General features: G+C 67.9%; 49 protein-coding genes (2 of these 49 running past the window's edge). 22 read left to right on the top strand and 27 right to left on the bottom strand.

All coding sequences use genetic code 11. The annotated features are described in order from the left end of the window. On the bottom strand, window positions 1–669 hold the 5' portion of the coding sequence (locus G8O29_RS04660; RefSeq protein WP_166402098.1) for a DeoR/GlpR family DNA-binding transcription regulator. 129 nt of this gene lie to the left of the window's left edge; 669 of the gene's 798 nt are visible here — the first part of the coding sequence; it begins with the start codon at window positions 667–669; its stop codon lies off the left edge, out of view. 161 nt (window positions 670–830) lie between these two features. On the opposite strand from G8O29_RS04660, the gene G8O29_RS04655 reads away from it, so the two are divergent. From G8O29_RS04655 to G8O29_RS04630, 6 genes are all read left to right on the top strand, one after another. Further along, complete coding sequence (locus G8O29_RS04655) at window positions 831–2,900, top strand: bifunctional rhamnulose-1-phosphate aldolase/short-chain dehydrogenase (protein WP_166402045.1); 2,070 nt, start codon at window positions 831–833, stop codon at window positions 2,898–2,900. A 9-nt stretch (window positions 2,901–2,909) separates the two neighbouring features. Continuing rightward, window positions 2,910–4,196 carry an L-rhamnose catabolism isomerase gene (gene rhaI / locus G8O29_RS04650; protein WP_367890123.1) on the top strand — a complete coding sequence of 429 codons (1,287 nt, stop codon included), beginning with the start codon at window positions 2,910–2,912 and terminating at the stop codon, window positions 4,194–4,196. A 24-nt stretch (window positions 4,197–4,220) separates the two neighbouring features. Then, entirely contained in the window at window positions 4,221–5,276 is a 1,056-nt protein-coding gene (locus G8O29_RS04645) for a DUF4037 domain-containing protein (RefSeq protein WP_166402043.1), read from the top strand. Then, complete coding sequence (locus tag G8O29_RS04640) at window positions 5,273–6,259, top strand: uroporphyrinogen decarboxylase family protein (protein WP_166402042.1); 987 nt, start codon at window positions 5,273–5,275, stop codon at window positions 6,257–6,259. The genes G8O29_RS04645 and G8O29_RS04640 overlap by 4 nt, the downstream gene beginning before the upstream one ends. Before the next feature lie 224 nt (window positions 6,260–6,483). Further along, entirely contained in the window at window positions 6,484–6,921 is a 438-nt protein-coding gene (locus G8O29_RS04635) for a hypothetical protein (protein ID WP_166402041.1), read from the top strand. Between the two features lie 69 nt (window positions 6,922–6,990). Beyond that, window positions 6,991–8,280, top strand: coding sequence for an alpha-L-rhamnosidase-related protein (locus tag G8O29_RS04630; protein ID WP_166402040.1), 1,290 nt, complete (start codon window positions 6,991–6,993; stop codon window positions 8,278–8,280). Here G8O29_RS04630 and gyrB read toward each other — a convergent pair. The 9 genes from gyrB to mutM all read right to left on the bottom strand — a co-directional run bounded on the left by gyrB (window position 8,277) and on the right by mutM (window position 18,393). Next, window positions 8,277–10,727 carry a DNA topoisomerase (ATP-hydrolyzing) subunit B gene (gene gyrB / locus G8O29_RS04625; protein ID WP_166402039.1) on the bottom strand — a complete coding sequence of 817 codons (2,451 nt, stop codon included), beginning with the start codon at window positions 10,725–10,727 and terminating at the stop codon, window positions 8,277–8,279. The two genes, G8O29_RS04630 and gyrB, sit on opposite strands and share 4 nt — an antisense overlap. A gap of 81 nt (window positions 10,728–10,808) precedes the next feature. Beyond that, window positions 10,809–11,429: a LysE family translocator gene (locus G8O29_RS04620; RefSeq protein ID WP_166402038.1), complete on the bottom strand. Its 621-nt coding sequence runs from the start codon at window positions 11,427–11,429 to the stop codon at window positions 10,809–10,811. Between the two features lie 9 nt (window positions 11,430–11,438). Continuing rightward, the gene (locus G8O29_RS04615; RefSeq protein WP_166402037.1) at window positions 11,439–11,969 is read right to left on the bottom strand and encodes a GNAT family N-acetyltransferase; all 531 of its coding nucleotides are present in this window, start codon (window positions 11,967–11,969) and stop codon (window positions 11,439–11,441) included. Continuing rightward, window positions 11,966–13,057 carry a DNA replication/repair protein RecF gene (gene recF / locus G8O29_RS04610; protein ID WP_166402036.1) on the bottom strand — a complete coding sequence of 364 codons (1,092 nt, stop codon included), beginning with the start codon at window positions 13,055–13,057 and terminating at the stop codon, window positions 11,966–11,968. Before recF ends, G8O29_RS04615 begins: the two co-directional genes overlap by 4 nt. A gap of 28 nt (window positions 13,058–13,085) precedes the next feature. Continuing rightward, window positions 13,086–14,204: a DNA polymerase III subunit beta gene (gene dnaN / locus G8O29_RS04605; RefSeq protein WP_166402035.1), complete on the bottom strand. Its 1,119-nt coding sequence runs from the start codon at window positions 14,202–14,204 to the stop codon at window positions 13,086–13,088. A 121-nt stretch (window positions 14,205–14,325) separates the two neighbouring features. Continuing rightward, window positions 14,326–15,681, bottom strand: coding sequence for a chromosomal replication initiator protein DnaA (gene dnaA / locus G8O29_RS04600; RefSeq protein WP_166402034.1), 1,356 nt, complete (start codon window positions 15,679–15,681; stop codon window positions 14,326–14,328). 520 nt (window positions 15,682–16,201) lie between these two features. Then, window positions 16,202–16,471, bottom strand: a complete 270-nt coding sequence (gene rpsT / locus G8O29_RS04595) for a 30S ribosomal protein S20 (protein ID WP_166402033.1) — start codon at window positions 16,469–16,471, stop codon at window positions 16,202–16,204. 233 nt (window positions 16,472–16,704) lie between these two features. Beyond that, window positions 16,705–17,481: an enoyl-CoA hydratase gene (locus G8O29_RS04590; RefSeq protein ID WP_166402032.1), complete on the bottom strand. Its 777-nt coding sequence runs from the start codon at window positions 17,479–17,481 to the stop codon at window positions 16,705–16,707. Window positions 17,482–17,541: 60 nt separating this feature from the next. Further along, window positions 17,542–18,393: a bifunctional DNA-formamidopyrimidine glycosylase/DNA-(apurinic or apyrimidinic site) lyase gene (gene mutM / locus G8O29_RS04585; protein ID WP_166402031.1), complete on the bottom strand. Its 852-nt coding sequence runs from the start codon at window positions 18,391–18,393 to the stop codon at window positions 17,542–17,544. Window positions 18,394–18,476: 83 nt separating this feature from the next. On the opposite strand from mutM, the gene ubiE reads away from it, so the two are divergent. Together ubiE and ubiB are read left to right on the top strand one after the other, a co-directional pair. Then, window positions 18,477–19,223, top strand: coding sequence for a bifunctional demethylmenaquinone methyltransferase/2-methoxy-6-polyprenyl-1,4-benzoquinol methylase UbiE (gene ubiE, locus G8O29_RS04580; protein ID WP_166402030.1), 747 nt, complete (start codon window positions 18,477–18,479; stop codon window positions 19,221–19,223). After that, window positions 19,220–20,752, top strand: a complete 1,533-nt coding sequence (ubiB, locus tag G8O29_RS04575) for a 2-polyprenylphenol 6-hydroxylase (RefSeq protein WP_166402029.1) — start codon at window positions 19,220–19,222, stop codon at window positions 20,750–20,752. The genes ubiE and ubiB overlap by 4 nt, the downstream gene beginning before the upstream one ends. A 148-nt stretch (window positions 20,753–20,900) precedes the next feature. On the opposite strand, the gene G8O29_RS04570 is transcribed toward ubiB, so the two are convergent. The 6 genes from G8O29_RS04570 to G8O29_RS04545 all read right to left on the bottom strand — a co-directional run bounded on the left by G8O29_RS04570 (window position 20,901) and on the right by G8O29_RS04545 (window position 26,698). Next, window positions 20,901–21,710, bottom strand: a complete 810-nt coding sequence (locus tag G8O29_RS04570; RefSeq protein ID WP_166402028.1) for an HpcH/HpaI aldolase family protein — start codon at window positions 21,708–21,710, stop codon at window positions 20,901–20,903. Between the two features lie 9 nt (window positions 21,711–21,719). Then, a complete protein-coding gene (locus G8O29_RS04565) occupies window positions 21,720–21,965 on the bottom strand; it encodes a MoaD/ThiS family protein (protein WP_166402027.1) in 246 nt (81 codons plus the stop codon). Between the two features lie 3 nt (window positions 21,966–21,968). Next, window positions 21,969–24,221: a xanthine dehydrogenase family protein molybdopterin-binding subunit gene (locus tag G8O29_RS04560; RefSeq protein WP_166402026.1), complete on the bottom strand. Its 2,253-nt coding sequence runs from the start codon at window positions 24,219–24,221 to the stop codon at window positions 21,969–21,971. Continuing rightward, window positions 24,221–24,709 (bottom strand): (2Fe-2S)-binding protein, encoded by a 489-nt coding sequence (locus G8O29_RS04555; protein WP_166402025.1) that lies wholly within the window; start codon window positions 24,707–24,709, stop codon window positions 24,221–24,223. Before G8O29_RS04555 ends, G8O29_RS04560 begins: the two co-directional genes overlap by 1 nt. Continuing rightward, window positions 24,706–25,572 (bottom strand): FAD binding domain-containing protein, encoded by an 867-nt coding sequence (locus G8O29_RS04550; RefSeq protein ID WP_166402024.1) that lies wholly within the window; start codon window positions 25,570–25,572, stop codon window positions 24,706–24,708. Before G8O29_RS04550 ends, G8O29_RS04555 begins: the two co-directional genes overlap by 4 nt. A gap of 316 nt (window positions 25,573–25,888) precedes the next feature. Then, on the bottom strand, window positions 25,889–26,698 hold the full coding sequence (locus G8O29_RS04545; RefSeq protein ID WP_166402097.1) for a response regulator: 810 nt from the start codon (window positions 26,696–26,698) through the stop codon (window positions 25,889–25,891). A 170-nt stretch (window positions 26,699–26,868) separates the two neighbouring features. Here G8O29_RS04545 and G8O29_RS04540 point away from each other — a divergent pair, with 170 nt between their 5' ends. The 3 genes from G8O29_RS04540 to G8O29_RS04530 are packed head-to-tail and all read left to right on the top strand — an operon-like array spanning window position 26,869 to window position 29,356. Continuing rightward, window positions 26,869–27,045 carry a NepR family anti-sigma factor gene (locus tag G8O29_RS04540; protein WP_166402023.1) on the top strand — a complete coding sequence of 59 codons (177 nt, stop codon included), beginning with the start codon at window positions 26,869–26,871 and terminating at the stop codon, window positions 27,043–27,045. Then, a complete protein-coding gene (locus G8O29_RS04535) occupies window positions 27,042–27,641 on the top strand; it encodes an RNA polymerase sigma factor (RefSeq protein ID WP_367890122.1) in 600 nt (199 codons plus the stop codon). Before G8O29_RS04540 ends, G8O29_RS04535 begins: the two co-directional genes overlap by 4 nt. Next, window positions 27,638–29,356, top strand: coding sequence for a sensor histidine kinase (locus tag G8O29_RS04530; protein WP_166402022.1), 1,719 nt, complete (start codon window positions 27,638–27,640; stop codon window positions 29,354–29,356). Before G8O29_RS04535 ends, G8O29_RS04530 begins: the two co-directional genes overlap by 4 nt. A 17-nt stretch (window positions 29,357–29,373) precedes the next feature. On the opposite strand, the gene G8O29_RS04525 is transcribed toward G8O29_RS04530, so the two are convergent. From G8O29_RS04525 to G8O29_RS04515, 3 genes are read right to left on the bottom strand one after another with little or no spacing between them, the layout of a single operon-like run. After that, window positions 29,374–30,252, bottom strand: coding sequence for a hypothetical protein (locus G8O29_RS04525; RefSeq protein WP_166402021.1), 879 nt, complete (start codon window positions 30,250–30,252; stop codon window positions 29,374–29,376). A 1-nt stretch (window position 30,253) separates the two neighbouring features. Next, a complete protein-coding gene (locus G8O29_RS04520) occupies window positions 30,254–30,679 on the bottom strand; it encodes a phage holin family protein (protein ID WP_166402020.1) in 426 nt (141 codons plus the stop codon). Then, the gene (locus G8O29_RS04515) at window positions 30,679–31,242 is read right to left on the bottom strand and encodes a hypothetical protein (protein WP_166402019.1); all 564 of its coding nucleotides are present in this window, start codon (window positions 31,240–31,242) and stop codon (window positions 30,679–30,681) included. Before G8O29_RS04515 ends, G8O29_RS04520 begins: the two co-directional genes overlap by 1 nt. A gap of 265 nt (window positions 31,243–31,507) precedes the next feature. Between G8O29_RS04515 and G8O29_RS04510 the strand changes: the two genes are divergently transcribed. Further along, window positions 31,508–31,669: a DUF1328 domain-containing protein gene (locus tag G8O29_RS04510; protein ID WP_166402018.1), complete on the top strand. Its 162-nt coding sequence runs from the start codon at window positions 31,508–31,510 to the stop codon at window positions 31,667–31,669. Between the two features lie 161 nt (window positions 31,670–31,830). Here G8O29_RS04510 and G8O29_RS04505 read toward each other — a convergent pair whose 3' ends face one another. Next, a complete protein-coding gene (locus G8O29_RS04505) occupies window positions 31,831–32,310 on the bottom strand; it encodes a hypothetical protein (RefSeq protein WP_166402017.1) in 480 nt (159 codons plus the stop codon). Window positions 32,311–32,486: 176 nt separating this feature from the next. Between G8O29_RS04505 and G8O29_RS04500 the strand changes: the two genes are divergently transcribed. Next, entirely contained in the window at window positions 32,487–33,851 is a 1,365-nt protein-coding gene (locus tag G8O29_RS04500; protein WP_166402016.1) for an AI-2E family transporter, read from the top strand. A gap of 24 nt (window positions 33,852–33,875) precedes the next feature. Continuing rightward, window positions 33,876–34,379, top strand: coding sequence for a hypothetical protein (locus tag G8O29_RS04495; RefSeq protein WP_166402015.1), 504 nt, complete (start codon window positions 33,876–33,878; stop codon window positions 34,377–34,379). Window positions 34,380–34,398: 19 nt separating this feature from the next. On the opposite strand, the gene G8O29_RS04490 is transcribed toward G8O29_RS04495, so the two are convergent. Then, entirely contained in the window at window positions 34,399–34,794 is a 396-nt protein-coding gene (locus tag G8O29_RS04490) for an FxsA family protein (protein WP_166402014.1), read from the bottom strand. A gap of 116 nt (window positions 34,795–34,910) precedes the next feature. Here G8O29_RS04490 and G8O29_RS04485 point away from each other — a divergent pair, with 116 nt between their 5' ends. From G8O29_RS04485 to G8O29_RS04475, 3 genes are all read left to right on the top strand, one after another. Continuing rightward, entirely contained in the window at window positions 34,911–35,570 is a 660-nt protein-coding gene (locus G8O29_RS04485; protein ID WP_166402013.1) for a Tim44/TimA family putative adaptor protein, read from the top strand. 65 nt (window positions 35,571–35,635) lie between these two features. Next, window positions 35,636–36,619 (top strand): murein transglycosylase A, encoded by a 984-nt coding sequence (mltA, locus tag G8O29_RS04480; RefSeq protein ID WP_166402012.1) that lies wholly within the window; start codon window positions 35,636–35,638, stop codon window positions 36,617–36,619. Between the two features lie 5 nt (window positions 36,620–36,624). After that, complete coding sequence (locus G8O29_RS04475) at window positions 36,625–37,212, top strand: Smr/MutS family protein (RefSeq protein ID WP_166402011.1); 588 nt, start codon at window positions 36,625–36,627, stop codon at window positions 37,210–37,212. Between the two features lie 92 nt (window positions 37,213–37,304). Here the strand turns inward: G8O29_RS04475 and G8O29_RS04470 are convergent, their stop codons facing one another. Continuing rightward, window positions 37,305–38,399 (bottom strand): alpha/beta hydrolase, encoded by a 1,095-nt coding sequence (locus G8O29_RS04470; protein WP_166402010.1) that lies wholly within the window; start codon window positions 38,397–38,399, stop codon window positions 37,305–37,307. 119 nt (window positions 38,400–38,518) lie between these two features. Between G8O29_RS04470 and G8O29_RS04465 the strand changes: the two genes are divergently transcribed. Beyond that, window positions 38,519–39,262, top strand: a complete 744-nt coding sequence (locus tag G8O29_RS04465) for an SDR family NAD(P)-dependent oxidoreductase (RefSeq protein WP_166402009.1) — start codon at window positions 38,519–38,521, stop codon at window positions 39,260–39,262. On the opposite strand, the gene msrA is transcribed toward G8O29_RS04465, so the two are convergent. Then, entirely contained in the window at window positions 39,259–39,873 is a 615-nt protein-coding gene (msrA, locus tag G8O29_RS04460; RefSeq protein WP_166402008.1) for a peptide-methionine (S)-S-oxide reductase MsrA, read from the bottom strand. The two genes, G8O29_RS04465 and msrA, sit on opposite strands and share 4 nt — an antisense overlap. A gap of 238 nt (window positions 39,874–40,111) precedes the next feature. On the opposite strand from msrA, the gene G8O29_RS04455 reads away from it, so the two are divergent. Beyond that, window positions 40,112–42,034 carry an alpha/beta fold hydrolase gene (locus G8O29_RS04455; protein WP_166402007.1) on the top strand — a complete coding sequence of 641 codons (1,923 nt, stop codon included), beginning with the start codon at window positions 40,112–40,114 and terminating at the stop codon, window positions 42,032–42,034. On the opposite strand, the gene G8O29_RS04450 is transcribed toward G8O29_RS04455, so the two are convergent. From G8O29_RS04450 to G8O29_RS04440, 3 genes are read right to left on the bottom strand one after another with little or no spacing between them, the layout of a single operon-like run. Next, window positions 41,974–45,201, bottom strand: a complete 3,228-nt coding sequence (locus tag G8O29_RS04450; RefSeq protein ID WP_166402006.1) for an AAA family ATPase — start codon at window positions 45,199–45,201, stop codon at window positions 41,974–41,976. The genes G8O29_RS04455 and G8O29_RS04450 overlap by 61 nt on opposite strands. Beyond that, window positions 45,195–47,120 (bottom strand): trypsin-like serine peptidase, encoded by a 1,926-nt coding sequence (locus tag G8O29_RS04445; RefSeq protein WP_166402005.1) that lies wholly within the window; start codon window positions 47,118–47,120, stop codon window positions 45,195–45,197. The genes G8O29_RS04450 and G8O29_RS04445 overlap by 7 nt, the downstream gene beginning before the upstream one ends. Next, a complete protein-coding gene (locus G8O29_RS04440; RefSeq protein WP_166402004.1) occupies window positions 47,117–49,921 on the bottom strand; it encodes a S8/S53 family peptidase in 2,805 nt (934 codons plus the stop codon). Before G8O29_RS04440 ends, G8O29_RS04445 begins: the two co-directional genes overlap by 4 nt. Window positions 49,922–50,303: 382 nt before the next feature. Between G8O29_RS04440 and G8O29_RS04435 the strand changes: the two genes are divergently transcribed. The 3 genes from G8O29_RS04435 to G8O29_RS04425 all read left to right on the top strand — a co-directional run bounded on the left by G8O29_RS04435 (window position 50,304) and on the right by G8O29_RS04425 (window position 55,819). Then, complete coding sequence (locus tag G8O29_RS04435; protein ID WP_166402003.1) at window positions 50,304–53,126, top strand: hypothetical protein; 2,823 nt, start codon at window positions 50,304–50,306, stop codon at window positions 53,124–53,126. A gap of 74 nt (window positions 53,127–53,200) precedes the next feature. Further along, the gene (locus tag G8O29_RS04430; protein WP_166402002.1) at window positions 53,201–53,737 is read left to right on the top strand and encodes a phosphoglycerate mutase family protein; all 537 of its coding nucleotides are present in this window, start codon (window positions 53,201–53,203) and stop codon (window positions 53,735–53,737) included. 18 nt (window positions 53,738–53,755) lie between these two features. Further along, a complete protein-coding gene (locus tag G8O29_RS04425) occupies window positions 53,756–55,819 on the top strand; it encodes a M28 family metallopeptidase (protein WP_166402001.1) in 2,064 nt (687 codons plus the stop codon). A gap of 161 nt (window positions 55,820–55,980) precedes the next feature. Here the strand turns inward: G8O29_RS04425 and G8O29_RS04420 are convergent, their stop codons facing one another. Continuing rightward, a protein-coding gene (locus tag G8O29_RS04420; RefSeq protein ID WP_166402000.1) for an argininosuccinate synthase crosses the window boundary here: on the bottom strand, window positions 55,981–57,041 show its 3' portion. Its footprint extends 166 nt past the window's final position; 1,061 of the gene's 1,227 nt are visible here — the last part of the coding sequence; its start codon lies off the right edge, out of view — the gene reads right to left on this strand; its stop codon occupies window positions 55,981–55,983.

Here is a 57,041-nt window from a genome sequence, read left to right as displayed (position 1 = left end):
GGGGCAGACCACCATGTTGCCGCGCGCCTCGAACTTGGTCGAGTCGGCGACGACAATCAGTCTTTCGGTGCGGGACAGAAGCTTCGCCTCGGCCCGGGCCACCAGCGGGTCGCTTTCGATGATGCCCAAGGGCGTGATCGAATAGCAGGACATGAACATCTTCGAGGCCGCGAAATGCTGGATCGCGTCCTCGTCGAAGGGGGACAGGATGATCCCGGCCTCACGGTAAAGCTCACCCCCCGGCAGGACGACGCGGTTCGCCGAATGGGCGATCAGTTCCTGCGCGATGGGGAAGGAATTGGTGAGGACCTGCATCCGGTGCTGACGCAGGCGTTGCGCCATGAACCAGGTGGTGGAACCCGCGTTCAGGATGATCGAATCGCCGTCCTGGCAGAGGTTGGCGGCGCCCTGGGCGACAGCGCGCTTCATTTCGGCGTTCAGGGTCTGGCTTGCGTCAAAGCTGGGCGCGGTCAGCGGCGTCTGGCCAGAGGCCACGGATTCCGCCCCGCCGTGGACGCGGCGCAGCTGGCCGGAGTCCTCCAGTTTCGCAAGGTCGCGGCGCAGGGTGGCGACCGAGGCTCCGGTCACGCCCACCAGATCGGCGACGCGGACAATGCCACGGTCCCGCAGGCGGGTCAGGATCAGCTGCCATCTTTCGCGTTCATGCATCATGGTGGGGAAGGCTGTCAGACTCGCTCATATCCGTCAACAAACAATCGCAATGCTGCAATGCGGAAGAGACTTTGCGGCGCAGAATGGCGTTTCGTGATTGACTGTGAGCGTTTCGTCCCTATCCTTCGGGCAACCCTTTCCAGCCAAAGTCCGGACCGATGACCCAGGAAATCACCCTCAAGTCCCTGTGGGACGACGCTTATGCCGCCAGTTTGGATGAGCCGGGGAAGCTGCTTTACCGTTCCAATCTGCTGGGGTCGGACCTGCGAATCACCAATTTCGGCGGGGGGAACACCTCGGCCAAGGTCATGAACAAGGACCCGCTGTCCGGGGAGGACGTGCAGGTGCTGTGGGTCAAGGGATCCGGCGGGGACATCGGCTCGATGAAGCTCGATGGCTTTGCGACGCTGTACATGTCAAAGCTGATGCAGCTGCGGGCGCAGTATCGCGGGCTCGATCAGGAAGACGCGATGGTCGAGGCTTTGGGCCACACGATCTTCAACCTGAATCCCCGTGCGCCGTCGATCGACACCTGGTTGCACGGCTTCGTGCCCCATGCGCATGTGGACCACGTCCATTCCGACGCGGTGATCGCGATTGCCGCCTGCGTCGATCAGGTGCGGCTGACGGAGGAGATATTCGGGGGCGAACTCGGGTATCTGCCGTGGCAGCGGCCGGGGATTGATCTCGGGATCAAGCTGGGCCGGATGGCGGAGGAGAACCCCGCGCTGAAAGGCGTGGTGCTGGGGCAGCATGGGCTGTTCACCTGGGGCGAAACGGCGAAGGACTGCTACCTGCTGACGCTGGAGATGATAAACCGCGCGGCGGTCTGGCTGGATGCGAACGTGAAGCGGCCGGTGTTTGGCGGGGAGAAGGTTCCTGCGCTGGCCGCCGATGCGCGGCGGGCCACCGCGCGGCGGCTGATGCCGTTGATCCGGGGACGCATATCGCAAGGCGCGCATATGGTGGGCCATTTCACCGATGCGCCGGAAGTGCTAGAGTTTGTGAACTCCCATTCGCTTTCAGATCTGACGCCGATGGGAACGTCCTGCCCGGACCATTTCCTGCGGACGAAGATCAAGCCTTTGGTTGTTCCAGCGGATGCGGATGCGGCGGCGCTGGACGCGCTGATTGCCGGGTATCGGGCAGACTATGCGGCCTACTACGACCGCTGCAAGCGTCCCAACTCCCCGGCCATGCGCGACCCGAACGCGGTGATCTATCTGGTGCCGGGCGTGGGGATGATCTCTTTCGCCAAGGACAAGGCGACGGCCCGGGTCTCGGCCGAGTTCTACGTCAACGCGATCAATGTGATGCGGGGGGCCTCGGGGGTTTCGCGCTATCAGGGCCTGCCCGAGCAGGAGGCTTTCGACATCGAATACTGGCTTCTGGAAGAGGCGAAGCTCAAGCGACTGCCGAAGCCGAAATCGATGGCGGGGCGGGTGGCCTTCATCACCGGCGGCGCGGGGGGGATCGGCTCGGCCTCGGCGGAACGGCTCTTGCGCGAGGGCTGCAACGTGGTGCTGGCCGATATCGACCAGACCGCGCTGGATGAGGTCGTCAGCGGTTTTGGCAAGCGCTATGGCCGCGACATGGTGCGAGGGGTGGTAATGGACGTGACCTCCGAGGCGGCGGTGATCGCGGCGGTGGAGTATACCGTGGGCGAATATGGCGGGCTGGATGTGGTGGTGAACAACGCCGGGATCACCAGCGCCGCGGCGGTCGAGGATACGACGCTGGCCATGTGGAGCCGGACGATGGACATCCTGTCCACCGGCTATTTCCTGGTCGGCCGCGAGGGCTATCGTGTTCTGAAGGCTCAGGGACTCGGCGGGTCGATGGTGTTCGTCTCGTCGAAGAACGGGGTGGCGGCGTCGCCCGGCGCCTCTGCCTATTGCACGGCCAAGGCGGCGGAAATCCACTTGGCGCGCTGCATGGCGCTTGAGGGGGCTCCGATGGGGATCAGGGTCAATGTGGTGAACCCGGACGCCGTTCTGAGGGGCTCGAAGATCTGGAAGGGCGAGTGGTCCGAACAGCGCGCGGCGTCGAACAAGATCGCCGTCAGCGAACTGGAGGAGCATTACCGCAAGCGCAGCCTCTTGCAGCGGTCGGTCTTCCCCGAGGACATCGCCGAGGCGGTCTGCTTTTTCGCCAGCGACCTGTCGGCCAAGAGCACGGGCAATTTCCTGAACGTGGACGCGGGCAATGCCGTGTCCTTCACGCGCTAGGGGGTGGGGATGCTGATTTCCGAGGATCTGATTGGCAGCCTGAACGAGACAGCGCGGGCGGCGCATGAGGATGAGTTCGGCGCGCTGGGGCGGAAGCTGGAACGCCGGGGCGTGGACATCGAGGCTCTGGTGAAGCGGGCGATGGCCTGGTCAGTTGCGGTGCCGACCTGGGGCGTGGGGACCGGAGGGACCCGGTTCGCACGATTTCCGGGGAAAGGGGAGCCGCGGAACATCCACGACAAGCTGGCCGATTGCGGGGTGATCCAGCAGCTGACGCGGGGGACGCGGACGGTCTCACCGCATATCCCCTGGGACAAGGTCAGCGACTACAACGCGTTGCGCCAGGAAGCGGCGCAGGATGGGCTCGGGTTCGATGCGGTGAACTCCAACACCTTCCAGGACCAGGCGGATCAGGCGCTGTCCTACCGCTATAGATCGTTGGCGAACGCCCGTTCGGATATCCGTGCGCAGGCAGTGGCGCACAACATCGAATGCATCGAGATCGGCAAGGCCTTCGGGTCCCCGGCGTTGACGGTCTGGATCGGCGACGGCACGAACTTTGCGGGGCAGCAGAGCCTTTCCGGCATGTTCGAGAATTACCTGAAGGCGATGGAAGAGGTCTATGCCGCCCTGCCGCCGAACATGGGCCTGTTCATCGAACACAAGATGTATGAACCGGCCTTCTATTCCACAGTCATCAGCGACTGGGGGGCGTCGCTGATGGCGGCACAACATCTGGGGCCGCAAGCGCAATGTCTGGTGGACCTCGGCCATCACGCGCCGAACGTGAACATCGAGCAGATCGTGGCGCGACTGGTGCATGTCGGGCGGCTTGCCGGGTTCCATTTCAACGACTCGAAATATGGCGATGACGATCTGGACTCGGGCTCGGTGGACCCGTTCCGGCTGTTCCTGGTGGTCAACGAGCTGGACGAGGCGGAGCAGCGCGGGGCCAAAGGGTTCGATCCTGCCTACATGATCGACCAGAGCCATAACGTGACCGATCCGATCGAAAGCCTGATGGCATCGGCGGTGGAAATCGCGCGGGCCCATATGCAGGCGTCGCTGGTGGACCGCAAGGCGCTGAGCGAGGCGCAAGAGGCAAACGACGTGATGGCCGCGCATCGAACGCTGAAGGCCGGGTTCCTGACCGACGTCTCGCCGATCCTGGCCGAAGCGCGGATGCGGCAGGGCGGGGCCTATGATCCGATCGCGGCCTATCGCGCCTCGGGCTACCGCGACCGGGTTGCGCAAGAGCGGCCGGAGGTGAAGGGGGCCGGTGGCGGTATCGTCTGACGTGCCAGAGGGGAGGCCGGGGGGATGACACAGCGCTCGATCATCGACGAAAGCCACGCCTTCTGGGATGAGGTGGTGCATCCCTTCCTGGCCTCGCGCTTTCCAGTCGAGACGGCGCAAATGGCGGCGGGGGTCTTCGGCTATGGGTCGGAAGTGCTGGGGCTGGATGACGAATACTCCACCGACCACCATTACGGGCTGCGGGTGAACGTGCTGCTGCCCGAAAGGGTGATGGCCGCGCGCGGGGCGCTTATCGAGGATGCCTTGGCCGAGGGCCTGCCCCATGCCTGGCGGGGACGCGAGCTGCGCGAGGGATACACGCGAACAAAAGGTGTCGCTCTGGGATCGTTGGAGCATCACCTGAGATCGACAATCGGTCTGGATGCTCCACCGAACAGTCATTCACAATGGTTGGCGATCCCGGAAGAGGACGTGATGCACATCGTCGCCGGTGAGGTCTGGCATGACGCCTCCGGTCGGTTCTCGGCGGTTCGGGAGGCGCTGAATGGCTACTACCCCGAGGAAGTCCGGCTGCGGCGGCTTGCGCATTGGTGCCGGTATTTCAGCGGCATGGGGGTCTATGCGCTGAAGCGGGCCTTGCTGCGCGACAATGAGCTTTACGCGAACACCACCTTTGCCCGCAGCTTGCGCTGGGGAGTACAGATGGCGTTCCTGCTGGACCGGACCTACTATCCCTATGACAAGTGGCTGACCGTGATGTTCCACCGCCTGCGCAGGATGGGCGCGCGTCTGGCGGCGATTGTCGAGGAAGCGCCAAGGCTTTCGACTCCCTGGGAGCGGAAGCTGGAGCTGTTGCATCAGATGTCGGACATCCTGGATCAGGCCATGGTCGAGGACGGTCTGATCGCGCCGCATCCGCGTTACAAGGTCTCGGCAACATCGGGCTATCGGCTGCTGGAATCGGCCTATGCCGAACTGATCCGCAAGTGCCCTGCCGAGATCCGCGGCATCGTTCCGCAGTGGGCGCAGGTGCATTGGGAGGGGTTCCATTCCGAATTCGTCGCGGGAGTGGGACTGGAGGACTGGCGGCGGATGCTGCTTCTGGAGGTATACGAATGAACGGTCGTGAACGGGTGATGGCGACGGTCAATCGGCAGCCGGTGGACCGGACGCCGATCGACTGCTGGCTTTATCAGAAGCAGTTCCTGGAACGGCTGGAGGCTGATTACGGCCCGCGCGAGAAGTTCATCGAAGAGTTCGGGATCGACGTGTTCGTCGGGTTGATGCCCTTCCCGAACCAGTACGGCCGCAAGTTCGACATCCACGAGCTGGCCGATGTGCCGCTGGAGGACCCGAAGCACCCCAAATGGCTGAATTTCACCGACTGGAACCATGATTTCGGCGGCACGAACATTGCCACCGCGATTCGTGACCACAAGGGCAAGCGCTGCGTGCTGGCGCATTGCTGGGGGATGGTGGAGGGGACGTCGAGCTTTCTTGGCATCGAGAATTGCTGGATGAACCTCGGCGGTAATCCGCAGCAGATGGCGAATTTCTTCGACCGCTATGCCGACTGGATGTGCCTCCAGGTCGATCAGATGATCGAGGCGGGGGTGGACATGATGACGCTTTCCGACGACTGGGGCTCGAACGGGACGATGCTGTTTTCGCCGAAGTCCTGGCGGGCGCTTATCAAGCCCTATGCGATGCGGGTGGTGCAATACGCAAGGTCCAGAGGGTTGCCGGTCAACCTGCATTCCGACGGCTATATCCTTCAGGTGGTCGATGACATCATCGAGATGGGCTATACCTCCTGGCATCCCGTGCAGGAGAGCGCCGGGATCGACCCGCGCGAGGTGAAGGCGAAATGGGGCGACAAGATTGTCATCTACGGCTCTCTGGAACTGATCGACGGGCTATTGAAATATGATGGCGACGAGCTGGACGAATACATCACGGAACGCTTCGGCATCTATGCGCCGGGCGGCGGGTTCATCTTCAACGGCGGGCACTTCATCCAGCCGGACATCCCGCCGATGCGGCTGGTGCGGGCCTATCGGCTGGTGAACAAGCTGGCGGCGCAATACGGGACGCTTCAGTGAAGGCTCCAGATGGCACGGTCTGGATCGGTCCGACGCATCCGTTCGATCTGCACGACGCCTATGTGAACTTTCGTGCGGGTATTCTTCTGGAAACTTCCCCAAAATGGGCAGTCTTTCGGATCTCCGCCGACAGCCGGTATCGGTTGTGGGTCAATGGGGACTTCGTGGGGCGTGGACCAGAGCGGTGCTGACCCGCCTCGATGGCTGTTGATGAACGTCCAATCATGAATCTGCGAGCGGGTGTGAACCGGTTCGCGGTGCAGGTCCATTCGCCCGGCCATTCCCATTTTGCCTACCTCCATCGCGGCGCCTGCGGGATGATCGCCTGGCTGGAGGTGGATGGACAGATTGTCCTGCGGACAGGTCCCGATTGGAAGGTCCATCGGGACAGGTCGTGGTCGGATCGGGTCGAGAGGGTTTCGATCTACGGCAGCGGAGTCGAGGACCGCGATCTGCGCTGTGCCGAGAACTGGGTGGAGGCGGAGGCCTCGGGCTGGGACAGCGCGCGGGTGGTGCAGGAGGCCGAGGGGCCGATCTGGCTACGGCTGCGACCACGGGCGACGGCCTTGCCGGTGGAGGAAGAGCGGACCCTGGACACGCCTTGGCAGGTGCGGGTGGGTGCCTCGATCCTGGCTTCGGGCGATCCGCATGGCGATATGTGACGGGGGTTTTCCGGCTCGGCTTCAGGCGGCGCCCCTGACCTTCTGCCGCGCGGAACATCGGCAATCTGGGTGTATGACCTCGGCGAAAGCCGAGCCTGTCTGGGGGTGGCAGAACTCACGGCGGCGGGGGGAGAGCGGCTGCTGATCTCTTACGCCGAGAAGCTGCGGGACGGTGACTGTCTGCTGCCCGATCCCGAAACCTATTGCCGGATGCGGCCCACGGACCGCTTTACCCTGCGCCCCGGTCGGCAGCGGGTGGAGGGCTTCACGCCGCGGGGTGCGCGCTATCTGGTCTTTGCGCTGGAGGGCGGCGGGGTGGCCCATGCCGCGCGGTTCGCCGTTCGGCTCCCGGTGACGCCGGTGGTGAAGAAGCCGGTGCCAAAGCGGGAGGGCGTCCTGCAAGGCGTGGCCGAGATGTGCCGCCGCACCACGCTGAACTGCCTGCAGGATGGGTTCGTCGACGGGGTCTGGCGCGAAAGCAGCCTGTGGCTGGGCGATGCCGTGGCGCAGGACTGGGCGCTGCGGGCGATCTCGGACGATGCACGGCCACTGCTGTTTGCCATCGACATGGCGGCGGAGGGGGCGGATGCGGAGGGGCTGTTGCCCTCGGTCCTGCCGGGGGAGGTCCCGGCCTATGCGGTGACGGATTACAACTTCAGTTGGGTGGAACTGCTGGCAGGCTGCGCCACGCATCCGGGGGTGGCAGAGCCGGAATCGGTCTGGCAGCGGCATTGGGGGGTGCTGACCCGGATGCTGGAGCGGATGGCGACCTTCCGGGGGTCGGACGGGTTGCTGCGGAATCCTCCCGGGCGGCGGCTGTTCCTGGACTGGTCGCCGATGAGCCGGGCCGAGCCGAACCTGACGCTGAACCTGCGCTATCTGCATGCGCTGCGGCTGGCGGCGGGGCTAGCGGATCGGGTCGGGCGCAGGGCGGATTGGGCGGAGCAGGCGGGGGAGTTGGCTGCGGCCCTGCAAGGTCATCGGGCGACGGAGAGCTGGCGGGAAAGTCCGGGCGGCGAGGCGGCCAGCCAGTTGGGGCTGGCGCTCTTGATCCTGACGGGGATGGTTTCCGGGGACGAGGCGCGGGCACTGGCCGACCGGATCGTCGCCCGTTCACTGGACCTGCGGGACGGGCCGCTGCCGGGACAGCCGACGCTCGCCAGCCCCTTCATGCACCACTACCTTTTCCTTGCACTGCAACAGCTTGGCCGTCGCAAGGACATCCACGCCATTATCGCCGCGCGCTGGGGACGCTGGGTGCGGGAAGGCAGGCCGACGACACCAGAGAACTGGTCGATCGACTTCCCCGACGGGTCCGCCTGCCACGGCTTTTCGGCGCATCCGCTGGGCTGGCTTTAGAAGTCCAGATGCTCGACCGACAGCGCGTTCTGCTGGATGAACTCGCGCCGGGGTTCCACCACATCGCCCATCAGCTTGGAGAAGATGTCGTCCGCCTCGGCCAGATCGTCGACCTTGACCTGCAACAGCGTCCGCGCCTCGGGGTCGAGCGTCGTCTCCCAAAGCTGGTCGGGGTTCATCTCGCCCAGACCCTTGTAGCGTTGCAGGGTCAGGCCCTTTTCGCCCTCGGCCAGGATGGATTTCAGCAGGTCGATGGGGCCGTGGATCGCCTGTTCGCGGTCCTTGCGCACCAGACGCGCGGGGTCGCGGTAGATGTCGCGATAGTGGCCCGCAACCTGGGACAACCGGCGCGCCTCGCCGGACCGCAGGACAGCGCCGTCCAGCGTGCGCAGCTCCTCCACCCCCCGCAGGATGCGGGAGAGGCGGATGCCGTGATCCTGGGTAATGCGGCCCTGCCAGCCGCGCTCGAACTCGGGCGCGATCAGGTTCAGGCGCCTTGCCACCGTATCGGCCACCGCCTGAAGGTCGGCATCGGCGCTGCCCGGGTCGAAGGCCCCGGCAAGGGCGGCCTGTTCAAGGATGGGGCGAGGGTAATGCGTCGGGAAGGCGTCGAGCACCCGGCGAAACTGGCGCGCGCCTTCGATCACGCGGGTCAGGTCGTTGCCCGCGATTTCCTGCCCGTCGGTCAGCCGAAGGACCGCGCCTTCGGTGCCCATCTCGACCAGGTAGTCCTCCAGCGCGGCCTGGTCCTTGAGGTAGACCTCGGACTTGCCGCGGGCGACCTTGTACAGCGGCGGCTGGGCGATGTAGAGGTAGCCGCCCTCGATCAGCGCGGGCATCTGGCGGAAGAAGAAGGTCAGAAGCAGCGTGCGGATATGCGCGCCGTCCACGTCGGCGTCGGTCATGATGATGACCTTGTGATAGCGCAGCTTGCCGATGTCGAATTCGTCACGGCCGATGCCGGTGCCCAGCGCGGTGATGAGGGTGCCGATTTCCTGCGACGACAGCATCCGGTCGAACCGCGCGCGTTCGACGTTCAGGATCTTGCCACGCAGGGGCAGGACGGCCTGGTTGGCGCGGCTGCGGCCCTGCTTTGCGGACCCGCCCGCCGAGTCGCCCTCGACGAGGAACAGTTCCGACTTGGCGGGATCGCGTTCCTGGCAATCGGCGAGTTTCCCGGGCAGCGACGCCACATCCAGCGCCGTCTTGCGCCGGGTCAGCTCTCGCGCCTTGCGGGCGGCCTCGCGCGCCAGCGCGGCTTCGATGATCTTGCCGACGATGATCTTCGCCGGGCCGGGGTTTTCCTCGAACCACTCGGAAAGTTTTTCGTTGACCAGGTTCTCGACTGCCGGGCGGACTTCGGACGAGACGAGCTTGTCCTTGGTCTGGCTGGAGAATTTCGGGTCCGGCACCTTGACCGACAGCACGCAGGTCAGCCCCTCGCGCGCGTCGTCGCCGGTGAAATCCACCTTCTCGCGCTTGGCGATGCCCGAGGACTGCGCATAGGCGGTGATCGTGCGGGTCAGCGCACCCCGGAAACCGGCGAGGTGGGTGCCGCCATCGCGCTGCGGAATGTTGTTTGTGAACGGCAGTACGGTTTCGTGGTAACTGTCGTTCCACCACATCGCAATCTCGACGCCGATGCCGTTCCGTTCGCCGACCATGTAGATCGGCTCGGCCATCACGCTGGATTTGGAACGGTCGATGTACTTGACGAATTCCCGCACGCCACCTTCGTAGAACAGCTCCACCCGCTGCGGTTCGGCGTGGCGTTCATCCTCCAGCACGATGCGCACGCCCGAGTTCAGGAAGGCAAGCTCGCGCAGGCGGTGTTCCAGCGTCTTGAAGCTGTAGTCGAGGTTCGAAAAGGTCCCGTCCGGCCGATTTGTCTTGGCGCTGGCCAGAAAGCGGACCATCGTGCCTTTCATGCCGGGCGCAGGGCCGACCTCATGCACATGGACGGTGCACTCGCCATCCTCGAACCGGGCGCGGTATTCGGTATCGTTGCGCCAGACCGTCAGCTCCAGCCATTCCGACAGGGCGTTCACCACCGACACGCCCACGCCGTGCAACCCGCCCGAGACCTTGTAGGCGTTCCCGCCCTCGTCCGTGTTGTTGAATTTCCCGCCCGCGTGCAGCTGGGTCATGATGACCTCGGCCGCCGAGACGCCCTCTTCGGGGTGGATGTCGACAGGGATGCCGCGGCCGTTGTCGCGGACGGAAACGCTGTCGTCGGCGTGGATCTTCACCACGACTTCGGTCGCGTGTCCGGCCAGCGCCTCGTCGATGCCGTTGTCGACGACCTCATAGACCATGTGGTGCAGTCCGGAGCCGTCATCAGTGTCGCCGATATACATGCCGGGGCGCTTGCGAACCGCCTCCAACCCCTTGAGAACCTTGATGGAATCTGCACCGTATGCGGCGTTGTTCTTGGGCTGGTCAGCCATGCGCGGGGAACCCTTGTCGTTGCCCGCGATTTATAGCGGCTTGGTGCGGCAATGTCACCCCTTGGCCACCAGATTTAGGGGTCAGGTGAAGGGGATGATCAGCCCGACCGCCACCAGCAGGCAACCCGAGACGATGTTCAGCCGCCGCATCGCTTCGGGGCTTGACAGAAGCCTGCGCGCCCGGTCCAGGAACCAGGCCAGGGCCAGGTTCCCCAGCATGGGGATCAGCGCCGAGATGGCCAGGATTGCGGCAATATCCAGTGCCGTGATGCGCGACAGATCGAAGAAGCCGGGCAGCACGCCCATGTAGAACAGGATCGCCTTCGGGTTGCCGATCACGGCCGCAACGCCCACCGCAAAGCCGGCCCAGGCACCGGGGCGCGTCAGCCGGCTGTCGGCGTCGATGCTGCCCGCCGGCTTGCGGATCAGCAGCACCCCCATCGCCAGAAACACCGCCGCCGCCACCCAGCGCAGCGCCGACAGGAAGTCGCCGTAGAGGGACAGAACCCAGCTGAGCCCGAAGATGGCGGCCAGCGGCCAGATCAGGTCTCCCAGCGCGACCCCGACAGCCAGCGGCCAGGCGCCCCGCATCCCGAAGGCAAGGGACCGGGCCGTCAGCGCCACCCAGACCGGACCGGGGACCGCCCAGAGCGCCGCCATACCAAGCGCGTAAAGCCAGAGCTGCCAGAAGGTGACGGTCATGCGAAAGCCTCAGAACAGCCCGCCGAGCAGGTCGAGCGGCCCGGTTCCGTCCCATGTTTCCGGACCGAGATCAAGACATTGCAGGTGCTCCACCGGCCTGTCGCGGTGCAGCTGTCCGGTCCGGGCGCCGGTCATGTCAAGGTAGGTCAGCGGATTCTCGACCAGCCGGAACCCCGCCGCTGCGTAAAGCTTCGCGGTCCCGAACAACAGCACGTGGCGGGCCGGAGACCGGCGCGCGGCGGCCAGAGCGGCTTGCAGAAGCCGCGTCGCATGACCCCTGCCGCGGTGGTCGGGATCCGTCGCCACATCGGCGATCCCGGCAATGGTCACAAGCGCCTCACCCAGGCGGACGGCGCGCAGTTGAAGGGCGAGATGCGCGATGATCCTCTGGTCGTGGCGCAGGACATGCCGACAGGTGTGGCGGGTCTGAAAGAAGCTGCGGCCACCGAAATCGGTGGCAAAACAGCGGGCCAGAAGCTGGGCGATCTCGCTTTCGTCCGCATTTGTGAGCAGATGTTCCGGAATTGTCTCTGGCGTCATGCATCCACCATCGAACTGCCGTTGCGGTCCAGAATGCGCAGCCGCTGCCCCCGGTCGCCGAGGGCCGCGAACAGGTCGGCCTCGGTGCCCGTCATCAACGCCTGCGCACCCAGCGCGCAGATTTCGTCATACAGCGCGGCGCGGCGCTGTTCATCCAGATGCGCGGCGACCTCATCCAGCAGCAGGATCGGCGCCTTGCCGAGGTCCTGCGCCAGCGCGCGCGCATTGGCCAGGATCAGCGAGATCAACAGCGCCTTCTGCTCTCCGGTCGAGCACTGGTCCGCCGGCACGTCCTTCGCCGCGAACCGCGCCAGCAGATCGGCGCGATGCGGGCCGACCAGCGTGCGGCCTGCGGCAATGTCGCGGCGACGACCTTCGGCCAGGGCGAGGGCCAGATCCGACGGTTCCTCGCCGCCGTCCGGGCCGACAAGGCTGAGATCGGCCGTGGGGAAGGCGCTCGTCAGGTCGGCCGCCGCGCCGATGCGCGCGAGCGCCGCGTGACGGTTCCGCGTGATCGCCTCGCCGGCCTCGGCCATCCGCGCCTCCAGCGCGGCATACCAGTGCGGGTCGGTCACCTGATCCCTGATCAGGCGGTTGCGGTCACGCATCGCCTTTTCGTATATGAGCGAATGTTCGGCATGCTCGGGGTGAAAACTGAGCGTCATCCGGTCAAGGAACCTTCGGCGGCCCTCGGCGGCTTCGATCCACAGCCGGTCCATGGCCGGAACCAGCCAGAGGATCCGCAGGGCACGCCCCAGACTGGCCTGAGTTGCGGCCTTGCCGTCGATGCGCACCTGCCGAGGCTCTCCGGCTTCGGCCCAGGTCTCCAGCTCATGCGCGGCGGACAGGCCGCGCACGGTGGCGGCGATCTTCCAGCCCACGGCTTCGGGCTTGCGGGCCAGATCCTCGGCCGCGGCGCGGCGCAGGCCACGGCCGGGGGACAGGAGCGAGACGGCTTCCAGGATGTTCGTCTTGCCGGCCCCATTGGGACCGACGATGGCGACCGGGCGCCCGTCGAAGGCAAGCCGCGTGGCCCGGTGGCTGCGGAAATGCGCGAGCGTCAGGGTTTCGATCGCCAGACCGCCCACCCGATTTCCCTTTCAGTGCAAGGCGATGTCAGACCCGCATCGGCATGACGACATAGACCGCCGAGGTGTCGTTGCCTTCGCGCATCAGGGTCGGATCGGCGGCAGAGTTGAACAGGAAGACGGCATTCTCGCGGTCCACCTGGCTGGCGATCTCCAGCAGATATTTCGCGTTGAAGCCGATCTCCAGCCGGTCGTCGCCGTAGGCCACGGCCAGTTCCTCTTCGGCGGCGCCCGAGTCGGGGGCGTTCACCGACAGGACCAGCCGGTCCTCTTCCAGCGACAGCTTCACCGCGCGCGAGCGTTCCGAGGACACCGTGGCCACGCGGTCAACGGCCTTGGCGAACTCGCTGGCGTCAACCTCCAGCTTGCGCGTATTGCCGGTCGGAATGACGCGCGTGTAATCCGGGAAGGTTCCGTCGATGACCTTCGACGTCAGGGTTATGGCCGGGGTCGCAAAGCGAACCTTCGTTTCGGAAACAGAAACTGCAATCGTCGCATCGTCGTCATCCAGCAGTTTGCGCAGCTCTCCCACCGTCTTGCGCGGCACGATCACGCCAGGCATCCCCTCGGCGCCTTCGGGCAGGGGCGCGTCGATCCGGGCCAGACGATGGCCGTCGGTCGCCACACAGCGCAGCACCCGACCGCCCTCGCCCTGCGCCACGTGCATGTAGACGCCGTTCAGGTAATAGCGGGTCTCTTCAGTGGAGATGGCGAATTTCGCCTTGTCGAACAGCCGTCGCAGCACCGGCGCGGGGGCCGAGAAGTTCGACGAATATTCCGACGAGGCCATCACCGGAAAGTCCTCTTTCGGCAACGTCGCCAGGCTGAAGGTCGATCGGCCCGCGGTGACGGTCAGGCGGCCCGCCGCGGCGTCTTCGACCAGGTTCACCAGCGCGCCATCGGGCAGCTTGCGCACGATCTCGTGCAGCATCACCGCCGACACGGTGGTCGCCCCGGCGCGCTCGACCATCGCCGGGGCGCGGTCCACCACCTCGATGTCCAGATCGGTCGCGCGGAAGGACACCTGCGATCCTTCGGCCTCGATCAGCACGTTGGCAAGGATCGGGATCGTGTTGCGGCGTTCGACCACCGACTGCGCCTGCGCCAGCGCCTTCAGAAGCGTCGCGCGTTCGATCGAGAGTTTCATCCTGGCTTCCCCCTGCCGACCCGTTGAAGGGACGTCGAATTTATCCGGTTTTCACCGGGTCGCAAATGTCAAACCGGACTGTGAAAGGCTTTCACGGGGCCGTCAAGTGCGGCCCCGATCCTCAGCCCTGAAGCAGACGGCGCAGAAGCTGGAGATCGTCGGCCAGCTGGCTGTCGGTCTGCATCAGTTCCTCGATCTTGCGCACGCCGTGCATGATCGTCGTATGGTCGCGGCCGCCGAACCGCCGGCCGATTTCCGGCAGCGAGCGCGGGGTCAGCTGCTTGGCCAGATACATCGCCACCTGCCGCGGCCGGGCGATGGTGCGCAGCCGCTTGGGCCCGATCAGGTCGGACAGGCGGACGTTGTAGTGTTCGGCCACCTTGCGCTGGATCTCCTCGATCGTCAGCTTGCGGTCGGACGAACGCAGGATGTCTGCCAGGCAGTCCTGGGCGAGGTCCAGCGTGATCTCGCGCCCGACAAGGGAGGCGAAGGCGAAAAGGCGGGTCAGCGCCCCTTCCAGCACGCGGACATTGGTGGTGATCCGGTGCGCCAGGAACTCCAGCACGCCATCGGCCAGCACCAGACCGCGATACTGGCTGCGATAATAATCCACCTTCTGTTGCAGGATACCTAACCGCAGTTCGTAATCGGTCGGATGCAGGTCGACGACGAGGCCGCATTGCAGGCGCGACTTGATGCGGTCCTCCAGATCCTTGATCTCTCCCGGCGCGCGGTCGGCGGAGATGACGATCTGCTTGTTGGCGTCCACCAGGGCATTGAAGGTGTGGAAGAATTCCTCCTGGGTCGAATCCTTTCCGGAGATGAACTGGACATCATCGACCATCAGCACATCGACAGAGCGGAAAAGCTCCTTGAAACCCATCACCTGCCGGTCGCGCAGCGCCTGGACAAAGCGGTACATGAACTGCTCGGCCGACAGATACAGCACGCGCAGCTCGGGGCGGCGGGCTTGCAGGTCATGGGCGATGGCATGCATCAGATGGGTCTTGCCCAGGCCGACGCCCCCGTAAAGAAACAGCGGGTTGAACGTGACCGGACCGCCCTCGGCCACCCGGCGCGCGGCGGCATGGGCCAGCTCGTTCGGCTTGCCGACGACGAAGGTATCGAAGGTAAAGCGCGCATCCAGCGGCGCGCCGGGCAGTTCCTCGTCCGGAACCCGGGGCCGTGCGGGCTGGCTGCCTTGCCCGGCGACGCGCGGCGTGGCCGGCGCGGACCCTGCACCCACGGCAAATTCCAGACGATCAACCGGAGTGCCCGCGCTGTTCAACTGGCTGCGGATATGGTCGCCGTAATTGCGCTGGACCCAGTCGCCGAAGAAGATCGTCGGCACCTCGAACCTGGCCACCCCGTTCTTCAGCTGCGACAGCTTCAGCGGTTCGATCCAGGTGGCATAGTTGTGCTTTCCGACCCGCTTGATCAGCTCTTCGCGAACCTGCCCCCAGGTTTCATTCGTCATATTGCAACCTGCCAATGTCCCTGAACCGAAGGCGAGCGCTTCGATCCTGCCCCTAACCTTTTTCAAACGAGCCACACCGACCAGTCGCACCGCCGGCCGGATCGGCCATGCGGACGCAAGAGCTGTCGGGGGACGGAACGACGCAGGGCGCCCTGCCGGCACACCGGCAGCTTGGCCATGCAGACAGGGATGGCTTGGCTGCCATCTCAAATCCATTGATCGCAAAGAGAAAACTCGGATAGTGGCGCGGGATGCGCTGCCTGTCCGTGCAGCAGTTTTTCCTTCGCGATCCGTTCTTGTCCCCCAAGACGAAGTGAATCGCACGGAGACGCTAGCAAGGCCGCTGCGGGCACTGCAACCGAACAACGCGCTTGACAGGGCTTCGCCGAAATCGAATCCGGAGGCTCTGGCAAATCGGCAACGGAGCGCCGAACCGACCGCTTCCGTCGCCGGAAACGAAACGGGGCGCAGCCCTCGCGGGCGCGCCCCTGTCGGCATGCGGTTGCCGGGCCGGTTCGGGTCAGGCCTTGGCCACAGCCTTCACGCGGGCGGCGAGGCGCGACATCTTCCGGGCCACGGTGTTCTTGTGCAGCACACCCTTGGTCACGCCGCGGGCAAGCTCCGGCTGCGCGGCCTTCAGCGCGGCCTGGGCGGCATCGGGATTGCCCGAGGCGATGGCTTCCTCGACCTTGCGCAGGAAGGTGCGGATGCGCGAGCGGCGTGCCTTGTTGATGGCGTAGCGGGCCTCGGACTGGCGGGCGCGTTTCTTGGACTGTTCAGTGTTGGCCATGCTTGGCTTCCTTGCGGTCTGTCGGTTTCATTTCTGTCGCACGAAAGACCAGAAGGCACCGTCCCGAAGGGAAGGATCTGATTCTTGCCTAAGCGGGCCCACGCGCATGTGCGGCTGCCTATAGGGGAACTCCACCGGAAAGGAAAGCCCCTGCTTCAGCCTGCCGCGTCGGGGCCTTCGTTCCTCCTCACGACGCAGCGGCGAGAAGCCTAAGACGCACGACGAGCACCGGGCTATCGGTCGCGGAACTGCGGCTGGCGCTTTTCCAGGAAGGCGGCCATGCCTTCCTTCTGGTCCTCGGTCGCAAACATCGCGTGGAACATGCGGCGTTCGAACAACAGGCCCTCGGCGAGGCTGGTTTCCTGCGCGCGGTTCACGCATTCCTTCACGACCATTGCGGTCACCGCCGATTTCTCGACGATCTTCTGCGCGGCCTTCATCGTCTCTTCCAGCAGGGCCTTGGCCGGAACCACCCGACTGACCAGACCGCAACGCTCGGCCTCGGCGGCATCCATGAAACGCCCGGTAAGGTGCATGTCCATCGACTTCGACTTGCCCACTGCGCGCGTCAGCCGCTGGGTGCCGCCCATGCCGGCGACGATCCCGAGGTTGATCTCGGGCTGGCCGAACTTGGCTGTGTCAGCGGCAATGATGAAATCTGCCAGCATCGCCAGCTCGCAGCCGCCGCCCAGACAATAGCCGGCCACCGCCGCGATGATCGGCTTGCGCGCCTGGGCGATCACCCGGGCCTCGGGGCCGAAGAGATCGTCGAAGAAGACATCGATGAAACCCTTCCCGGCCATCTCCTTCACGTCGGCCCCGGCCGCGAAGGCCTTGTCTGACCCGGTGATGACGATGCAGCGCACCTTGTCGTTTGCTTCGGCCGCCGTCACCGCCGCCGCCAGCTCGCGCATGAGCTGAAGGTTCAGGGCGTTCATCGCATCTGGGCGGTTCAGGCGGATCAGCGAGACATAGTCCTCGATCTCGACGATCAGCGTTTCATAGGCCATCGCGGCCTCCTTCATGGCAGACTGGAGGGGACTCCTAGCACCAAACGGCGCATTGGCAAGTCAAGTCTGACAGGCGGGGCACCAGAAGGACGACCGGCCGGACTGCACCGTGCGGGTGATCCTGCCGCCGCAGCCTGAGGTTTCGCAAGGGTCGCCTTCGCGATCATAGACTTGAAAATGCTTGGAAAAATAGCCAAGCTCGCCATTGGCCTGCCGGAAATCGCGCAAGGAGGATCCGCCCGCCTCGATCGCCTCGGCCAGGACCTCGCGGATCACGGGGACAAGACCATGCACCTGCGCCTCCGCAAGGTCACCGGCCAGCCGCAAGGGGCTGATCCGCGCGCGATACAGCGTTTCGGCCACATAGATGTTGCCCAGCCCCGCCACGATCCGCTGGTCCAGCAGCGCGGCCTTGATCGGGGTCCGCCGCCCGCGCAGCCGCCCGGCAAGATAGGGTGCGTTGAAGTCGTTGCCGAAGGGTTCCGGCCCCAGGTCGCGCAGCAGCATGTGCTCTGTGGCGCGGTCCGTGGGCATCAGGTCCATCGCCCCGAAGCGGCGCGCATCGTTGAACGTCACCCGCGCCCCGCCAGCCATATGCAGCACCACATGGTCATGTTTCTGCGGCGCCGGGTGGTCGTGGTAGAACGCCCCCAGCTGCGCGCCGGACACCAGCATCCGCCCGGACATGCCCAGATGCACCAGAAGCGTCTCGCCACTGTCGAGATCGGCCAGCAGGTATTTCGACCGCCGCCGCAGCGTCGTCACCCGCCGCCCGGTCAGCCGGTCGGCCATCCGCTCCGGCAGGGGCCAGCGCAGGTCGGGGCGGTTCACTTCGGCCCGCGTGATGACCGCGCCCTCCATCACGGGCAGCAGGCCGCGGCGGACGGTTTCGACTTCGGGCAGTTCCGGCATTTCGGCTTTCGGACAGTTGGGCGCATTGCGGGCGCGTGGCGGCGCACTATAAGGAGGGGCTGGACCCAAGGATCGCAAGCCCGATGAGCGAAGAAAAGACCACCCATTTCGGCTTTCAGGACGTGCCCGAGGCCGAAAAGGCCGGGCTGGTGCATGGCGTCTTCTCGCGGGTGGCCTCGAAATACGACATCATGAACGACGCGATGTCGCTGGGCATCCATCGGCTGTGGAAGGACGCGATGATGGACTGGCTGGCGCCTCGCCCCGGCCAGAGGCTCCTGGACGTGGCGGGCGGCACCGGGGACGTGGCCTTCCGCTTCCTGAAGCGCGCGCCGGGGGCCAGCGCGGTCGTCTGCGACATGACCGAACCCATGCTGATCGAGGGGCGCAAGCGGGCCGAGGCGGAACGCCTGGCCGCCAGCCTTGACTGGGTGGTCGGCGACGCGATGGCCCTGCCCTTCGCCCACAACAGTTTCGACGTCTACACGATCTCGTTCGGCATCCGGAACGTGACCCGCATCCCGGACGCGCTGTCCGAGGCCTACCGGGTCCTGAAACCCGGCGGGCGGCTGATGGTGCTGGAGTTCAGCCAGATCCCGAACGACCTGATGCAGAAGGTCTATGACCTGTATTCCTTCAACGTGATCCCGGTCATGGGCCAGGTGATCGCGGGAGACCGGGCCTCTTACCAGTATCTCGTCGAATCGATCCGCCGCTTTCCGGATCAGGAGCGTTTCGCCGCCATGATCCGCGATGCGGGGTTCGAGCAGGTGAAATACCGCAACCTGACGATGGGCATCGCCGCGCTGCATTCGGGCTGGAAACTGTGAAAGGCCCCCACAACATCATCCGCCTGATCCGCACTGGCGCCACGCTGGAACGCACCGGGGCGATGGACGTGGTGCTGGAGGCCTTCCGCGCGCCCCCGCGCCTGCGCTTTGCCGCGCGGATGCTGGGCTGGCCGTTCAAATGGCTGGGCTTGCAGGGCGACCTTTCGTTGCCCCCGGCGACCCGCGCGCTGACCGCTCTGGGCCCCGCCTACATCAAGTTCGGCCAGATCCTTTCGACCCGCCCGGATATCGTGGGCGAGGAGCTGGCGCAGCAGCTGAAGTATCTTCAGGACAAGCTGCCGCCCTTCCCGGTCGAAACCGCCAAGAAGATGATCGAGGCCGAGCTGGAACAGCCCGTCGCTACCCTGTTCAGCGAATTCTCCGACCCCGTCGCCGCCGCCTCCATCGCCCAGGTTCACCGCGCCCGGCTGGCCGAGACGGGCGAGGAGGTCGCGGTCAAGGTCCTGCGCCCCGGCATCGAACGCGCCTTCCGCAAGGACATCGACGCCTTTTATCTGGCCGCGCGCTGGATCGAACGCCTTGCGCCCTTCTCGCGTCGCCTCCGCCCCGTCGAAGTCATCAGACACTTCGAAGGCGTGGTGATGGGAGAGCTGGACCTGCGGCTGGAAAGCTCGAACGCGGCGGAGTTCGCCGCGAACACCGCGCAGGATGAAGGGTTCCAGGTGCCGAAGCCGTTCTGGTTCCTGTCCAGCCGCAACGTGATGACGCTGGGCTGGGCCGAAGGCATCGGGCTGAACGACAACGACCTGATCGACGCGGCGGGTTTCGATCGGCGGGTGCTGGGCGCGCGGGTGTTGCAGCTGTTCCTGAACCACGCGCTGCGCGACGGGTTCTTTCACGCCGACATGCATCAGGGCAACCTGAAGATCGCGGCGAACGGCGACATCATCGCCTATGACTTCGGGATCATGGGCCGGATCGACGAATACACCCGCCGGGTCTATGCCGAGATCCTGATGGGCTTCATCCGCAAGGATTACCGCCGCGTCGCCGAAGTGCATTTCGAGGCAGGCTATGTGCCGCCCGACCGCGACATCGACGAATTCGCCCGGGCGCTGCGGGCGGTGGGAGAGCCGATCTTCGGCATGGACGCCAGCCGGATCTCGATGGCGCGTCTGCTGGCCTACCTGTTCGAAGTCACCGAACGCTTCGGGATGGAAACGCGGACCGAGCTGATCCTTCTGCAACGCACGATGGTCGTTGTCGAAGGCGTGGCGCGCAGCCTCGACCCGCACATCAACATCTGGCAGGTCGCCGGTCCCATTGTCGAACGCTACATCCGCGAGAACGTGGGACCAAAGGCCGTGCTGCGCGATCTGGTCAAGACCGCGCGGGTGCTTGGCCGGTTCGGCCCGAAGCTGCCCGCCCTGGTCGAGGCGCAACTGATCCGCGCCGGGAACCCCGCGACCCAGCCGCCGCGCCCGGAACGGTCGCGTGGCACTTTCCTCTGGCCCGCGCTGGCCGCCCTTGGCTTCGCGGCGGGATGGCTGGCGCGCGCTTACCTGTAGAAACGCCCGGACGACGGCATCACGACACCTGTTGCCAGCGCCCCTCGCGGCTGGACTGGTGGATCGTCTCGACCAGCCGCCGGATGCGCAGTTCCTTGCGGAAGCCGATGGGCTCCGCCCCCTGGCAGAGGATGGTCTGTCCGCCGCCTCAGTAGCCGCCCGGTTCCGCCGTGCCGGCCGTCCCGCCGGTCAACCTGCGGAAGCCGGCGACAGCGGCCCCGGCGGCGCTGGCCAGGAACTTGGTGTCGCCCCCCACCGTCGTCATGTCGAAGCCCCAGCCGATGGCGCGGGCGGCATAGTCGGGCGACCCGCAATGCAAGCCCGCGCGCAGGCCGTTGCGCTTGCAAGCGGCGAGGATCGTCTGCAAGGCGGCCAGGATCTCGGGTTCCTCCCGGTCCATGCCGGGGGCAAGCCTGCCCCCCGAAAGCGAGATCGACAGGTCCGCCGGGCCGACATAGATCCCGTCCAGCCCCGGCGTGGCGGTGATGGCGTCGAGGTTCGCCATGCCCTCGGCCGTCTCGATCATCGCAAAGGCCAGGATATTGGCATTGGCCTGCGCGGCATAATCCCCGCCGGCGGCGAAGGCCGCCCGGGTCGGGCCGAAACTGCGCACGCCCAGCGGCGGATAGCGCAGGTAGCTGACGAACCGCGCGGCGTCCTCGGCGCTGTTCACCATCGGGCAGATGATGCCCTGCGCGCCCGCATCCAGCGCCTTCATGATGATCCCCGGCTCCAGCCAGGGCACCCGGGCCAATGGCACCGCGCCCGAGGCCCGCATCGCCTGAAGCATGGGCAGCAGGTCGCTGTAATCCAGCGCGCCGTGCTGCATGTCCACGGTCAGCGAATCGAAGCCCTGCGCGGCCATGATCTCGGCGGCGAAGGGGCTGGCGATGGACAACCAGCCGTTGATCGCGGGCCGCCCCTCGGCCCAGAGCGCCTTCAGACGGTTGGGAAACATGCGCCCTCCTCAGCCGCCCTTCAGCCGCTGCAACAGATAGACCTCGCTGTCGGGCTTGACCGGAGCCGCGCGGTTGTTGGCGATGACCTCGCCATCCACCGCCACCGACAGCCCGGCCTTGATCGCGGGTGCCAGACCCGGATGCGCCCGTTCAAGCGCATCCAGCATCTGGCCCACGGTCGCGGCCTCGACCTCCACCACCTCCTGCCCGTCGGCAAAGCGCCGCAGGCTGGCCCAGAGATGGACCTTCGCCACGCCTCAGCCCTTCTTCAGCGCCTTGATCGCCGCCAGCACCTTGGGCGGCGAACAGGGCAGGCTGCGGATCCGCGCCCCCGTCGCCCCGGCAATGGCCGAAGCAATGGCAGGCAACGGCGGGGTGATCCCCGTCTCGCCCACACCGCGGACGCCGTAGGGATGGCCGGGGTTCGGCACCTCGACGATCACCGTGTCGATCATCGGCAGGTCGCTGGCCACCGGGATCCGGTAGTCGAGGAACACCGGGTTCTGCAACCGCCCGTCGGGGCCGTAGATGTATTCCTCGTTCAAGGCCCAGCCGATGCCCTGCGCGGCACCGCCCTGATACTGGCCCTCGACATAGGCCGGATGGATCGCGGTGCCCGCGTCCTGCACCACCAGATAGCGCAGGACCGTGGTCCGCCCCGTCTCCGGGTCCACCTCGACATCGACGACATGGGTGCCGAAGCTCGCGCCATAGCCGCCCGCCGTCACCTCGTGGTGGCCAGAGATCGGCCCGCCGGTCGAGCCCATCTTCGCCCCGATCTCGCCGATGGTCATGGGCGGGAACTTGCCCGCGTTCGGCCCGGCGGGGTGCGCCGCGCCGTCCTTCCATTCCACGGCGTCCGCGTCGATGCCCCACTCCGCCGCCGCACGCTTGCACATCTCGCGGATCGCGGCCTCGGCGGCGATCACCGCGGCCTTGCCGCTGGCAAAGGTCGCCCGGCTGCCGTGGGTCGGCTCGTTCACCCCAAGCGCCCCGGTTTCGACCACGTTCACCCGCACGTCCTCGTAGGGGATGCCGAGCGTTTCCGCGACCATGAGGCCGATCGAGGCGCGGCTGCCGCCGATGTCGGGCGTGCCGATCGACACGGTGGCCGTCCCGTCCTCGCCGATGGCCAGGCTGACCGAGGTCTCGCCGCCGTGGTTGAACCAGAAGCCCGAGGCCACGCCCCGGCCCTGGTTCGGCCCCAGCGGGATGCTGTAGTTGGGATGCGCCTTCGCCGCCTCCAGCGTTTCCTGAAGGCCGATCACGTCATAGACCGGGCCATAGGACGATTTGGACCCGTTCCGCGCCCCGTTCTTCAGCCGCACCTCGATGGGGTCGAGCCCCAGTTCCCGGCACAGCTCGTCGATCATGCTTTCCACCGCGAAGGCCGCCATGGGCGAGCCCGGCGCGCGGTAGGCGGCCGCCTTCGGGCGGTTGGTGATGATCTCGATCCCCTCGTGTTTCAGCGCGGGGATGTCATAGCAGGCAAAGGCGCAGGGCAGCGCCTCGCCGATGGGCGACATACCGGGGAAGGCGCCGCCCTGCATGCGGAAATAGACCTGGCCGGCGGTGATCGTGCCGTCGCGCTTCATCCCGATCTTCACATCCATCGAGGCGCTGGCCGTCGGCCCCGTGGCGCGCAGCACCTCCGACCGGCTCATCACCAGCTTGACCGGGCGCCCGCCTGCCTTCTTCGACAGCGCGAGCGTCAGCGGCTCCATGAAGATCGTGGTCTTGCCGCCGAAGCCGCCGCCGATTTCCGAAGGCGTCACGCGCAGGTTTGCCGCCTCGATGCCAAGGACGGCAGAGCACATCCGGCGGATGTACCAGTGCCCTTGCGTGCAGACCCACATCTCGCCGCGCCCGTCCTCGCCCAGCTGGCCCACGGCGGCATGGGGCTCGATATAGCCCTGATGCGTCGCCTCGGTGCGGTAGGTATGTTCGCGCACCACATCGGCGGCGGCAAAGCCCGCCTCGACATCGCCGTGCCCGAACTCCATGTAGCGCGCGACGTTGCCGTGCATCCCTTCGGGCACCGAGTAATCCGCGACACCGGGCCGGATCACCGGGGCATCCGGCGCAATGGCCGCATCGACATCGGTCACATGCGGCAGGACCTCGTATTCCACCTCGATCAGCCGCGCCGCGTCCTGCGCCAGCAGGGGCGAGGTCGCCGCGACCGCCGCCACCGCGTGGCCGTCATACAGAGCCCGATCCCCGGCCAGCGTGTTGTCCTGAAGGTTCAGGTCCTCGCCCGTCAGCCCCGTGGGCAGGTCGGCGCGCGTGACCACGGCCTTCACCCCCTCCAGCGCCAGGGCCTTGGACGCGTCGATCCTCACGATCCGCGCATGGGCATGGGGGCTGCGCACCACGGCGGCATGCAGCATCCCCGGCAGCGAGAAATCTGCGCCATACCGGGCGCGCCCAGTCACCTTGTCCAGCCCATCCGGGCGGTTGGGCCGGGTGCCGACGTACTTGTATCCGGTCTTCACATCATCCCGTGCCATCAGGCAGCCCCCCTGTGGTCTTGCCGCATCTCCGCCGCCGCGTCCTGCACCGCGCGGATGATCTTGTCGTATCCCGTGCAGCGGCACAGGTTCCCGGCCAGCCAATAGCGGATCTCGGTCTCGCTCGGGTCCGGGTTCCGCTCCAGAAGGGCCTTCGCCGCCACAAGAATCCCGGGAGTGCAGAAGCCGCACTGCAAGGCCGCATGTTCGATGAACTTGCGCTGCAAGGGGTGCAACCCGTCCCTGGCCATGCCCTCGATGGTTTCCACCCGCTTGCCGTTGGCCTCGGCCGCCAGCATCAGGCAGGAACAGACCAGCGTCCCGTCCACGGTGACCGAACAGGCACCGCAGTCGCCGGTGCCGCAGCCTTCCTTGGTGCCGGTCAGGTCCAGATGGTTCCGCAGCGCGTCCAGAAGCGTCTCGCGCGGGTCCGCCAGAAACTCCACCGGGTCGCCGTTGACGGTGGCGGTGACGTGAATCCTGCTCATGCCTTCATCCCTTTCGCCCGGTCATAGGCGATCTTCGCCGCCCGGCGAGCCAGCACGCCCGCCACTTCGATGCGGAACTCCTTCGTCCCGCGCTTGTCCGAAATCGGCTTCGCCTCGCCCTCTGCCGCCTTGGCCAGCGCAGCCAATGCCGCATCGTCCAGCGTCGTGCCGATGATCGCCTTGGCACAGGCCTCGGACAACAGGACCGTCGGAGCGACCGCCCCCAGCGCGACGCGCGCCTCCACCACCTTGTCCCCGTCAAGCCGCAGGTTCACCGCACAGCCGACGACCGCAATGTCCATCTCGGTCCGGGGGATGAACCGCAGATAGGCGTCGCCCCCGTTCTTTCCGCGCGGCGGCAGGGTGATCGCCGAGATCAACTCGCCCCTGGCCAGATTGGTCTTCCCCGGCCCCGCAGGCACCGCCTCGACCGGGATCTCGCGCGATCCGTTCGGCCCCGTCACCGTGACCGTCGCACCCGCAGCGATCAGGCCCGGCACCGAATCGGCGGCAGGCGAGCCGTTGCACAGATTCCCCGCCAGGGTTGCCCGGCCCTGCACCTGCGTTGACCCCACAAGGTTCATCCCCTCGACGACCCCCGGCCAGTCCCGCACCAGCTCTGCATGGCCGCCCAGCACGATCCCCGGCACCGCGATGCCGATCTTCCAGCCGCCTTCCGCTGTGCGTTCGATCCTGTCCACGCCCGGAATGTGCTTGAGGTCGATCAGATCGTCCGGCTGCACCATTCCGGCGCGCATCTGCACCAGCACATCGGTCCCGCCCGCCAGAAAGCGCAAGGTCCCGGAAGATGCCGCCGCAATGGCGGCTGCGTCGCTGAAGCTTGTTGGGGTGTGGTATCGCATTGCGCCTCCCTACCATAAGCAGGCGATCGCCTATCGCCGTTCGCCGCCGAGTTTGCGGCACCCGAAGCGCGGCTGCAATGGCAGTCTGCGACGGCTTGGGTCTGTCGCCGACCTTTCGACGCGCAAATGCGGCAACCCGCCAGCGATGCGGGCCTCGCATCGGCAGGTCGGCACGGCGACCCGGCCGGCGACATGAAAAACCCGCGCCGTCCGGCGGACGACGCAGCCAGGGCCATTGCCCGCGGCCAGAACACCCTGCGCCAGAGGTCCGACGGCCCGGCTTTCATCGGTCCGCCCGATGGTGCCGACGATCAGGTCAGCGGTGCAGCGTGTCGGTCGAAGAGAAGAACATCGCCTGGCTGACAGCCGAACGGACCTGTTCCTCGGTATAGGGCTTGTTGATCAGGAAGGCGGGTTCCGGACGCTCCCCGGTCAGCAGGCGTTCAGGGAAGGCGGTGATGAAAATCACCGGAATGTCGCCGAACTGCGCCAGGATCTCGTTCACCGCCTCGACGCCAGAGGAATTGTCGGCCAGCTGGATGTCGGCCAGGATCAGGTCGGGCCTGTCGGCAGCCGCCAGACGCACCGCCTCGCGGTGGGTGCGGGCGGTCCCGGTGACGCGGTGCCCCATGCCCTCGACGATGGCCGAGATGTCCATGGCGATGATCGCCTCGTCCTCGATCACCAGGACGGCGCCGCGCACCGACTGTTCCATCTCGCGCAGGGCGATGTCGATCAGTTCTGCGGCCTCGGCCTCGGTCGAACCCATGATCGCGGCGACATCGGCGGTGCCGAAGCCCTCGATGGTGTTCAGCAGCAGCGCCTCGCGCGAGTTCGGGGTCAGCGCCGCCAGATGCGCCTGCGCCGCGCCGGTCAGCGCGTCCTCGGCCTCGGCGACCGGCGCGCCGGAGGTGGACCAGATCGAATGGAAGACCGCAAACAGCCCCAGCTTCGGATCGCCGTGCGCCCCAAGCACGCCCGGATCGGCCACGATCGCTTCCAGCACGGCCACGGCATACCGGTCGCCGCTGGTCTGGTTCCCCGTCAGCGCGCGGGCGTATCGGCGCAGATAGGGCAGGTGTCGCGCCACGGTTGCCGAGTGGTCCACCGCTTCCTGTGCGAGCATGAGGTCTGTCTCCATGTTTCGTGGCAGATTTTGTTTTCCTGATCCGGAACCGAACGCGGCGCGCGACGTTTGGTTCCCGAAGCTCCGGAATAATTTTGAGCAGAACAGAAAATCACGGAACCATGACGACAGACAGGCGTTGCGGTCCGAAGGAACAGGATGCTGATGCGATGACCAAAGACCGCGACGAGGATCGACCGGACCGAAGGGCGATCCGGGCCCAGATCGACGAGAACCTGAAGCGGGTCTATACCGCCGCGCTGAACGAAGAGCTGCCGGACAGGTTCCGCGATCTTCTGGCGCAGCTGAAGGCGGGGGGCGGTTCGGGCAAGGGCGGTGCGGCGTGACCGGCCGGGACCGCTCGGCTGCGGTCGTCGTGCCGCTGGTGCCGGAAGATCCGCGCGACCGGCTGGCCGGGGCGATCCCGAAGCTGCGTGCCTTCGCGATCAGCCTGACCCGGGACGTGTCGCGCGCCGACGACCTGGTGCAGGAGACCATCCTGAAGGCCTGGACCAACATGGACAAGTTCGATCCGGCGACCAATCTGGATGCCTGGCTGTTCACCATCCTGCGCAACACCTTCTATTCCGGCCTGCGCAAGACCCGGCGCGAGGTGCAGGACAGCGACGGCGTCCATGCCGCCACGCTTTCGGTCAAGCCTGCACATGACGGCCGACTGGCGTTTCAGGAATTCCAGCGCGCCTTCGACAAGCTCAGCCCCGAACATCGCGAGGTCCTGATCCTGGTCGGCGCCTCGGGCTTTTCCTGCGAGGACGCGGCCGCGATGATGGGGGTCGCCATCGGAACGGTGAAAAGCCGCGCCAGCCGCGCCCGCAAGCGTCTGGCGGACCTTCTGCATCTTGAAGACGGCGAGGACCTCTTCGCGGGGACGGACGGCGCCACGCAGGCGGTCGTGCTGCGTCAGGCCGCGGCCGGATCTTGATCGGGGGTCCGGGAAAGCTCTGGCCAAGGCTCTGGCCGCGGTCCTCGCTGGGCACCCGGCTGGGGGCGACGCTGCTGCTGGCGCTGATGCCGCTGGGCCTCTTGTCGATCGTCCAGACCCGGGACGCCCTGGCGCAGCTGGACGCGACCACGCTGGAAGGCGTCGGGGGGGCCGCGGTCCAGTCGGTCCGCCCGCAGGTCGAGCTCATCCGGCAGGCCCAGGTCTCGGCGCGGGCACTGGCGGCGATCCTGTCGCGCGAAGGCCCGGAGGGTCCGGCCTGTGCGGACTGGGTCCGCTCGCTGGCCCGCGACATCCCACAAGCCACCCTGATCGCCTACATCCCGCTTGACGGCCTGATGACCTGTTCCTCGAACGGGGACGTCTTCGACTTCAAGGACAACCCCCGCTTTCAGGAGATGATCGCCACCCCCCTGCCCAAGCTGATCTACAACCCCGCCGGGCCGGTTTCGGGAATGGCCATCGTCGGTGCGGCCCATCCGGTCTTCACCCCTTCGGGCGCCCCGCGCGGCTTTGTCACCATCTCGCTGAACTACGCAGCGGTCGCGCCGGACGCCTATGTCGACTCCGTCGCCTCCTGGCATCCGACCTATCTTGCGACCTTTCAGGCGGATGGATCGCTGCTTCTGGCCTCGGATCCCGGCCTGGCGCCCGAGTCTGCCATCCCGGGCGGCATCAGCCGCGAAAGGCTTGCCGACCTTGCCGGCAAGCCGACCTTCGTCGCCACGCCCCAGGGGCGCCGGATCCTCTCCGTGGTCGGCGTGACGGACGGGCTGTTGCTGGTCTCGGTCTGGGAAAACCGCGATGCCGAGATCTGGAGCCGGGCAAGCAGCCTGACCCCCTATCTCCTGCCTGCGCTGACCTGGATCGCGGCGCTGGTTGCGGCCAGCTTTGCCTCGTCGCGCCTTGTGGTGCGGCATGTCCGGGCCCTGGCCAGGTCGATGGACGACTATACCGCCACCCGGAACCGCGTGCAGATCCCCGACCTTGACGGCGCCCCAACCGAGATCCAGCGCCTGCATGCCACCTACGAGGAACTGATCCGCACCATCGAGCAGGAAGAGGCCGAGTTGCAGAACCTGCTGATCGACAAGGACATCCTTCTGCGCGAGGTGGACCATCGCAGCGGCAACAGTCTACAGATCATCGCCTCCGTCATGCGCATGTACCGGCGCGAGGCGACGGATCCCGGCTTGCGGCAGGTTCTGGACAGCCTGATCAACCGGGTCATCGCGCTGTCCTCGACCCATACCAGCCTTTACGCGGTTTCGGGCCGGCAGGACATCGCGATGGACATGGTGCTGACCAACGTGGTCCGGCGTCTGAAAGAGATCCACGGCGTCGGGCTTGGCGTGGCGTCCAAGGACTTCCAGCCGGTGCAGATGGATGCGCAATCGGCCGTTCCGCTTGCGCTTGCCCTGGCCGAGGCGGTCGGCTGCTTTTTCTCGCGCCCGGGCCTGGGCGAGCGGGCCGTTTCCGTCTCGCTGTCCGAAAGCCGGGGCATGGTGCGGCTTCAGGTCGAAGGTCCGGTCGTGCCGGAGCTGCTGCCAGACGCGACCTCGGGCCTCACCGCGCTGCCGCAACGCATGCTGCGCCAGTTTGCGGCGCAACTGGGGGGGGCGGTCGTGCTGCGGCAGGACGGCGACCGGGTGCGGGTCGATCTGCATTTTCCCGTGGCGCGGCCCGAAGCAGGCTAGGCGCGGGCTGCGCGCAATCAGTGCCGGTGCAGAGCATGCCGCGCGTCAGATCCGGTCTGGCCGTCCGGCGCTGCGGCGGCCGCTTCGGCACGGTCCAGGCCGCGACCGAAAGCTGCCGAAAGGCCCGGCGCAAGGTCGCCCGCCAAGAGCCTCTCGGGCCGCGCCAGCCGTTTCAGATCGCCCGCAAGCCGGTCCCGAGCCGTGCCCAGCAGGCGGTCCTCTGCCTCGGTGCGGGGCAGAAGACAGGCCAGCGTCGCGCCCGCTGCCGCGGCCAGGGCGACGGCCACCAAAGGCTGCGCCTCGACTTCCGCCCGCGCAGGCTGTGCCACGGCCACACGGGCAAGATAGGTCCTTTCCCGCGCCTCCAGCGCCGCGGACCGCGCCGCCTCGCCCAGCGACTCGAGCCCCCGGCCCAGCGCAATCGCGGTCTCGGCGGCGAAGGCGGCGACAATCTCGGCACGGTGCCGGGCCAGATCCGCTGGCGGGGCCAGTCCGGTCCGGGCGGCGTCGTCGATCCGCGCCAAGAGCGCCAGCGCCCTGGCGCGCAGATCGCGCGCCTCGACCAGCCAGTCTTCCTCGGGCTCAAAAGGCAGCGGCTCGGCATCAGGGGCAGGCGGGCCGCCTTCGTCTTCCCAGCGGCTCAACGCCTCATAGCGGGTTCCGGCCAGGGTCGGGGACGCTTGCCCATCCTGCCCGGTCAGCCAGTCCGCCCCGCGCGCCAGGCCCTCAGAGGCTCGCGCCACCACAGCCGCAGCGCCCGATTTCAGCGATGCCGCGCCGTGGGACAAGATCGACGCCGGCCGCATCCGATCGCGCAGGGCCGCCAGCGACCGGGCCAGCGCCTCGCGGTCACGCTCCAGCGCGCGTTCGATTTCCGGAATGCTCTGATAGGACATATCATGTTTCCTTTCTGCCAAACCCGGACCGGACCGCAGCCACATCCCGGCCGAGACCGCGCAGCAGTCGTCCGGGCCTGCGCCCGCGCAGCCGCAGACCGGCCCGGCCCGCAGCGGCAAGTCCAAGCGCCAACAGCAGCATGAGCCCGCCCACTATCAGCGCCGCCCAGACCGGACCAAGCCCGGCATGCACCAGGGCGCCGACCGCGGCTCCGGCCAGGACGTTCAGCCCGACAAGCGCGACCACCGCCGCACCTGCCAGCTTCCCCAGCCCTGACGTGACCGAGCGCAGGCTGTCCGCAGCCTCGGCCCGGGCCAGCTGCAATTCACCCTGGACAAGGCGCCCGACCCCCGAAACCACCTGCAACAGCAGTCCCGCAAGCCCGGAATCGGCCGCGTTTGCCTGATCCGCAGAATGATCGCGCATCAGACCCGCGGTCCCCGGTCGGCCTCAGGCCCGCTCTCGGCCACACGGCGCGCGGCGGACGCACGCAGAAACCGCGCCGCGGCAAAGCCAGCCACGGCCGCGACCGCCATGAAGGCGCCCGGATGGCGCCGTGCCAGCGCGCGGACATCGGTTGCCAATTCGCCGACCGACCGCTCGCGCAGCGACCGCGACGCGCTCGACAGGCCCTCGGCCACCGTGCTCAGCACGCGCGCGGGCAGCACATCGACGGTCCGGTCCACAGAGGCCCGCTCCAGTGTCGCGGCCAGCCGCGCGCCGGCATCGGACAGCGTCTCGCGCACGGCATCGGCCTTGTCCAGGGCGACGTCGCGCGCCGACTCCAGCACCGCGCCCGCACCCGAGACGAGGGTGTCCCTGGCATCCGCCGCCTTGCGCCTGACGGTTTCCACGCCGGTCTCGGCGGCCTCTGCGGCCGAAGCGGCCATCTCGCCCGCCGCGGCGCCCATCTGGTCGCCTGCCTCGTCCACAGCGCGCAGCGCCTTCTTCCCGGTCTCTTCGGCGGTCTTCTTCAGGGTCTGGGTCATGGCTTGCATCTCCTGGGTCTGGGAAACATCACCGCGACGTCCGGCCGCGGGCTCTGCCACAACAAGCCGCGACACGCCGTTCGGTTCCGTCCCGCGTTTCGAGGCCTGTCGGGGTCGGCCATTCCCCACCTCGGGCGTGAGCCGGCGACGCAGCATGAGAGCCAGGATCCAAAGAGACGGGGAACCGGTCCGTCCGGGCTGCGTTGTTGGTCCAGAACCGCAATCAAGGCTCCTACCGAGCCTCCGAACCCCAAGGAGATTTCTCATGCTGGGATGGGCCGTTACCTTCCTTCTCATCGCCATCGTCGCCGGTGTTCTCGGCTTCGGCGGCATCGCCGGAACGTCCGCAGGCATCGCGCAGATCCTGTTCGTGATCTTCCTGATCCTCTTCGTCGTCTCGCTGGTCCGCGGGGCGATGTCGCGCTGATCCGGCGCCTACCGGACCCTCTGTCCCAAGGGGGCGGTCCTTTCCCTGCCGTCTTCCCCTCGACTGGGCCGCGACACCTGTCGCGGCCCGTTTTTCATGGCCGCGCGACACTCGCCGACAGAAGGCGGTCAGTGTAAGGGCAAAAGGACCGGACCAGCGGCTCAGGTCGTGACGGCGGGTTTCTCGACCAGCGTCACCGGAACCCCGTGGCCATCAAGGGTCGGCTGCACCCGGCGCAGGAACAGCCGCAGCGCGGCCAGCGCCGCGCCGGGCCGGACCGTCAGGAGAACGCTGCCTTCGCCACGCCGCAGCGCCGGCAGAAAGACCACGATCGTGCGCATGACGGAAAATATCTCGGCCGCGTCCGCACCGTCGGCGGCCAGCACCAGACGGTGCAACCGGCCCATCCCGCGCACCTTTTCCTCCAACGCGGCAAGCGAGGCGCTCTGGCCGAAATCGGCGCAGATCACCCGGGCCTCGGGCAGGGCGGCCTCGGCCAGGGCAAGGCGCAGCATCGACGGCCCCGCGACGATCACCTGCACCGTCGCGCCGGGCGCAACCAGTTCGGGCGCAAGCGACAGCGCCGCGTCGTTCATCAGGATCACGGCCTGCGTGCCGTGCGGGGTGTCGGTCTTGACCATTCCTGCCCTCCGCCTGCGCCGGACCACGGCGCGCAAGGGCAACGCAGCGGCGGGGGTGGCGGTTCCGACCTCTGGCCTCTGGCAGCAAGGCAAACGGGAACCGCCGGGCAGCAGCCTGCGTTGTCGCGCAATGGACCGGGGGAACATACCGGGGGGAACATACCGGGGGGAACATCATGCGCGAGACCGAGGCGACGGCCGCACCGGGGCGAGAGCCGGGGCAAGACAGGTCGGCAAGCCTTGCCGATGGCGGGCATGCCGTCGTGTCGCTGACCACGCTGGCCACCATCACCGTCGTCTGCACCATCCTCTACATCGGGCGCGACCTGTTCCTGCCCCTGGCGCTGGGGATGCTGTTCGCCTTCATCCTGACCCCGGTGGTCAATGCGCTGCGGCGGCTGGGCCTGCGCGACCTTGTCGCCGTCATCCTGACCGTGCTGACCACCGCTGCGATGGTTGCAGCCTTCGTCCTGATCTTTGCCTACCAGCTGTCCCAGATCGGAGCGAACCTGCCGCAGTATCAGGGAAATGTCCTGGCCAAGGTGGACACGATCCTGCAAGCGGGCACCGACAGCCGGATGATCCAGCACCTCCAGGAAATGATCGCCGACATTTCCGCCCGCCTGTCCGAGCGGACCCAGGCCGCCGACGATACCCGCGCGATGCGGGTCGAGGTGGTGGAACAGGCCGGCCTGAAGGCCTGGCTCGACGACGTGATCCTGCCGGCGCTGACCCCGGTCGCGATCTTCGGCCTGATCTTCGTCGTGGTGATCTTCGCGCTGCTGGAACGGGCCAGCCTGCGCGACCGGCTGGTGCAGCTGATCGGGGGGGCGAACATCCTGTCCACCTCGCGGCTGCTGGCCGAGGCCGGGGGGCGCGTCTCGACCTATCTTCTGGCGCAGCTGGTGGTGAACATCATCTACGCCGTGCCGATCGGCCTTGGCCTCTGGCTGATCGGCGTGCCGAACGCGCTGTTCTTCGGGCTGGTCACCCTGGTCCTACGCTTTGTCCCCTATATCGGCGCGGCGATCTCGGCGATCCTGCCACTTCTGATGGCCTTCGCCGTCTCGCCCGACTGGTCGCTGGTCCTGTGGACGGCTGCGCTGTTCCTGGTCGTCGAACTTGTCACCTCGAACATCATCGAACCCTGGTTCTACGGCCAGCGCACCGGGGTCTCGCCGCTGGCCGTGATCGTTTCGGCGATGTTCTGGACCTGGCTCTGGGGTCCGATGGGCCTCATCATCGCCACGCCCCTCACCGTCTGCCTTGTGGTGATCGGCCACCATGTCCCCTCCCTGCGCCTGTTCCCGATTCTCTTCGGCGACAAACCCGTCCTGGCCGAAAGCGCGCGGCTCTACGACCGCCTGCTGGCCGGCCGCTCCTTCGAGTTCACCGAGGCCGCGGCGACCTCGACGGCGCAGCACTACCTGGCGGACTACTACGACCGGACCGCCCTGCCCGCCCTCGCGCTCGCCCAGGCCGACAGCGCGGCGGGGCTTCTGTCCGACCATCAGGTCCACCGCATCGCCAGCGCGGCCTAGACCCTGACCGGCGATCTGGAAACCGTGGTCGAGGACGAACTGGCGTTGGCCGCAAGCCTGCCCGAGGGCGAGGCGCCCGAGGTGCCTCAGGCGGACGCGGCCGGTCTGGTCACCAACGGCCGGCTGGACGGACTGGGCCGCAGGATTGCGGTGATGGGGGCGCAGACCCGGCTGGACGAGGCGGCCGCCCGCATGGTCGCCCAGGCCATGCGCGCCGAAGGGGCAGAGGTAGAGCACCTGCCGCCGCGGGCCGCTCTGCCGCGGGCGCTTGGCGATTTCCGGCCCGAGACCCTGGTCATCGTCGGTCTGGACGGCACCTCGGGCACCGCCACCGACCTTCTGCTGCGCCAGATGCGCCGCCGACTGCCCGGCACCCGCATCGGCATCGCCCTCTGGAAAGCGCAGGGAATCGGGACACGGCCCGAGCCCAGGGGCCGCAGCCTGGCCGATTTTCAGGTCACGGGTATGGAAGACCTGTTCGCGGCGGCCTTCAGCCGCCCGACTGACGCTCCGGCACTGGCCGGATGACCGGGCAGGGCGCCATGGCTCAGGGCAGGTGCCGGTGGACGACCGTCACACCCCGCACCCGCCGCGCCATCAGCCCGATCCCCAGCCGGCGCAGCGGCGGCACCAGAAGCAGCAGGCCCAGCGCATCGGTGAAGAACCCCGGCAGGATCAGCAGCATCGCCGCCACCGCGATCAGCGCCTGGTCCACGACGGGCGACAGAGGATCCTCGGCCATGCGGCCCCGGAAGCCCTCGACGAACTCTTCCCGCCGCACCGCCATGCCGGACGCGGCGAGACGCCGCAGGATCAGCATGCCGCCCATCGCGGTCAGCAGCACCCAGGCCAGCGTCAGCCACAGGCCCAGCCGCGCGCCCAGGGTCACGAACAGCGCAATTTCCACCAGGGGAAGCGCCAGAATCGCCAGGATGATCGCCATCGCATGTCTCCGCCCGTCCGATCCGGCCTCGTGTGGTAGACTTCGGCGGGTGCCCACCCTACATAGGGTCCAACCGTGCCCATTCCAACGGAACATCAAAGGTTCAGAGGTCAGCAATGAACGGCTCCTTGATCCAGCTTCTTGTCCTAGCTGGGATCGCCATCTTCCTCATTCTCAAGCTGCGTTCCGTGCTGGGCACCCGCGACGGCTTCGAACGGCCCCCCTTGCCGCTCGAGGACGTACGCCCCCGAATCCGCCGCGACTTCGAGGTGATCGAGGGCGGGCCCGACCGCGACATCACCGACCATGTGGCCGAAGGCTCGGACGCCGCCCGCGCCCTGGCCGAGATGAAGAAGGTCGAACCCGCCTTTGCGGTGGGCGAGTTCCTGCAGGGCGCGCGCGGCGCCTACGAGATGATCCTGACCGCCTTCGAGAAGGGCGAGCTTGACCGCATCCGCCCCTTCCTGTCCGACGAGGTCGCCGCCAGCTTTGCCGAGGCCATCGCCGCGCGCGAAGCTGCGGGCCTGACGATCGAGGCCAATTTCCTCGGCATCAAGGAACTGACGCTGCACGATGCGACCTTCAACCCCGACAGCCGGATGGCCGAGATCTCGGTCCGCTTCGCCGCCGACCAGACCTATGTCGTGCGCAACAAGGCGGGCGAGATCGTCGAAGGCTCGCCGCGCGAGGTGAAGAAGACCCGCGATACCTGGACCTTCGCGCGGCGGATGGGGACGGACGATCCGAACTGGCAACTTGTCGCGACCGGCGACTGACCTGCCTTGCAATGCGCGCGGCCCGTTCCCTTGTTCCGGTCCTGCTTGCAGTCCTGGCGGCACTGATGCCCGCCCGACCTGCCCAGGCCGAGATGCTGGACTTCGACGCGCTGGACGGCTGGATGGAGGACGACCATCTCGCCGCCCTTTCCAGTTTCCTGCGCACCTGCGACCTGATCGACCAGCCGGACTGGAAACCGATCTGCGCGCTGGCCGCCGACGTGCCGAAGGACCCCGCCTCGGCCCGCAGCTTCTTCGAACTGTTCTTCCGTCCGGTCGTCGTCGGCCAGCCGCCCGCTCTGTTCACCGGCTATTTCGAGCCCGAGCTGAACGGTTCTCCCGTGCGCGGTGGCCGGTTCCAGTATCCGATCTACCGCCGTCCCCCGGAATTGCAGGACGGCGTCGCCTACCACACGCGCGCGGCCATCGAGGCCGGGGCGATTGCCGGCCGGGGGCTGGAACTGGCCTGGCTTGACGATCCGGTGGATGTCTATTTCCTTCAGGTCCAGGGGTCCGGCCGCATCCGCATGACCGACGGCACAGTGGTCCGCGTGGGCTATGCCGGGAAGAACGGCCACGCCTACCGCTCGGTCGGGCAGGAAATGGTCCGCCGTGGCACTCATTCGCTGGATCAGGTCTCGGCGCCGGAGATCGCGACCTACGTCCGCAGCAACCCCGAGACGGGCCGGGCGCTACTGGACACGAATCCGTCCTATGTCTTTTTCCGCAAGATCGGCACGCTTCGCCCCGAGGATGGCCCCATCGGCGCCATGGGGCGGTCGATCACCGCGCTGCGCTCGGTGGCCATCGACCCCAGGTTCACGCCCCTCGGCGCCCCGGTCTGGATCGAGAAGGACGGCCGCCGCCCGATCCGCAGCCTGATGGTCGCGCAGGACACCGGCGGCGCGATCAAGGGCATGCAGCGCGCCGACATCTTCTATGGCACCGGCAAGGGCGCGGGCGATGCGGCGGGCACGGTCAAGGACCCCGGACGCATGGTCCTCCTCCTGCCCATCGACCGCGCCTTCGCCATGCTGGACGACGACTGATCCCGATGGCCCGCCGCCGCAACCTCTCGCCCGAGGAGGCAGAGCTCTGGCGCAGCGTCGCACGGACCGCACGACCGATGCACGGCCAGAAGCTGCACCTTCCCGACCCGCCACCGCACGCGCCCGACCCCCCGCCGCTTGCCCATGCCAGGCCGCGCCTGTCACCGTTCGTGTTGGGCGAAAAGCACCGGCCGCCGGAACGGCACGATCTGGCCCCCACCCTGCCCCAGATCCTGGATCAGGCCCCCCTGCGCATGGACGCGGGCACCCATGCGAAGATGACGCGCGGCAAGCTGCAACCCGAGGCGCGAATCGACCTGCACGGGCTTACGCTTGCCGAGGCGCATCCCGAACTGATCCGCTTCATCCTGAACGCCCATTCCGCCGGCCTGCGCCTGGTGCTGGTCATCACCGGCAAGGGCAAGCGGCGCGAGGACCTGGGCCCGATCCCCCAGCGCATGGGTGCGCTGCGCCACCAAGTGCCGCACTGGCTGCATCTGCCCCCGCTTGGCCAGGTCGTGCTTCAGGTCTCCCAGGCGCATCTGAAGCACGGCGGCGGCGGGGCCTACTATGTCTATCTGCGACGCCGCTGACCGCCCGCCTGCGCCGTTGTCGCCCCGCGCCCGCCGACGATAAGCCGAAGGCGCAGGCAGAGGCCGCAAGGCCGTCAACCGCGGACCGCCACCTATTGCCCCTCGGCAATCGCCCCGACCGGGGCCAGCACGATCTCGGTCGCATTGCGCACCGTCAGCACCAGTCCCGGCAGCAGCCCCACGCGGGCCCGGGCGTCGGCGGTGAAGGCATCCGCGATCCCGACCAGCCCGCCGAACAGTTGCAGAAGTGCGGGGTTCTCGCCCAGGTTCAGATGGCCGGTGCCCGTCGTATAGGCGGCCGTGTCCAGATAGATCACGTTCAGATCCGCGATCTCCTTCACGCCGTCGATATTCCCCAACCGCGTGCCGGTGCCGGAAATGGTCGCCGAGATGTTCAGGATACGGTCGCGCGAACTGCCGAAGATCACGAAGGGCTCGGGCAGCTTGCCGATGTCGCGCGCCTGCGCGCGGAACACGTCCAGGTCCAGATCCGGCGCGATCAGAACCACGCCCTTGATCCGTGCCAGGGCCTTCGGCCCGCCCTTCAGCGCCTCCTGCCGCAGGGCCTCCATGCTCAGGAAGGCCCCCATGGAATGGGCCACCAGCACGATGCTTTGCGCACCCGCCCCCTCCACCTCGTCGATCAGCGCCACCAGACCGCTGCGCGAGGCCATCACCGAATCGCGGTCATAGACATAGCCCAGCGCAGACCCGCGCGAGGGCCAGGCGAAATGGACCGCCACGCCCGGCACCGCCAGATCGTGGTGCATCTGCGCCACCCGATAGACGCCCTCGGCCATCGTGTTGTTGAATCCGTGCACATAGACCACGACGTCGGTCTGGCCGCGCCGCTGCAACGCCCCGCGCAGGGCCGAGCGGAATTCGCCTGCCGATCCGAACCGCTGCCAGTGCAGCAGCAGGAAGTCCTTCCGCGCGTCCGGCTTGCGCGTCTTCGGCGGCCAGTTGACCTTGCCCGCTTCCCGCTCGGGCGGGATGCTGACGTCATAGCGCAGGAAACTGGCCACCTCCGACCGCTCGAAACCGAAGCCCGCATCGCCCTCGGCCCGGGTGGTGCCGACGAAGATCGCCTCGGGCGTTCCCCCGTCCAGCCCGGCGGGTGCGGTCTCGAAGTCGCCGCGCGCCGCGCATCCGGCCACCAGCATCACGACAATCAACAGCTTGCGCACGTTTCACTCCTCTTCTGCCCGACCCTCGCGCGACCCTGCGCCAGGGTCAACCCGCGCCGCAGGGTGGACAGCAGTTGGTTGCCGCCGTTACCCTTCGCCGATCACGAAAGGAAGCAGCGATGAAACTTTCCGGCAGGACCGCGCTTGTCACCGGCGGCAGCCGCGGCATCGGCCTTGCCACCGTCCGCGCCCTGGCCGAAGCGGGGGCCGAGGTCCACTTCACCGCGCGCAGCGCCGCGAACCTCGCCGCCGCCCGCCGCGCGCTGGGCGACATCCCCGCCACGGGCCACCACGCCGACATGACCGACCGGATCGCGATGGCCACGCTCATGGAGCAGGGCTTCGACATCCTGGTCAACAACGCCGCCGTGATCGGCCCGATCGGCCGGATCCTCGATGTCTCGGCAGAGGACTGGGCGCACAGCATCGACGTCAACCTGATCTCGGCCTTCCACGCCACCCAACGCGCGCTGGCCGGCATGGTTGCACGGGGTGGCGGGACGATCGTCAACGTCTCGTCCGGCGCGGCGCACCGCCCGCAAGAGGGCTGGTCGGCCTATTGCGCGTGCAAGGCGGGGCTGGCCATGCTCACCCGGTCCGTCCACCTGGAATACGGCGATCAGGGCATCCGCATCTTCGGCTTCGCGCCGGGGGTGGTGGACACCGACATGCAGGGCGCGATCCGCGCCTCGGGGATCAACCCGGTCTCGAAGATCCCGCGCGGCGACCTGGCCCCGCCCGACCTGCCGGCCCGCGCCATCGCCTGGCTCTGCACGCCCGAGGCCGACGCGCTGGCCGGGCAGGAACTGGACATCCGCGCGCCCGACTTCCGCGCCAGGGCCGGCCTGCCGCCGCTGGGTTAGCGCGGAAAGGCCCGGGCGCCCCACAGCTCCCGCACCCGCGCGTCGCGGCCGCAGGCCTTGCGGTAGAACTTGTAGGCATTGGCCTGCGACTTCGGCCCGGCGCGGGTCAGCACGATGTCCGTGCCCTTGTAATAGTCCTGGTGGTAGTCCTCGGCGATCCAGAACCGCTTGGCGTCCAGCACCGGAGTCACGATCTTCCGGCCCAGCACCGCCTCGGCCTCGGCCACCGCCGCCTCGGCTGCCTTCCGCTGCGCCGCATCCTGCACGAAGATCGCCGTGCGGTAGGCGTCACCCCGGTCGCAGAACTGCCCGCCCGCATCCAGCACATCGACCGAACGCAGGAACAGCGCGATCAGGTCGCCGTAGGCGATGACCTTCGGGTCGAAGGTGATCTCCACCGCCTCGTAATGGCCTGCATGGTTGCGGTAGGTCGGGTTCTGCAAGGTGCCGCCGGTATACCCCGACACCACGCCGCTGACGCCCTTCACCTTCTCGAAATCCGCCTCGACGCACCAGAAGCAGCCCCCGGCGACGATGGCCGTCTCGGCCCGGGCCGACCCGACGAAGGCCGGCAGAATGGCCGCCAGCGCGACCAGAACCCATTTTGGCATCTCATCCTCCCGAAGCACACGCGCCGAACGTGACGCCTTGTCCCGGGTGCGTCCAGTCACCGATCCGTGCTTCACGCCTCCGTGCTTCACGCCTCCGTGCTTCACGCCCAAGTGAAGCCTGACGGTGAGGCCCGCCGATCCGCGCATCCCCTCTTGGCCATTGCGCCGCGCCCGACTAGCCTGCCGGGGCAGTCGGCCTCGGCCGCCGCCGAATCCCTGCGCCGACGGAAAGGCCCCGATGCGTCACGCCCTGATCCTGATCGGTCTCCTGTCCGGCCCCGCCTGCACCCCCGCCTTCGCCGAGCTGTCGCTGCGCGAGGCCGCCGCCGGGCTTGACCTCTTCCCCTGCGAGATGAGCAACCTCAGCTGCACCACGCTGACCGTGCCGCTGGATCACTGGGCAAACGATCCCGACCGGACGCTGGACATCACCTTCGCCCTGTCCTTCGCCTCCGGGGAAAGCCGGGGCATCCTGTTCTATTTCGTCGGCGGCCCGGGCGGATCGGGCCTTGCCTCGACCGACAGCTACCTGGCCGCCTTCGACCCCAGCCTTGCCGAATCGATGGACATCGTCTTCGTCGATCAGCGCGGCACGGGGGCGGTGCATGGTCTGGCCTGCCCCACCGCCCAGGCGCGGTTCGACATCGCCCCCGTCTCGATCGACGACCCCGAAGGCGTGCTTGAAACGGCCGGCCGCTTCGTCACCGACTGCACGGCGGAACTGGACGCCGACTGGCTGCTGCCCTTCGTCAATACCGACCAGGCGATCCGCGATTCCGAGGCGCTGCGTCAGGCCCTGGGCGGGCCGAAGGTCTGGCTCTACGGCGAAAGCTACGGCACCCAGCTGGTGCAGGCCTATGCCACCCAGTTCCCCCAGGCAGTGCGCGGGGTGATCCTGGATGGCGTGGTCGATCTCACGCTGGACGCCGAGGGCTTCTACCGCCGCTACACCCTTGCAGCCGAAGCACTTCTGGCCGAGACCTTCGCGCTTTGCGACGCGTTGCCGGCCTGTGCCGCCGACATTCCCGGCGGGGCGGCGGCGGCCTATGACGATCTGGCCCGCCGCGCGGCCGAAGCGCCGATCCCGGTGCCCTATCCGCTGGCCGACGACACCATGGCCACGCGCCACCTGACCACGGGCTTTCTGGAGGCCAACGCCTTCTTCGCCCTCTATTCGCCCGAAGGCCGCGCCGAATTCCTGCGGGCGCTGGCGGCGGCCAGCCGGGGCAATCTGGTGCCGATGCTCCAGCTTGGCTACCTGAACATGTATATCGACCCCGAGACCGAGATCGGCATCCTGGATCCCGGCTGGTTCGGCGCGGCCTATTTCGCCATCACCTGTTCCGACTACGGCAGCGGCGCAGGCACGCCCGAGGAACGCGCCCGCCGCATCCTGGACGAGGCCCGGGCATTGCGCCCGATGGCACCGCGTCTCTTGCGGTCCTACTATCTGGAACGGGTGGCCTGCGCCTTGTGGCCGCATCAGGGGCCGGACCGGCGACCCGCGCCCTATGCCGGCGGCGACTGGCCGACGCTGGTCCTGAACGGCGACCGCGACCCGATCACGCCGGCCTCGATGGCCTATTCGGTGCTGGACGCGGCCCGCAACGCCTATGGCGTGTTCATGGCCGGCGGATCGCACGTGATCTGGGGCCGGGGTCAGGCCTGCCCCGACCGCATCGTCCAGGCGCTGCTCTACGATGGCACCCTGCCCGCCGCGCGCGAACAGCTCTGCCAACAGGAGCCGATGGCCGACTACATACCCCTGACGCTGACGGATCCGGCCGAAAGGTCCGATCCCTTCGCCGTCGCCCGCGCCGTCGAGACCGAGCTGTTCGGCATGATCGCGCTGTCCGGCTGGGACGGCCAGCACGCGACGAGCTTCGGCTGCCCGTTCGGCGGCACGGTTGCGGCCGCCGCGACCGATGCGGGCACCGACTACAGCTTCTCCTCCTGCCGCTACTGGCCCGAGATTGCCGTCCAGGGAACCGCGACCGACAGGCTTGTTGCGGATACGGCAGACAGCCTGTCGCTGGAGATCGAGGTCAGCGGCCAGGTCAGCGGACAGCTTTCTTGGCATCACGACCGCATCGACCAGTCCTACAGACTGTCCGGCAGCTGGAACGGTGGGCCGGCTTCCCTGCCGCGCGGCAAGCTCTGAAGGCCATGGGCCGCATCGGCGGCGTGGCGGTAATGGCTTGCGGTCGCCTCGATCAGGTCGGAAAGCCGCTGGCAGGCTGCGGGGGCTCCGGCCTGACGCGCCAGGGCCGCCGCCAGGTCCGGCAACCGGCCGCAGCGGTCCGCCGTGTCCACCAGCGAGGCGACCAGCGTCAGGCTGTAGGGCGCTTCGGCAAAGGCTTCGGGGTCCAGATCGCCCGGCCACCAGGGCACGCGGCGGGCCAGGTCGGCCACCGCTTCCTGCACCACTTCGGGCGCAAGTTCATCGCCGGTCAGGATGAACCTGAAGGCGCCGTGGAACTCGGGCAGGCGGCCCGGCATGGCCGAAGGCAGCCGGGCGAGCGACGGCAGCCGGTCCCGGATCGTCACGTCCTCGCGATACAGCATCGCATCGACCGCATTGTGATCGCGGATCGACACTTGCGCCGGGTTGTCGAAGAGTGTCCGGAACACGCGCGAAAGCTCCTCTTGCCGGGGTTTCGGGACGTTGGACCCGACCCAGGCCTGGAACTCTGCCGCCACGACCGCCATCACCTCATGCCCCAGATAGGCCAGCGCAATGCCCTTGACTTCGGCCCCCTCGCGCAGCGGGCCGACAAGGCGCAGGCTGCGCCAGGCAAAGGGGCTGTGCGACAGCCGCGCCATGCCCTGCACCCCCAGCGGCAGGGCCTCTCCCAGGTCGGACAGCGCCGTCCCGTCGGCCAGCGACAGGACCAGCACCGTAGCCAGCCGGGCGGGCCAAAGCTGCCCGGACTGCTGCGTCGCATTGGCATAGGCCCATTTCAACCGCGCGCGCTGTTCGGCATCGTCCAGCCAGTCGCGGACCGCGGCCCGCAGATCGGTCGCCGGTCCGGGTCCGACCTCGGGCGCAAGGCAGGCCGTCGCCGCCTGAAGCGCCGCCAGCGAGAGATCCTGAAGGTCCTCGGCAGCCATCTCGCCGCCGGTAAAGGATAGCCGCGTGACCGTGCCCGGAAACGCATCCAGCAGCGCGCGCGCTAGCCGGGGCGCCTGGGCGGCGGCGACGGACAGACGCAGTTCGACAAAGGCAAGCGTGACTTCCCCGGCCGACATCGGCCCCCTTTCCTCCGGGCCACCAGCCATGGTCGTCTCGGCGCTTGCGGCGCGCTCCTGACCTTCGGACATCTGCAACCTGATCCGCTGGTCGCGCGCGCCGAACCGGGCCTCGCCCCAGGCCAGGGACTGGACCGTCTTCTGGCTGACGATCTTGCCGCGGGCATGCCGGAACAGTTCGCGCGCGAAGTCCAGGTCGGCCACGAACACGCCCAGATGGTCGTCCAGTCGCCGCAAGAGGTCGGGATCGCGGGGCAGGCTGGCGGGATCCAGCAGCGCCCGGTAGTAGATCGCCTCCAGCTCGGCCCCCGGATGGTCGCTTGCATCAAGGCTCTCGAACCAGGCGATCGCCGCCTCGGCCACCGCCTTTGCCCTGGGGTCCCGCAGGGTCTGCGACAGCATCCGCCGGCGAAGTTCGGGGACATGTTCGACCATCGGCGGCTCCTCGGAAACAGGCCGCACCAGCCACCTTACGTCCGCCAGGCGCTTGAACAGCTGCGTTGCCTCGGCCCTCGTGAGCCCCGGCTTCAGCCCGCAGGGGCCGGCAAGCACTTCCCGGATCAGCTCGGGCGTTATCCGGCGCAGGACAAGGCCGGGGCTCGCCAGGGCCTGCACGTCCTGCCGCGGCAACCGGTTCAGGATGCGCGAGAACAGGAAGGTCTGCTGCATCTCGCCGTCCAGCCGCGCGCGCGCCTCCGAGGCCCCGTCCTCTGCCAGGGCGATCAGGTCGGCCCGGACATCGCGCCCCTCGCTGCCCAGGCTTTCGGCGAAACGTGCCAGCATCACCAGGGTCAGCGGGTCCGAGCCGTAGACCGCGACCAGCTTCGGCACCAGGTCCTCGGCGGCAACCTTCCTCGCCCGGAACTGGTCCCGCAAAAGCGCCCGACCCGCCCTCGTGCCAAGGTCGCCCAGGGGCAATACGCCCTGCACGGCAAGTCCGGGAAGCATGGACACCGGGATCCTGTCGGCCTCGCGGCCCGCCAGGATGACCCTTGGCTGCAACCGTCTGCGGCCAAGCAAAGCAATCCAGTCCGCAATCAGCCTGATCTGAAACTCGCCCAGGATCAGCGCCTCCTCGAAGGTGTCGAAGATCAGGACCAGCCGGATCGGCAGCTCGCCGTCCTCGGACAGAAGATCGTTCAGCGCGGCCAGACTGGCCAGGACCGCACTCGCCTCGCGGCCCGGATCGACCACCTCGCTGCCCGCCGCCACCCCGGCGCGCAGGCTCTGCCGGATCGCCGAAAGCCTTTCGTCCAGGTCGTCGCGCTGCTCTCCGATCTGGCGCAAGAGCTCTTGCGTCAGCGCCACCCTGTTCCCGGCCCGCAGGGCGGGCTGGTCCAGATCGAACACCGCCCGGAAGATGACCTCGCCGCGCCCGAGACGCCGGCGCAGCGCCTCGATCAAGGCGGACTTCCCGCTGCCGCCCAGCCCGGACAGGATCACCGTCGGCGCCGCGGCAGACCTGCGGGCAGTGACCGCTTCGGGGGGCACAAGCGGAGGCATCCGGACCTCGCCCCGCGCGGCGAAGGCGTGCAGGGCGGCCAACTGCGTTCCGCGCCCGTGCAGGGTCCAGCCCAGGATCTGCCGGCTTGCCGCACCCTTGTCGGCCGCGACCGTCGCCACGGCAAGCCGCCGCGCCAGGTCGGGCTCGGCGGCCCAGCCCTCAAGCGTGACCTCGACATTCGTCAAAAGCTCCAGCGCCTGCAACAATGCCAGAAGTTCGGGCAGTTCCGCCTCCGATGGTCGGGCCCGCCGCCGCCGGGCAATCGGCGGCGGCGCGCGCCCGCCCGCAAGCAGCAGTCGCAAGGCCCGGCCCAGCGCGTCACCGGAACCCGGCGGCAGATCGGCCAGCAGCTTGCGGCGCTCGTCTCCGCCGGGCAACCATGCCAGCCCCTCGCGCTGCGCATCCGGCGTCAGGCGCCAGAGCCAGGTCTCCCCCAGCTTGACCTCGGTCGCCACCCGCGCCAGCGCGCGCAGACGCGGCGCGTCCTTGCCCTTGGTCAGGCCCAGCAGGGTCAGGGGATCGAAGGCCCCCATCAGGGCCGCGCGGGTCAGATGAAGGGGGGCAAGGTCTACCATTCCTCAAGCGCCTTCATGTAAACCCTCGACAGATAGCCGGAGAGCAGCGCCAGCCTGGATCGCCTGCCCGCCTCCTCGGCCAGCACTTCGGCCGCGCCGATGACCAGCCTTGCGTGGCGCCGTGACTGGCCCACGTCCGGCACCTTCCCGACCCCGACGGTCAACCCGTCCAGGCAGCTTTCGACATCTCCCGCATCGATCTTCGCCGGGTCCGGCAAGGTGTCGAAGCCGATCAGGTTCGACCCGACCCCGGTCAGCGTGTCCTTCAGCCCGATCAGCACCACGCGCAGCACTGCGCGCAGTTCTTCGTCGCTGTAGATCCGGTCCAGAAGCATCCGCGCCCCGATCCCCGGCAGGCGGGCCACGTCCAGTTCGTCGATCACCAGCCACAGCGTCCGGGCCTGCGTCGGATCGGCCCTGGCCATCTCCAGAAGCACCCGCTTCATCGCGTTGAAGATCCCCGCCACCGTCGCGGCCGCCGTGGTCAGGTTGCCCGGCGCGGCCAGCGCCGCGTCGATCCGGGCCGCCGGCATGCCGGCCCGCGCCAAGATCATCCGGGCAAGGTCCAGCGCCCGCGCCGGCAGTTCGGTCGCCGACAGTTCGATGATGATCCGCGTCTCGATCGGCAGCGAATCGCGCAAGAGCGCGGTCGAGAAGCTTTTTCCGCTTTCCTTCGGCCCCTGGACGACAAGGATCGCCGGATCGGGCCGCAGCGCCATCTGCCGCAGCGTGCTCTGCGAGCTGAGCCGCCCCACCACCGCCCGCGATCCGTCCGCCAGCCGCCACAGCCGGTCGTTCAGCCCCTGCGGATCGCCCAGCCTCGGATCGCCAAGGTCAGGGCGCGCTGCGTGGATCGACTTCAGAAGGACAGCCAGATTGTAGTGCTGCGTGACCTGACCTTGCGCATTCCGCACCCTGGCCGCGGCCCGGTGCATCGCCACGGGTTGCAGCCTGTTGTTCAGGCACAACCCGCCGGAGGATCCGCTGGCCGTCCAGACCTCGTGGCGCAGATGGTTCGGGTCGTGGTCGTCCAGCCGCGTGTTCCTTGCGAACCCGGCCCGTTGCGGCACGCCGGCCGGATGCTGGAACACGAAGAAGTTGTCGTCCTTGTGGTCAAGCCCACCGAAGGCTGCCAGATCGTAGAACCCCCGTTCCCGTCCGGGCGCCCCCCGCAGCCGGATCGCGCAGTAATCCAGGAACGTGCCATCCGGGCTGAAGGCTTGCGGCTGCGGGTCGCCGGGCTGCCGTGGCGCCGGACTGAAGCCGACCAGCCAGTTCTCCTGCACCGGATGGGTCCGACCGTCAGCGGCTCCCAGCCGTTCGAAGGTGCAGGACAGCCGCGCAAAGCTGCCCTCCAGCATGTTGCCCGTTGCCCTTTCAAGCAGCGGAGCCACCACATGCCAGCAGGTCAGCACCGTATGCAGCCCGATCAGGAACCCCGTGCCCTGGCTCACCACCTTGTCCTGCGCCGCGTCCAGCACCCGGACATGGCACAACCGGCGGGCCGACAGGTTGAAGGCGGCCAACAGGTCCGCCATGCCCAGGGCGGGGGCCATGGCCGTGACGAAATCCTGGGCAGCGACCCCGGCCGCGCCGAAATTCTCGGGAAGGACTGAAAGCGACCCGCCCGCCGCCTCGGCCCCGGTGATCGCCGCCGGCAGGTCGATCATGCCCAGCGCCGCCAGTTCGGCCATCAGGATGCCGTGCCAGGGCGGATCGGCCGCCGAGGCGGCCCTGATCACCGCTGCGAAGGCCTGAACCGGATCCTGGAGGCCCAAAGCCACCGTCTTGAAGTCGTCGAGGTCCGGCGAGACCCGCGCGGCGATCTCGTCATGGATCGCGGCCACGGCCGGACGGCTGCCCGTGATCCCGCGCGCCAGTCCCGTTGCCTGGGCGTCGGTCAGGGTCGGCGCGGTCACGGCACCAGCACCGAAAGGCCGGGGGTGGTCAGCCGGACCTGGGCCAGGTCATGCGCATGGTTGGCCCGCAGCCAGTCACCGGCGAAATGCAGCCCCACCGCCGGCAGATCGCCCGCCAGATGTCCGACGACCGAACCGGAATTGCCGCCCAGCGTCGTCGCGTCATGGTCGAAGACCCAGGCCCGCGCCGACTGCGCCAGACCGGGGCTGAAATACTTGCGGCGATAGTTCAGCCCGAACAGCTCGCGCAGCCTTTCGACCACATCATGCCGCATGGCGCCACGTTCGTCCCTTGGCACGGCCGTCGGCGGCGCCGGGTAGCCCACCACGAACAGGTTGGCATCCGCCCCCCGCCAGGCGGTGTCGGCGTTGACCCGGAAGGGCTTCGGCAGCGCCATGCCTGCCGCGTTCACCGTCTGGACGCGCAAAAGCGCCATGTCCAGCTTGTCAAAGCTGATCGGCAGCCGGCTGATCTGCTGCGGTCCGGCAAAGGCCACCTCCTCGATGGCGAACTTCTGCGCCGGATCGTTGCCCGAGGGCGAAAAGTCGATCGTTGCCGCCCGCACCATCTGCCAGCGCCGCGGGCTGTCGGCGCGCGGCAGGGGGCTGGCGAATTCCTCCAGCACATGGCGGTTGGTCATCACCAGCCCTTGGCCTGCGACAAAGCCCGTGCCCAGATGGATGCCGTCGCCGTCGATCCGCCCCACGGCCTGCAACGGCCCGTCCTCCAGATCCTGCCGCGCCAGCGCCAGCAGCCCGGCGAACTGGCCGAGATCGGGGTGATCGGTGTCGATGGTCTGCACCTGCCGCCCCTCCGGCGTGGTGCGCCAGTTGACCGCAATCGCGGGGCGTTCGGTCAGCGAGACCAGCGCCTCAAGCTGGATCATCACCGTGTCGTCCAGCCGCGCCGAGGTGCCCTCGGCATGCAGCCTGGCCAGTCCCTCGTCCAGCCGGTTCAGGTCCACGGTCTGCGAACTGTTGGCCAGACGCTCGGCCAGGGGGTGCAGGAACTCCTGCCGCCCCTGCGGGTCCAGCCGCGCCTGGCCGACCTTCGGATCCATCGCCGCCGCGGATTCCGCCGTGATGCCCGGCACCCGCGTCGCGGCAATGCCCGTCAGCACCCGGTTCACCCGTCCCTCATCCACCGGGGCAGGGATCAGGATCGAGGGCGCCCGCGGCCGCCCGCGCAGCGCCAGCTGCGCCAGGCGCGGATCGCGGCTGGCCGCCGCCGCATCGGCCAGACCGGGCGAGGCCATCCGGAACGCCCGCGCCTCGCGCCCCGGCCCGCGCGGACTTCTGCCCGCCCGCGCATCGGCCAGGGCCAGGGCCGCGACTTCCGGCCCGTAGGCGTCCCAGTCGAAGTCGGGATCCACCCGCCCCGGACCGAAAAGCCGCGTCAGCGCCTGCTCGATCCCGCCGCTCGGGTCCGGGTCAAGCGGCGATTCCGGCGCAGCGGCCGCGATGCCGGCCAGCGGCAGCTGCAACAGTGCCTCGGCATTGATCACGCCTGCCCCCAGGCCCGAGGGGAAGCCCGGCGGCTTCCGCGCCGTCTGCTGCGCCGCCGTGCGGAACAGCGCCTGCACGCTGATCCCGCGCCGGTTCGCCTCGGCAATCACCTGTGCCCGGCCGTGGTGGCCCAGCCACAAGGCCGCGATCCCCGCCGTCAGCGCCGTGGCAAAGGATGTGCCCTGCCCGCCCACGACCCCGTCCCTCGGCGCCGTGGATTTCTGCCGGTCCGCCCGCCAGACGAATTCCGCCGGGGCCGAGATGTCCACCGCCGGCCCGTGCGACGAGCCCTTCCACTTCTTGTCCTTCTGGTTGGTGCCCCCGACCGCGATCATCTCGGGATAAGCCGCGGGCCAGACCACCGCGCCGATGCAGTTCCCCGCCGCGGCCACCAGGATCACGTTGTTGCGCACCGCCCGCCGCACCGCCTGGCGCAGCGCAAAGGTCGGGATGCCGCCCAGGCTCATCGAGATCACATGCGCGCCGACATTGACCGCATGGTCGATGGCCCTGGCCACCGGCGCCGCGTTCACGATCTTCACATCATTGATCGCGCGGATCGGCACCAGCGTCGCCTTCGGGGCCGCGCCCTTCATCAGGCCGCCCTCGCCCGAGGCCAGCACCGACCCCGTTCCCGTCCCGTGCCCAGGGTTCGACATCGAGGGCAGAAGCGGATCGGTCGGCTGCTTGCCGCCCTCGATCAGGTTCAGGGATTTCGAGAAATCGAAGGTGGTATCCGCGAATTCGGCATGGTCGGCGATCCCGGTATCGGGCTGCGCCACGATGATCCCCTGCCCCTTGCCCGGAGACAGCGCCCAGGCCTGAAGCACCCGCGTCGTCTCCAGCGCCCAGGTCTTGGGCTCGGGCGCGATGCCCTTCGCCCAGCAGATCGCGTCCATGACCACGCCTTCGGTCCCGGCGGGGACCTCGGGCACGGGCTCGACATAGACCGCAGCGCCGATGTCGGGATCGCAGGCCACCAGGCCCAGGGCCTTGCGCAGATCGGCGCTGATGGCAAACAGCACGTCCTCGGGCAGGGTCCGGTCAAGGCCATGCGGGGCGAAGGTATAGGTCAACGGCTCGTCCGGCTCGGCCGCCTCGAACAGCGGTTCCAGCGCGAAACGGTCCGATCCCAGAAGCCCCGCCAGCCGCTTGCGCAGCGTCGCCCCGTCCTCGCCACCCGCCGGCACCGTCAGTGCCAGCCGCAGCCGGTCGGGGTCGTAAAGCGACCGCCCGTCCTCGGGCGCGGCCTCCTGCATCAGCGAGCGCAGGAACGGCAATCCGGAAAGCGACATCGGCCCAACTCCTGTTTGCAAAGGTTAGTTTCATGGAATGGACAGGACCGGAGCAGCAGCAGGAAACGATCGGCAGAGACGCCAATTCGTCTCTGGCAGGGGTGCCGATGCAACGGAGAGAAAACCGGAAACAATCAACAATCGCAGAAATTGTAACGCATTTCCGCGCATTTCAGCGTGAATAATGCGTCAGGTTCCGCCCAGGGTTGAAACAGCGATTGGCCGACTCGGGCGATTGCGGTAAGGTGTCGTTCAGGCGCCTCATTCATTTCCGCGCCCGCATCTTCCGAATCACCTTGCTGTTTTTGCCGGGGTTTTCCGGCGTCTGTCGCATTTTTCCGGCCCGCATTCCGCAGGCCAGCCCATTCAGGAAGGACATAGGATGGCCGAGACCGTTGTTCGCAACGAGTATGGCGAAGTCGTCTTTGTGCAAGGCCCCGAAGCCTCGACACTGGAAAGCGCCACGACTCTGTCAACGCCGCAACTGGCGGCGGAACACTACATGAAATCCCTGCAAGGCACGCTTGGCCTTGCAGGCACCCGGCTGGCGGGAGAGCCTGTGCCGGAAGGCGCGGGCGACAGTCCGGTCGCCGAATTCCAGTCCGAGAAGGACATCGCGGGCACCAAGGTTGTGGTCTATCGCCAGACCGTGCTGGGTCTCGACGTGTTCGGGGCGCGGCTGGGGATGCAGATGAACGGCGATAGCCTCGCGCTGGAATCGGTCCAGTCCTCGATGCATGCCGAGATCCGGGTGGAAAACCCCTCTGCCCTGGCCGAAGGCGGGCCGCGCAAGGTCAGCCGCGCCGCGCTGATCAAGATGCTGGGCTTCGAGCTGCCCGACATGGATAACGCCCGGATCGAGCGCCAGGTGGTGCTGCGCTATGAACCGGACGAACGCGAGGAAGCCCATGACCACGAAGGCTGCATCGGCGGCCCCGGGGTCGAACTGCCGCATCTGCCGGCGCCCAGGCTGAAGGGGCTGGCCAAGGGCAAGCACTACATCTGCGACGAGGTGCTGTTCCAGGCGGCAATGGCCAAGGGCCAACCCCAGGTCAACTGGCGCGCCCTGGTCGAGCCGAAGTCGGGCGACGTCCTCTATCTGCGCGCGCTGGTCGCCTGCGCCACGGGGCTTGTCTTCGACCGCGACCCCCAGACCCAGACCGGGGCCGCCGTCACTGCGGCGTCGCCGAACGCGGTGCTGAACCCGTTCCGCAGTTCGCGCACGCTGGCCGGGCTGACCCCGGCGGCGCCGCAACCGCTTGCCGGGACCTATGTGCGGATCGCCGAGTTGCAGGCGCCGGTGCAGGCATCCCCGACCGTTCCGAACAATTCCGGGGCCTTCAACTTCGATGCCCAGACCGAAGAGTTCACCGCGACCAACTGCTACTACCACAACGACCGGCTGTTCCGCACGATGGAGGATTTCGGCTTCAACGTCGCGACCTACTTCGACGGGACGACCTTCCCCGTGCCCTGCGACTTCCGCGCGCTCGGGGATGGGGTGAACGCCATGGCCCCGGGCAATGCGATGGGCAACGGGCTGCGCGAGTTCCTGTATGGCAAGATGATTGCGGGCCGGACCATCGGGATCGCCACCGACAACCGCGTCGCCTGGCACGAATTCGGCCATGCGCTGCTGTGGGACCATGTCAACAGCCCGAACTTCGGCTTTGCCCATTCGGCCGGCGACACGCTTGCCGCGGTGCTGAACGACCCCGGCTCGCAGGCGGCGGACCGCTTCATGACCTTCCCCTGGACCGGGGCGGGGCTCAACATCGACCGCCGCCACGACCGCGCCATCGCCGACGGCTGGGCCTGGTTCGGACCGCGCTGGAACACCCAGTACGGCGGCGAACAGGTGCTCTCGACCACGCTCTTCCGCTTCTATCGCGCGATCGGGGGCGATTCCCCGCATCTGCCGACCCAGCGGCGGGCGGCCGAGGTCACCGCCTTCCTCATCTTCAAGGCCATCGGCCTGATGACCGCCACGACCCCGATTCCCGAGGTCTTCGTCGGCAATCTCCAGACCGCCGACCGCACCACGTCCGCGTTCAAGGGCATTCCGGGCGGCGCGCTGCACAAGGTGATCCGCTGGGCCTTCGAGAAGCAGGGCCTGTTCCAGCCCGGCGCCGCCCCCGGCCAGCCGCAGACGGTGAACCGCGAAGGCAACCCGCCGGACGTCGATGTCTACATCGACGACGGGCGGGGCGGGGAATACACCTATCTTGCGAACCACTGGTCCTGCCAGGACATGTGGTGCCGCCGCCGCCCCGACGGCGGGCTGACCCACCAGAACCCGCTCGTCGGCTTCCGCAGCTACATGTATGTCCGGGTGAAGAACCGCGGCCTGCAACCGGCGCAGAACGTCCGGGTGGATGCCTATCACGCCCTTCCCGGCTCGGGTCTCGCCTTCCCCGACGACTGGGCGCCGATGGACACGCCCACGCTGTCGGCCCCCGGCCCACTGGCACCCGGTGCCAGCGTGATCCTCGGCCCCTTCCGCTTTGTGCCCACGGTGGTCGGCCACGAATGCCTGATGGCCATCGCCCACGCCACCGGCGACCCCGGCAACGACACCACGATCCAGGGCACGATCCCCGAACACCGCTTCGTGCCCTTCGACAACAACATCGGCCAGCGCAACGTCTCGCCGGTGCGGCCGACGCTCTTCGACATCATCAGGCTCTTCCGCAGGCACGTCATCTGGATCCGCAACCCGTTCAAGAAGCCGGTCGCGGTGCGTGTCGAGGTCACGCTGCCGAAATTCCTGCAAAAGCTGGGCTGGAGGCTCGCCATCCGCTCGGCCGGCGGCGCGAAGTTCGAACTCGGCCCGCGCGAGACGCGCAAGGTCATGCTGGTGCTGACCCCCGGCAAGGACTTCGACGCCGACCAGCTGCGCCAGTCGATCGACCGCAAGGACGACGAGATCCAGATCCGCACCCTTCTGGATGGAGAGCTTTCGGGCGGGATGACCTACAAGCTCGACTTCCGGATGGACAAGGACGACGACCCGGGCGAGCCCGACGACGAGGATCCGCCCAAGGACGGCCCGAAGGACTGGCCGCCGAAGTTCCCCGACCGGCCCGTCCGCACGCGCAAGCCCACCATCGAGGAAATCCTGCGGATCCTCCGCGGTGAAGCGGCCGAGGGCGGCAGCCGCGGCATCCGCACCATGCGGCTGGAAATCGACTTCGACGACGGCTGACCGCGCAAGACCCGCTCCGGGGCCGCCCTGGCCCCGGAGCCTTGTTCCTCAAGATTTCCCGGAAGGCCTTTTCCATGACCCGTTCCGCCTCCGCCTCTGCCCAGGCGGGCCTCCTGCCGCACCACCAGATCGAGCCGACCGCCACGATCCGGCGCAAGCTGGCCGCGGTCCTGTGGACGGCAACGGTTGTCCTCGTCCGCCATGCCGAACGCGGGGCCGGGGCCGATCCGGCGCTGACCCCGGCCGGCCAGGCCCGCGCGGCGCTTCTGGCCCGGATGCTTCAGGACGCCAACCTCTCGGCCGTCTTCGTGACCGACACGACCCGTTCGCGCCAGACCGGCGGCCCGGCGGCGCAGGGCGCGGGGCTGCAACCGACGCTCTACAACGCCACCGACGCCGCCGGCCTCGTCGCCGCGATCCGCGCCGGCCATGCCGGGCGCACCGTCCTGGTCGTCGCCCATTCCAACACGGTGGACGACATCGCCGCCGCGCTTGGCGCGCCCGGCCTGGCCGAGCTGGCCGACAGCCAGTTCGACCGCCTCTTCGTGCTGACCCGCAGCTGGTGCGCCACCCGCCTGCTGCGCCTGAGCTACGGAACCCCCACGCCCTGACCCTTCAGGAGACCCGCCATGCCCCGGATCACCCGCGCCATCGTCCTCCTCGACCAGACCAGCGGCAGCCTGCGCGAGGACGACGGCCGCATCCTCGGCCTCGATCTCGCCCCCAGCCTGCGGGACACCGCCGCCGGCCTGTCCGGCGTCGAGATCATCCTGGCCATCCCCGGCGCGGCCGACATGCCGGGGACCGAGCGCCTGTCCGGCCTTGCCCCCGCAGGCCTGCGCCTGCAACCCATCGGCCCCCTGTCCTACGGCGGCCTCGCCGGCCTGTCGGGCGGCGATCCCGCCACGGCCCTTGTCTCGGCCGACCGTCGCCTGCGGGGCGAGGCGCGGGCCGCGGGCTTCACCCCCGCCGCCCATCCCGCGCTGATCCCGATGCTGGCCGGGGGCCAGACGCCCGTTGCAGCCCGCATGGCCGGCCCGCGCGCAAGGCTGGAACGCTTTGCCGCCCGGTCCGGTGCCATTCCGATGCAGTTCCAGCCCGCCGCCGAGGGCTGGGCGCTGATCGCCCTGATCCCTCCGGATGCCCAGGCCGATGCTGCCAGCCTTGGACTGTCCTTCTTCCCGCTTGCCTGCGACCCCGCGACCGAGGATCTGGTCTGGGCGCGGCTGGACAGCGACGTCCACGGCCAGCACGACGACCTTGCAACCGCCCTGGCCGGCCGGCCCATCCTGTACAGCGAACCCGGCCAGATCCTCATCGCGCTGAAACCCGGCGAGACGGCAGAGGCCTTCCACCTGCACGGCGGCCACGGCCATGCCGAATTCATCGCCCCCGATCCGGGCCTGCTCCTGCCCGCCATGTCCGAAGCCGCCGATTTCGACGTGCCCGACGTGGGCAAGCTGCCCGAAATCCTCGAAGCCGTCGAACTCGACCCCGAGATCCGCAAGATCCTTGCCACAATCCGCCCGCGCTGCGCGGTGGTGACGGCCGGCTACGCCGCCGACCTCGACCGCTATACCGGCGTCACGGCACTTGACGCCGCGGGCCCCATCGTCTCGCGCCATTCCGCCCACCCCGACAACAAGCGCGCCGAAGCCGCGCTGATCGCCGACCTCCGCGCCATGGGCTACTGCCCCTGGCGGCACGATTTCGTTCATGCCGGGGCGACGCATTCCAACATCATCGCCGACCTGCCGGGCCTCGGTCGCCTGCGCATCCGGCCCGAGATCCTGGACCGTTACCTCCGCATCCTGCGCGATTCCGGTCCCCTGCCGCCGCCCGACCGCTGGCTGCCGGGCCTTGACACCCTGGCCCCCGAGGCCTGGGCCGAGGGTCTTGCCGATCTCCCGGATGCCACCATCCGCGCCGAGATCGAAAGGGTGCTGAAGCTGCAACCCTGGTTTCCCTGGTGGAAGCAACGCTGCCCGCTTCCGGGTTTCGGCGCGGGCCTCGTCATCGTCGGCGCGCATATGGATTCCACCGCCGGGTTCGAGCCGGGCTATTCGGCGCCCACCAGCCCCGCCCCGGGCCGCGACGACAACGGCTCGGGTCTTGCCGGCGTCCTGTCGCTGGCCCGCCACTTCCGCGCCTATGCCGGGCGGCTGACCCACACCGTCCGCTTCTGCTTCTTCAACGCCGAGGAATCGGGCCTCGTGGGGTCCAAGGCCTATGCCGCTTCGCTGAAGGCCGCGAAGGCCCCGGTCAGGGGCGTCATCTGCATGGACATGATCGGCTACAATTCCGACGCCAACCGGATCTTCGAGCTGCACGCGGGCTATACCGACCCGGCCGTCCGCGACCTCAGCCTGCCGCTGGCCGACCGGGTGGCCCTGGCCGCTGCGCAACTGGGCCGCCTTGCACCGGCGCAGATCTACAAGGGCACCTCGACCTCCGGCGGACCGGACCGCAGCGTCTATGACGGGGCGATCAACCGCTCTGACCACGCGGCTTTCCACCAGCAGGGCTGGGGCGCGGTGCTGGCCAGCGAGGATTTCTTCATGAACCTCGCCAGCGAGCCCGCCGCCGACGGCAACCCGAACTACCACCGCGCCGCCGACCGGACGACCGATACCGCCTATGCCCGCGACATCGTCTGCGCCGTCGCACGGGCGGTGACCCGGCTTGCTCTTTAGCTCGCCGCACGCCTTTGCTTCTCCTCGCCGCCCTCAGCGAGGAGTGCCGAAGGCAAAGACGAGCGGCCCAAGCGCCGCGCCAAAAAGTGAAGGGGACGTAAACGCGCCCCCTCAATCCATTGATTTTCCTACACCTTGGAAAGCCGCCGCGCGCGGCACAGCTACTTCGCCACCCGCGCATTGCGGCTGGCGATCAACCGCAGCCGCAGCGCGTTCAGCCGGATGAAGCCCTCGGCGTCCTTCTGATCATAGGCCCCCGCGTCCTCCTCGAAGGTCACGTGCTTCTCCGAGTACAGCGAATGCTCCGACCACCGCGCCACCGTCCGCGCGCTGCCCTTGTACAGCTTCACCCTCACGGTTCCCGTCACATGTTCCTGCGTCTTGTCGATCAGCGCCTGCAACGCCTCCCGCTCGGGGCTGAACCAGAAGCCGTTGTAGATCAGTTCCGCATAGCGCGGCATGATGCTGTCCTTCAGGTGCCCCGCACCCGCATCCAGCGTGATCTGCTCGATCCCCCGGTGCGCCTCCAGCAGGATCGTTCCACCCGGAGTCTCATAGACCCCCCGGCTCTTCATGCCGACAAAGCGGTTCTCCACCAGATCCAGCACCCCCACACCATGCTTGCCGCCCAGCTCGTTCAGCCGCGCCAGGATCGTCGCCGGCGACAGCCGCTCGCCGTTGATCGCCACGGCATCGCCCCGCTCGAAGCCGATCTCCACCATCTCCGGCTGGTCGGGCGCCTGTTCCACCGGCACCACCCGCTGCAACACATAGTCCGGGAACTCCTCGGCCGGGTTCTCCAGCACGCGGCCTTCGGAGGAGGTGTGCAGAAGATTCGCGTCCACACTGAACGGCGCCTCGCCCCGCTTGTCCTTTGCGATCGGGATCTGGTTCGCCTCGGCGAATTCCAGCAGTTTCGTCCGGCTTGTCAGGTCCCACAACCGCCAGGGCGCGATGACCTTGATCGCCGGGTCCAGCGCTGCCGCCGACAGCTCGAACCGCACCTGATCGTTGCCCTTGCCCGTCGCGCCATGCGCCACCGCATCGGCCCCCGTCTCATGCGCGATGCGCACCAGATGCTGCGAGATCAGCGGCCGGGCGATCGAGGTGCCCAGCAGATACAGCCCCTCGTACAGCGCATTGGCCCGGAACATCGGGAACACGAAATCGCGCACGAATTCCTCGCGCACATCCAAGATGTGGATGTTCTCGGGCTTGATCC

This window comes from Rhodobacter calidifons (genome assembly GCF_011174775.1).
GTDB classification, from domain to species: Bacteria; Pseudomonadota; Alphaproteobacteria; order Rhodobacterales; family Rhodobacteraceae; genus Tabrizicola; species Tabrizicola calidifons.
Note: the sequence above shows the minus strand (reverse complement) of the source record. Positions and strands in the feature narration are given on the sequence as shown.

Coding starts and splice junctions, on each gene's coding strand:
- G8O29_RS04540 (WP_166402023.1), top strand. CDS start 26,869: ATGACCAAAGACCGCGACGAGGATCGACCGGACCGAAGGGCGATCCGG.
- G8O29_RS04455 (WP_166402007.1), top strand. CDS start 40,112: ATGCGTCACGCCCTGATCCTGATCGGTCTCCTGTCCGGCCCCGCCTGC.
- G8O29_RS04570 (WP_166402028.1), bottom strand. CDS start 21,710: ATGTTTCCCAACCGTCTGAAGGCGCTCTGGGCCGAGGGGCGGCCCGCG.
- mltA (WP_166402012.1), top strand. CDS start 35,636: ATGCCCGCCCGACCTGCCCAGGCCGAGATGCTGGACTTCGACGCGCTG.
- G8O29_RS04545 (WP_166402097.1), bottom strand. CDS start 26,698: ATGCTCGCACAGGAAGCGGTGGACCACTCGGCAACCGTGGCGCGACAC.
- G8O29_RS04525 (WP_166402021.1), bottom strand. CDS start 30,252: ATGTCCTATCAGAGCATTCCGGAAATCGAACGCGCGCTGGAGCGTGAC.
- dnaN (WP_166402035.1), bottom strand. CDS start 14,204: ATGAAACTCTCGATCGAACGCGCGACGCTTCTGAAGGCGCTGGCGCAG.
- mutM (WP_166402031.1), bottom strand. CDS start 18,393: ATGCCGGAACTGCCCGAAGTCGAAACCGTCCGCCGCGGCCTGCTGCCC.
- G8O29_RS04425 (WP_166402001.1), top strand. CDS start 53,756: ATGCCCCGGATCACCCGCGCCATCGTCCTCCTCGACCAGACCAGCGGC.
- G8O29_RS04560 (WP_166402026.1), bottom strand. CDS start 24,221: ATGGCACGGGATGATGTGAAGACCGGATACAAGTACGTCGGCACCCGG.
- G8O29_RS04635 (WP_166402041.1), top strand. CDS start 6,484: ATGAATCTGCGAGCGGGTGTGAACCGGTTCGCGGTGCAGGTCCATTCG.
- G8O29_RS04465 (WP_166402009.1), top strand. CDS start 38,519: ATGAAACTTTCCGGCAGGACCGCGCTTGTCACCGGCGGCAGCCGCGGC.
- G8O29_RS04645 (WP_166402043.1), top strand. CDS start 4,221: ATGACACAGCGCTCGATCATCGACGAAAGCCACGCCTTCTGGGATGAG.
- G8O29_RS04450 (WP_166402006.1), bottom strand. CDS start 45,201: ATGGTAGACCTTGCCCCCCTTCATCTGACCCGCGCGGCCCTGATGGGG.
- G8O29_RS04430 (WP_166402002.1), top strand. CDS start 53,201: ATGACCCGTTCCGCCTCCGCCTCTGCCCAGGCGGGCCTCCTGCCGCAC.
- G8O29_RS04435 (WP_166402003.1), top strand. CDS start 50,304: ATGGCCGAGACCGTTGTTCGCAACGAGTATGGCGAAGTCGTCTTTGTG.
- G8O29_RS04490 (WP_166402014.1), bottom strand. CDS start 34,794: ATGGCGATCATCCTGGCGATTCTGGCGCTTCCCCTGGTGGAAATTGCG.
- G8O29_RS04515 (WP_166402019.1), bottom strand. CDS start 31,242: ATGACCCAGACCCTGAAGAAGACCGCCGAAGAGACCGGGAAGAAGGCG.
- G8O29_RS04520 (WP_166402020.1), bottom strand. CDS start 30,679: ATGCGCGATCATTCTGCGGATCAGGCAAACGCGGCCGATTCCGGGCTT.
- G8O29_RS04500 (WP_166402016.1), top strand. CDS start 32,487: ATGCGCGAGACCGAGGCGACGGCCGCACCGGGGCGAGAGCCGGGGCAA.
- G8O29_RS04590 (WP_166402032.1), bottom strand. CDS start 17,481: ATGGCCTATGAAACGCTGATCGTCGAGATCGAGGACTATGTCTCGCTG.
- G8O29_RS04505 (WP_166402017.1), bottom strand. CDS start 32,310: ATGGTCAAGACCGACACCCCGCACGGCACGCAGGCCGTGATCCTGATG.
- msrA (WP_166402008.1), bottom strand. CDS start 39,873: ATGCCAAAATGGGTTCTGGTCGCGCTGGCGGCCATTCTGCCGGCCTTC.
- rhaI (WP_367890123.1), top strand. CDS start 2,910: ATGCTGATTTCCGAGGATCTGATTGGCAGCCTGAACGAGACAGCGCGG.
- G8O29_RS04475 (WP_166402011.1), top strand. CDS start 36,625: ATGGCCCGCCGCCGCAACCTCTCGCCCGAGGAGGCAGAGCTCTGGCGC.
- G8O29_RS04620 (WP_166402038.1), bottom strand. CDS start 11,429: ATGACCGTCACCTTCTGGCAGCTCTGGCTTTACGCGCTTGGTATGGCG.
- G8O29_RS04655 (WP_166402045.1), top strand. CDS start 831: ATGACCCAGGAAATCACCCTCAAGTCCCTGTGGGACGACGCTTATGCC.
- G8O29_RS04550 (WP_166402024.1), bottom strand. CDS start 25,572: ATGCGATACCACACCCCAACAAGCTTCAGCGACGCAGCCGCCATTGCG.
- G8O29_RS04555 (WP_166402025.1), bottom strand. CDS start 24,709: ATGAGCAGGATTCACGTCACCGCCACCGTCAACGGCGACCCGGTGGAG.
- ubiE (WP_166402030.1), top strand. CDS start 18,477: ATGAGCGAAGAAAAGACCACCCATTTCGGCTTTCAGGACGTGCCCGAG.
- G8O29_RS04510 (WP_166402018.1), top strand. CDS start 31,508: ATGCTGGGATGGGCCGTTACCTTCCTTCTCATCGCCATCGTCGCCGGT.
- G8O29_RS04440 (WP_166402004.1), bottom strand. CDS start 49,921: ATGTCGCTTTCCGGATTGCCGTTCCTGCGCTCGCTGATGCAGGAGGCC.
- dnaA (WP_166402034.1), bottom strand. CDS start 15,681: ATGACGAATGAAACCTGGGGGCAGGTTCGCGAAGAGCTGATCAAGCGG.
- gyrB (WP_166402039.1), bottom strand. CDS start 10,727: ATGGCTGACCAGCCCAAGAACAACGCCGCATACGGTGCAGATTCCATC.
- G8O29_RS04615 (WP_166402037.1), bottom strand. CDS start 11,969: ATGACGCCAGAGACAATTCCGGAACATCTGCTCACAAATGCGGACGAA.
- G8O29_RS04485 (WP_166402013.1), top strand. CDS start 34,911: ATGAACGGCTCCTTGATCCAGCTTCTTGTCCTAGCTGGGATCGCCATC.
- rpsT (WP_166402033.1), bottom strand. CDS start 16,471: ATGGCCAACACTGAACAGTCCAAGAAACGCGCCCGCCAGTCCGAGGCC.
- G8O29_RS04640 (WP_166402042.1), top strand. CDS start 5,273: ATGAACGGTCGTGAACGGGTGATGGCGACGGTCAATCGGCAGCCGGTG.